This window comes from Acidobacteriota bacterium (genome assembly GCA_022562055.1).
Taxonomy (GTDB): Bacteria; Actinomycetota; Acidimicrobiia; order Spongiisociales; family UBA5794; genus BMS3BBIN02.
This window is the reverse complement of record JADFQA010000010.1, coordinates 1-55,565: the sequence shown is the minus strand read 5'-3', so window position 1 is coordinate 55,565 and position 55,565 is coordinate 1. Positions and strand designations below refer to the sequence as shown.

Sequence of the window (55,565 nt, the reverse complement as noted above, 5' to 3'; positions counted from 1 at the left end):
TGGTGCCGCTGATGAGGATCCCTGCGTCGATACACGCCGTGGTGTGAGCCTCCACAATGTCGCGGCCGTAGATCTCGTCAAACCCGACGCCGCAGTAATACCCACCCTGCGGTGCAGGGAAGCCACCCTGTGGCCATCCGTGTGGACGCCCATCCTTGAAGAACGTGTACTCCTGTTCAATCCCGAACCACGGCTCATGCGATGCGTACTTCTCGCTGGCCTGCGCGCAAGCAGCGCGCGTGTTCGAAACATGCGGCGTCAGGTCAATGTTGAGAACTTCACACAGAACGAGCTTGTTGTCTCCCCCCCGAATGGGGTCCGGGGTGATTAGAACCGGTTGCAACACGCAGTCCGAGTTTGCACCCGGAGCCTGCTCGGTGCTCGAACCGTCGAAACCCCAAATAGGCGGCTCTTTTCCGTCAGGCACGACCATTGTCTTGGACCGCATCTTGGCGGTTGGTTTCTGTCCGTCGATCCAAATATATTCGGCTCGATACACCATTGTTGCTGTCTTCCTCTTTGGGCACACTGAATACGCCTGTCATGCGGCGCAGTGCAATAGTGCCATAGCGTGGTTTCATGCGGATTGCTGATTTGTGAACATCATGTTTCGTGGCAGTCACGGTCTGTGCAGGCGGGTCTATGTGCCGTACGATGTCTCGCGAGGAGGTCGGGCGACCGATGCAGAAACAAGAAGACTACGTTCTCAGAACCGTTGAAGAGCGCCGAATACGGTTTATTCGGCTGTGGTTCACCGACATTTCCGGATCCTTGAAGTCATTTGCGATCACCCCGACAGAACTTGAGAATGCCTTCACAGAGGGGATGCGCTTCGATGGATCAGCGATTGATGGATTCACAAGAGACCAAGAGTCTGACATGCTTGCAATGCCGGACGCCCACACGTTTCAGATCCTGCCATGGCGCCGCGGCGACGGTGGGGTCGCGAGAATGTTCTGCGACATCGTGTCCCCCGACGGCGAACCGTTTGAAGGTGATCCTCGCTGGGTGCTGCGCAAGAATCTCCGCAACGCAGCCGACCTCGGATATTCGTTCTACGTCGGTCCCGAAGTGGAGTATTTCTACTTCAAGGACTCAGGGCCGGACCCTGAAGTCTTGGATCGAGGCGGCTACTTCGACCTGACACCGTTAGACGTCGCCCAGGAATACCGACGCGACACCATCATGGCCTTGGAAAAACTCGGCATCCCCGTGGAGTCTTCGCATCACGAGGTGTCACCAAGCCAACACGAACTCGATCTCCGCCACAGCGATGCGCTAAGCATGGCCGACAACCTCGTGACCACACGCCTTGCGGTGAAGGAGGTTGCCATGGAGCACGGCATCTACGCAACCTTTATGCCGAAGCCGCTCGAGGGATTCGACGGCTCCGGCATGCATCTGCATCTGTCACTGTTCGAGAACGACACCAACGCGTTCTTCGAGGAAGGCGCCGAACACCACATGTCAAAGGTGGGACGTGCCTTCATGGCAGGGCTTCTCGCTCACGCCAGGGAGATCACCGCGATTACGAACCAGTGGGTGAACTCGTACAAGCGACTCGTGTCGGGTTTCGACGCACCTATCTACCAGTCGTGGAGTCAGCGCGACCAGAGCGCAGTCCTCCGTGTGCCGCAGGCAAAGAAGGGAAAGAGTGCGTCTACGCGCATCGAGTACCGCGCCCCCGATCCCGCCTGCAACCCGTATCTAGCACTGTCGGTGATTCTTGCCGCAGGTCTTGCCGGCATCGAAGGCGACTACGACCTTGCGGATTCACCGGAACCGCAGGCAGCCGGGAGGGACCGCATGCCGGCCTCTCTGGCCGAAGCGCTCGATGCAATGGAACAGTCGTCACTCGTCCGCAACACCCTCGGCGACCATGTGTTCGAATGGTTCTTGCGCAACAAACGCGACGAGTGGGATCGGTACTCACATCACGTTTCGCGATTCGAACTCGAACAGTATCTTCCGATCCTGTGATGTACGTTCCTGTCTGGCCACCCACCCCAACGTCCGCTCTCATTGCCGGACTGGTCGCGGCGGGGTATCAGCCGATCCCGATCGAGAACCTCGACGACGTCGCAGCCAAGATGCCGGAACTCGGATGGGCCGCGGCGGTAGTAGAAATCACAGAAGATGTTGGGCGTTGTCTCTCAGTCGCGGCGAAGCTCAAGACAGAGTTCTCGCTCCCGGTCCTGGTTGTTATTGACCGGACGATGACGACAACCGTCTCGGACGACGACAGCTACACCGACTTCATCCTCTCACCGATTGATCGGGCAGAGTTGCAAGCCCGGCTCGGTCGAATCACGCTGATCGAAACAACCGTCACAGACGATGACATACTCAGATACCGCGACCTCGAACTCAACACCGCGACATACCAGACAACGGTGGGCGGTGACCCCCGTGACCTGACTTTCATGGAATATGAGCTGCTGCGATTCTTTGTTGAGAACCAGGGCCGCGTGTGGTCGCGAGACCAAATCCTCAAGAAAGTGTGGGGGTACGACTACTTCGGCGGCGCCAGAACGGTTGATGTGCACGTGCGGCGCCTGCGCTCAAAACTCGGCGAAGAGCGTTCGTCATGGATCACCACCGTCCGCTCGGTTGGGTACAGATTCGGGTAACGACCAGTCGGCACGGCACACAACGCGTGGATGAGTGCCGTGCCGCAACTACGGTTGTGCCATGATTTTGTGGATCTTCTTCATCATCCTCGGAATACCACTCATTTTGGCCGTCGTCGCCTCGATTTTGGCCGTCGTCGCCTCGATTTTGGCCGTCGTCGCCTCGATTTTGGCCGTCGTCGCCTCAACCGTGGCGCGACCGTGGCTTGTCGAACAGGGATATCTCTACCCGAAGGGCGAGAAGGGTTCGCGGTCCTAAGCAGCTCTTGGTGTCGCCGCCATTTTCAAACCAGAAATGGAGCATGTGATCGAAGAAGAACAGTCAAGGGCAATCGTCCGCGAGGACAACGAAAGCGGCGACCAGTTCGACCTCAACATGGACTGACACCTATTCCTCCCGAGCCAGGCCTTCCATCGAACTCGTTCCACTCTTCCGCTCAATCCCGCCCGATCAGACCTGCAAAGCTACGCGCCGACAGCGAGTCGGCGGCGACTCCAATGGCCGCAACAGCGGCGAGGCCAAAATACTCTTATTATCGAACCACTAGTTCTCGACCAGAGCAATCCTGGTTCCACTTCGCCAGCGGGGAGTTGCAGCACCGTCGAAAGTCGCTTTTGCACGAGATCTCCGTTCTCTCCAGTACTAGAAGACTTTTAGAGTAATGGAGGGAACGAGCTCGGACCCCGAGTCCAATACACCGCGTGTGAAAGACCGCGAAGCGCCGGGAACCCCGCCAGGCAGGGAGAATCGGGGCTGCGGTGCGGTGCAATACTGTCAACGACGCGTCCGCCCGTTGGCGGTCTACCAGGGATTGCGAAGTTATCGACGACTCACAAACTAGGATCAGAAATGTCGTGCTCGACCTGGAACGGGCTCGGCGCAAAACAAGGCGCACCGTTATCGACTTCTGGGAGGCCATCTACCAAGCCTATGTCGCTGGCTTTGTCATGGCGATGGTCGTCGCGGTCGTCGCTTCCTTGTTGCCGCAGAGCGAAATCAGTACGGCCGCGATAGAAGATTTGGCCCGCTGGGGACCAGCCGTCCTCGGTGCTGTCGTCGTTCTTGCCCTGTACCTCGGTGTGCGGTCGGGGATCCACGGCGGACCACTCGTGTTCGAAGCAGCGACGGTTCAGTACGTTCTCCAATCGCCGGTCGACCGCGCATTCGTGGCGCGTCGGGAGGCGTTGCGCCAATTTAGGACCGCCGTCACCTGGGGTACCGCGGGAGGAGCGGGTCTGGGACTGGCGATTTCAGCATCACTTCCCGGCAACGCCGTCGAGTTTGTGCTCGGGTTCGGTATCGTCGGTGGCCTTGCCGGACTGCTGCTGTTTGGTTCGGCACTTGTCGTCTCAGGCCTGTCGCTGCGACCAGTGGCTGCTACCACCGCGGCCCTGGCTCTTTTGGGATGGTCGGTGTTTGACATTGCGTCGACATCGACGACGTCACCGTTCACACTCATCGGTCGTATCGGCTTGTGGCCGATTTCGGGAAGCTCTCTCACGTTCGTCGGCGTTGCCATGGTCGCGGCCATCGTCGTCGTCGGCTTCCAAAGCGCTGGCGGATTCTCGCTCGAAGCGTCAGTGCAGAGGTCTGGCCTTGTAAACCAGATACGCTTTGCCCTCACGATGAACGATCTCCGCACCGTCGTGTTGCTGCGCCGACGCCTCGCGAACCACACGTACCGTGCGCGTCCATGGATTCCGATTCCACGGTCGACCGGAACACGCTTCCCTGTGTTTCGCCGCAGCTTGCACAGTCATCTACGACTCCCGCTGCCCGCCGTCATCAGAATATTCGTGATCGGCATCGGCGCCGGCATCGGTCTCGGTCTGGCCAACCGGGGTGTCGCGGCATTCGCACTGCTGTCAGGTCTCTTGATGCTCGTCGCAGGCTTCGACTTCACCGAGCCTCTCGCGCAAGAGGTGGACAACCCGGGTCGGTGGGTCACATACCCCGCCGAACCTGGTGAACTGGCCGTACGTTTTACCCTGTCCGCCGCAGTATCAATGCTGGCCGTGGCATACGTCTCGATAGTCGCCGCTACAGCAGTGGGAGGCCTCGACACCCTACCGATCGCGATTGTGGCATTCCCGGTGGCAGCACTGGCGGCTGCGGGTGCGGCCGCTGTCAGCACACTGCTGGGAGTCCCAGACACGGCGGCGAGTAGCGAGCTGTTTGGTCTTGCAGTAGTGATCCGCATCGTGTTGCCACCGGTCATTGTGGTCTTGCCTTTCGCCCCGATCGTCGCCGGGCTTGCCGCCGGATCTCTGCCCAACTTGTTTTTGCCGAACACGGTCGCCCTCGGGGCGCTCGGAACTGGTGCAGCCCTGCTGTGGATATCTCGCAAGAGTCCCGGGTTGATATGAGCCGAACACCAGTGTTTGAAGCCCAGGGCGTGGCAAAGGACTACGGCGACGGCTTTGGCCTTGCTCCTCTCGATCTTGAGGTCCACGCCGGAGAGCTACTGCTTCTTGTTGGCCACAACGGCTCGGGCAAAAGCACGATGCTTGGCCTCGCGGCGGGTCTGCTGAAGGCAACCGAGGGTGAGGCACTGATCGTGGGTTCCTCAGCTGACAGCGTGAGAGCCCGCATCGCCCGCAGTTATCTGCCTGACCAACCCATCCTCTACGACGACCTCACCTTGTGGGAACACATTGCCTATAACGCCGCGCTCCACAGCACGCCGGATTGGGAGGCTGCGGCCACCGATCTGCTCGAAGGGTTCCGTCTCACGGACCGTGCAGACGGGCTACCCGCAAAGTTCTCACGCGGGATGCGCCAGAAGGCGGCAATCGTCATCGGTCTGGTGCGCCCGTTCAAACTACTGTTGATCGACGAGCCGTTTCTTGGCATCGACGCCACCGGCCAGCAAACGCTGGTTGACATCCTCAAGTCGCTCGCCGCTGACGGGGTCGCCGTTGTTGTTTCGACCCACCAAACAAATATCACTGCTATTGCGACGAGGTGTGTCGGGTTGCGAGACGGCGAACTCGTCTACGACGGTGAGCCCGACCCCGAGGTGATCACCAAGATCATCCACGGCTAACAGAGCACAAGAAGCAGCGCCCCAGACGCCGCAGCTAGATGTCGCGAATCCCGTGGAGACCATCTCGCTCACTCAAGAGACTCCCATAGCTGGCCGATGGCATTGTTCATGAGTGTTGGATTCTTTCTTGCATACGCAATGGGTCAGCGGGCAGCTGCGAACACCGTGCAACGTGCCGCGTCGATACCGGCCCACTCGAGTGTTTCGGTCGACGACATCGAAGACATCTCTGAACGGATCAACCGCCTTGTGCTGATGTCCGCAGCGATGTGGTCGATCATGGAAGAGAACGGCGCCACCCAGGAGCAGCTCCTTCAACGAATCGAAGAGATCGACGCAGCCGACGGCGTCGTCGACGGCACCATTTCGGCAAAAGCGCACCGGTGTGCGAACTGTGATTCGATGGTCGCACCGGGACTGACCGCCTGCCAGTTCTGCGGAGAACCACTCCCGCGAGACTCCACCGCTGGTCCATTCGACACGCTTTAGCAGCCACCTACAGCGTCGACCCAATACACACCGAGCATCGGCTCCGCGTGGTGCGACGGTCGGTTCAGCACCACCGGTCACAAAGAGACGCCATTGTGCGCCGCTATCGTCCACTACACGACGAACTTGGTCTTTTGTCGGCAAATCATCCCCCAGCAACGACGTCGAGTACCGGGGTCGGTGTGCGGTCAATCTGAAAGGTGGGCACCATGGCTGATATCAAAGTGTTGTTCTTCGACGTAGGCGGCGTGTTGCTTAGCAACGGGTGGGATAGGTCCTCTCGCCGAATAGCGTGCGAGCGATTCGGACTCGACTGGGAGGAGTTCCAAGATCGTCACGAATTCGTTGCGCTCGACTTCGAGAAGGGTCATCTGTCGATTTCCGAGTACCTCGGACGCACGGTGTTCTACCGGCAGCGAGACTTCTCCGAGCCGGGGTTCATCGAGTTTATGAAAACTCAGTCGACGGTTCTCCCAGGCACGCTGGACCTAGCGCGCGAACTCGCCCGCACCGGTAAATACCTCTTGGCCACCCTCAACAACGAGTCACGCGAACTGAACGACTATCGCATCGAGAAGTTTGGACTACGTGAGTCGTTCTCGGTGTTCTTCTCGTCGAGCTACCTCGGATTAGCGAAGCCGGATCAAGCGATATACAAGGTTGCAGTCGACATCACACAACACGACCCCGACCAGTGCGTTTTCATCGACGATCGGGAACTCAACCTGGAGTGTGCTGACCTGGCGGGCATCATCCCGATCCACTTCACCAACGTTGCCAATCTGAGGGACTCGCTGGAAAGCCTCGGCGTAGCGGTATGACACAGGAGAACACAATGGAAATTGGCATGATCGGGCTGGGAAAGATGGGGGCCAACATGGCTGACCGGCTCGTAAGAGGCGGCCACCGAGTTGTCGGGTTCGACTTGAACCCGGAGGCCGTTGCCGGCCTCATCGAACGTGGCGCCGAAGGGGTCGACTCTCTCGAAGAACTCGTGGGCAAGCTACCTACACCAAAGATCTTGTGGATCATGGTGCCGTCTGGAGCGCCAGTGGACTCCACCATCGATGCGCTGCTGCCTTTCCTTAGCAAGGGGGACATCGTCATCGACGGTGGAAACTCGAACTACAAGGACACGCAGCGCCGCGCCGAAATGTTGCGCGAAAAAGGTCACCACTTTGTCGACGTAGGCACAAGTGGAGGAATCTGGGGGCTTGCACAGGGGTATTCGATGATGATCGGAGGAGATCACGACACCGTCGAATACCTACGGCCGATTTTCGAAACGCTGGCGCCGGCACCTGACGAAGGGTGGGGGCGCACGGGTGACTCGGGCGCCGGTCACTATGTGAAAATGGTCCACAACGGCATCGAATACGGTCTAATGCAGGCCTACGCGGAGGGGTTCGCCCTCATGGAGGCGAAGGACGATTACGGCTTCGACCTTGCCCAGATAGCGTCGATCTGGCACCACGGCAGCGTCGTGCGATCATGGCTTCTCGAACTCATCGAGTCGGCCCTCGACGAAAACCCGACAATGGACGGGATCGCACCGTTCGTACCCGACTCTGGGGAAGGACGTTGGACGGTATTTGAAGCGATCGACCTCAACGTATCTGCGCCTGTCATTTCTCTCTCGCTCATGCGTCGCATCGGATCGCGTGACGAGGTCGAATACGCCGATCGGTTGTTATCAGCCATGCGGAACCAGTTTGGCGGGCACGCCGTCAAACGCGAGACCTGACATCGATGTTCGCGCCCGGCCCTCCTAGCTGAGAGCGGCGGGCACCTAGCCGAACTCGATGCCCTGCGCCAGCGGCAGGTCGGACGACCAGTTGATCGTGACCGTCTGGCGTCGCATATATGCCTTCCACGCATCGGACCCGGACTCGCGGCCACCGCCGGTCTCCTTCTCGCCGCCGAATGCGCCGCCGATTTCGGCTCCTGAGGTGCCAATGTTGACGTTCGCAATTCCGCAATCAGAGCCCTCCGCGGAGAGAAACCGTTCCGCGGACCGTATCGAATCCGTGAAGATTGCCGACGAGAGCCCCTGTCGCACACCGTTCTGCACCGCCAACGCCTCATCGAGATCTTCAACTTCGATGAGCCACATGATCGGACCAAAGGTCTCCTCTTGTACGATTGCAGCGTCAGCGGGGATACGGATCAAGGTTGGTTCGAAGAAGTACCCGTCGCCTGCAATCGGATTTCCCCCAAAGAGAACCTCTCCGCCTTGTTCTTGCGCAATGGCGACAGCCGCCGAGGTCGTCTCGACGGCGGATTGGTTGATAAGCGGACCCATCAGTGTGCCGTCGTCGAGCGGATCGCCGATCGGGATGGTGCCGTACGCCTCCACAAGCGGACCGACAAGTTTTGCGGTCGCGTCCTTCTGAACGATCAAACGTCGCAGACTCGTGCAACGCTGGCCTGCGGTACCGACGGCGGAAAAGAGTGCGCCACGCAACAACAGCTCGGGATCAGCGTCGTCAAGAGCGATGATGGCGTTGTTTCCGCCAAGTTCCAACAGCGATCGGCCGAGGCGTCGCGCCACCGCGGTGCCAACAATCGTGCCCATACGAGTCGACCCGGTTGCAGAAATCAGCGGGATGCGTGGGTCGTTCACCATTGCTTCCCCGACAGGATCGACGTCACCGACAGCAAGGTTGAACACACCCTCAAACCCGGTGCCCGCCATGACTTCGTGGACGATATTCGTCACCGCGATCGACGTGAGCGGCACCGCAGGAGAAGGTTTCCAGATCATCGTGTCACCACACACCGCGGCAAGCAAGGCGTTCCAAGCCCAAACGGCAACCGGGAAGTTGAAGGCAGTGATGATCCCAACAGGACCTAGCGGATGCCACTGCTCGTACATGCGGTGGCGTGGCCGTTCCGACGGCATGGTGAGTCCATAGAGTTGGCGAGACAGACCAACCGCGAAGTCTCCGACGTCGATCATCTCCTGAACTTCACCAAGACCCTCGGGGAGGATCTTGCCCATCTCCATCGAAACGAGCGCACCAAGCGGCTCCTTGTAGTCACGAAGGGCAAGAGTGATCTGGCGGACATAGTCGCCACGCTGAGGGGCAGGTACCATCCGCCACCGTGCAAATGTCTCCTCGGCAGATTGGACCGTCGCCTCAAAATCGGAGCTGTTGGCCATCGTGACCGATGCAATCGGTTCAGCGGTTGCGGGGTTCTCGCTGGTGATTGATTGACCACCGGCGTCCCGCCAACCCCCCGCGTACACACCAGAATTGGTTTCGCTGATGCCAAGTTCTCTGAGAAGGTTTGCTCGATCCATGGGTTCTCCCGAAAAGGTGTGATGTGGTGGGCTGGTTTCCGTCGGTGCAGGTTTAGCGGGTAGCGATGGTTTCGATCTCAACGTTGTAACCACCCGGAAGAGCAGACACCTCTACGGTGGAGCGCGCTGGAGGATCGACCGGGAAACGTTCGGCGTACACCGCGTTGACCTTGGCGAAGTCGCTCATGTCAGTCAAGAAAATGGTCGTTTTCACAACGTTGGTGAAGTCCATGCCAAGATCGCTGAGCAGCAACGAAATGTTCTCCATCACGCGAGCAGCCTGCACAGCGGCATCGCCTTGCACACCTTCGCCGGTAGCAGGGTCGACCGGGATCTGACCCGAGATGTACACGAACCCATTCGCTTCACAGGCCACCGAGTACGGACCAATCGGTGTGGCGGCGTTGGGAAGGTCAGGTATGAGTTTTGGCATGTCAGTCACGCTCCTAGAAGAGTTGCTGCCAGGCAAGGCTAACTGAAATCAACCACGACACGAACAGAACCGGCATGCAAAGGTGGCCATCGACACGGGACTCGGTTGTTTCGCCGCGGCCGGTGTGCTCGCACGAAAAAAGCGACCCTCAGGTCGCTCTGTTCGTTGTTGCACGACGGTTGTCGCCGGAGCGGTATCCGTTCAGCTGAACGATTGGCCGCAGCCGCAACCTCGCTGTTGATTGGGGTTGTTGATCGCAAAGCCGGAACCCTGCAGACCCTGCTCTTTATAGTCCACAGTCGAGCCAGAAAGCTTCATCGTGCTGTCCTCGTCAACAATCAGACGAACACCATCGGTGACGGAGACGACGTCTGACTCGTCGATCTTCGAATCGAAGTACATTTCGTACGAGAAGCCGGAGCAACCACCGGGACGCACGGTGAGGCGCAATCCGAGGCTGATGTCGCCCTCAGCCGCGATGAGTTCGCCGACCTTGGCGGCGGCCGCCGTGGTGAGCATCACAGGGATTATTTCGGTAGCGGCATCTAGAACAACCGCCTTGGTGGCAACATCATTGGTCAACATGTACAAAAGCCTTTTCCGGAGACTTCTTCATTATACGACCAAATTCGGGCATTCTTGACAGAATGTAATCCTTTGAGACGTCACGTCCCCAGGCGGTCACATCGCGCCTGATACATGACGCGGTCTCTTTCAGAGATCGGAGCGCCGAGGACGTAGTCGAGAAACGCACGGTCCTTCGAAGAGTCGAAATAGCCCTCGACGAGTTCCAAGATCGTCGGGTTGTCGGTTGACGCCGGTTTGTACCCGACGCGCATTCCGGATTGAACCGTCCCGTAAGTCAGGACTCTTGTGTAGAAACCGGGGCGTTGCGCGACCCGGAAACGTTTGAGGAACTCGGAGTCCCCAACGTGGTGCACAACAACCGCACACGCTATGCGAGGACCGGTCGCTTCGAGCACGACGTCACCGATCGTGAACCGGTCCCCCACACGCAACGTTGCACCGTCATATCCATCAAACACGAGGTTCTCACCAAAACCACCGCTCGGGACCGCATACCCGTACTCGGATTGCCACCAGTCGGCGTCCTCTCGGCTGTACACGTAGACGGCTTGGTCAAGGCCGCCGTGATTGACCTTGTCAGCAATGATGTCACCAACTAGTCCCAATGCATCTATACGGACCTCGGGGACCTCGGTCTTACGGATTCCGGTGTCGACGACGCGGCGGGCAAGCGAGATCGTCTCGGCGTGGTCGGCTCGGTGGATGGTGAGCAGCTTCATCTAAGACCCTTTGAAGCCATGGGGGTTATTCGACTGCCAATTCCAAGAGTCGGCGCAGCCCTCAACCAGCGTTTTGGTCGCCTTCCAACCGAGTTCACGTTCGGCCTTTGAAACGTCGGCCCAGGCCTCGGCGGCGTCCCCGTCGCGGCGGCCGACGATTTCGTACGGGATCTCAACGCCGGTGGCTTTCTCAAAGGCTGCCACCACCTCAAGCACGGATACGCCTCTACCTGTCCCCAGGTTGTACACCACAACACCGGGGTCCTCAGCAAGTTTGGCGAGGGCTGCGACGTGACCTGTTGCCAGGTCGAAGACGTGGATGTAGTCACGGATCGGGGTGCCGTCAGGGGTCGGCCAGTCGTCACCGAACACACTGAGTTTTTCGAGACGGCCGACCGCGACCTGTGCAACAAAGGGCAGCAAGTTGTTGGGTATGCCGGCAGGGTCTTCGCCGATAAGACCGGAGCTGTGGGCGCCGATCGGGTTGAAGTAGCGCAGCAAAATGATGTTCCAACCGGGTTCTGACGCGGCAACATCGCGGAACATCTCTTCGAGCATCAACTTCGTCCGCCCGTACGGGTTGATCGCAGACAGAGTGGACTCCTCTGTTAGAGGAAGCTCATCGGGGATGCCATACACCGTGGCCGAGGAGGAAAACACCAGATTTCTCACGCCATGGTTCGCCATGACTCGGGCCAGGACCGCCCCACTCCCAATATTGTTGAGGTAGTAGTCGATCGGCCGAGACACAGACTCGCCTACTGCCTTGAGTCCGGCCATGTGGATAACCGAGTCAAAACTGTGTTCGTCGAAGACGTCGTTGAGCGCAATCGCGTCGGTGATATCGACTTGCACAAAGGTCGTGGGGTGGCCGATGATCGTCTCAAGACGGTCGATCACTTTGCGGTCGCTGTTCACCAGGTTGTCGGCAATGACCACATTGTGCCCAGCGGCGGTCAGTTCGATGACGATGTGACTGCCGATGTAACCGGCGCCGCCGGTGACAAGAACGTTCATATGATCCTCCGAGCGCGAGCGCGCTGACGGCTTGGGTACTAGGTGGTCGGCCGTCACGATAGCAACGCTCAGTGGGACGTCGTGGCTGACGTCTCACTCAGATACCATACGGGCATGATTCGCCGCGACGACATTGAAGGAGCCCTGAGGGGCGTGATCGACCCTGAACTGGGCATCGACATTGTCGAGCTCGGCATGGTCGCCGGGATCACTATCGACGGTGGCCAGGTGACGATCGGAATCGCCCTCACGATTGCGGCGTGCCCGATGCGCGACCAGATCGAAACGGACGTCGTACGCAAGGTCGGCAGCTTTCCAGGTGTGGACGATGTGAGGATCAAGATCTCGGCGATGACCAAGGCACAACGCACCGAGCTGATGGAGAAGGCCCGACTGCGGGTCCGCGACAACGCCGAAACAACCATGGTGAGCCCGACGACCCGCGTCATTGCGGTGTCATCCGGGAAAGGAGGCGTCGGTAAGTCGTCGTTGACCGCGAACCTCGCGGTCGCGCTGGTGGACTTGGGTCACAAGGTCGGCATTCTCGACGCCGACATTTGGGGGTTCTCCATCCCCCGCATCCTCGGTTCGCTCGACACCCGGCTCGAAGCAGCCGATGATCGCAAGATCCAGCCGACAATCGCCTACGGGATCGAAGTCGTCTCGACCGGTCTCATCATCGAGGATGAACAAACTGCGTTGATGTGGCGGGGGCTGATGCTGTCGAAGGCTCTCGAACAGTTCTTGCGTGATGTGGCGTGGTCGAAAGACCTCGACTACCTACTGATCGACATGCCGCCCGGCACAGGGGACATCCAGATGGCGCTGGGTCGCCTCCTCCCTCAAGCCGAGATGATCGTTGTCACCACCCCGCAAAAGGCCGCCCAAAAAGTCGCCGCGCGAGTGGCCGACATGGCTCGACGGTCGTTCATGCCGGTGCTCGGGGTCATTGAAAACATGTCTGGATTCACCACCGAGGACGGCAGCCACTACAAATTGTTTGGCGAAGGCGGAGGTCAAGAACTCGCGGATCAGATCGGGGTGCCGCTGCTAGCCAAGATTCCCCTAGATCCACACGTCGTCGAAGGCGGCGACAATGGCAAGCCGGTTGTACGCTTTTACCCTGACGGCCCCGCAGGAAAGGCAATTATCGCCGCTGCAAAAACATTGGTTGGTGTGGTCCCACCCGCCGAGGACGACTCGTGTGGAACCCGGATGGATATCATTGCCCAACGTCTTGAAGACATGGAGACCGCTCGCGCCTAGCCACCGGGGGCAACCATCCCAGTCTGCGGCATGTCAGGACGCCACTTTCCATCGATCGACCCTCGCGATTTCGCCGGCCACGACGCCCCGCGGATCGGCGCGACCCGCGCGCATCATCAGATCGACATCGTCACCGATCTCAGAACGCAAGGCACGTTCGAGGTCATCAAGCTCGCCGAGCTTCGATGGCGAGCCGGGCAGCCCCCGATGCTCACGAAGCGGATGTGCCGCGCCCCATAAGCGCGCCGAACGATCAAATTCTCCGCGACGGCGGGCGATGTCGGCGAGTATCTCCAAGCACCACGAGATGTTGCGGTCATCAAAGACGTCAACGGACTTGGCGAGAGCATCCAAAGCGTATGCGTCTGCGGCATCGAGATCATCTCGATCGAGGGAGACGTGGGCATGGGCGATGAGGCCCCACGCTATGCCCCGCTGGTCGCCGCACCGGTCGAAAATTTCGATCGTGGTCTCAGCGTGGGTGAGGGCGGCGTCTAAGTCCTTCGCCACAAGGGCGATCGTAGCTAGAGCGCTGTATGCCCACGCCACCCTCCAATCGTTCCCAGCTTCGGTAGCAAGGCGGACGATCGTCTCCGCTGAGACTCGGGCTGCATCTAGATCGCCGGCCGACCTCGCCAAGAGGGCATCCACGGACAGAGCTAGAATCACATCAACCGTGTCACCAATCGCGGTCGCTGTTTCAAGCGCCTGTTCGCCAAACCGCCTGCCCATATCCATGTCGCCGAATTCCCATGCCAAATAGGCGCGCCATCCCTGGATCGCACCGAGTCCGACGATCGGTTCTGACACCGCCTCATCGAGCCTCCGATACCACTCGAACGCCTCCTTCAAGTGGCCGGTCCAATCCCAGTAACCGCCAAGATGTCCGCCCATCCGGATGCCACTTTCAATCGAGCCGCCAGCGATACTCCAAGCGAGAGCGGCCCTGATGTTCTCGTACTCGCCGTTCAGACGGTGCAGCCAGGTGACCTGGTCCGGCCCGCAAATTCCATCGGCGGACTCAGCGACCAACGACATAAATGTGTCTAGGTGAGCGTCTTGCGCCGACGCTAGCTCGGTGTCGGACAATTCCCGCGCTCCGTACTTGCGGATCGTTTCGAGCATCGCGTACCGAGCGGATCCAATGAGGTCGGTCACCCGATAGATCAGAGACCGATCAACGAGAGCGGCCAACACCTCGCGCATCTCGTTGTCTGACACACCAACAACGCTGGCCGCAGTTTCCACACCATAACTGCCGGCAAAGACACTCAATCTCAGCAAGGCGTCAAGAAGCGGCGGTTGAAGCAGCGACACACTCCACTCGACCGCCCCAAGAAGCGATTGTTGTCGTATCGGTGCGGTCCGTGGACCGCGCCCAAGTATCTCGAATCTGTCGCTCAACCCTCTTGCAATCTCATCGAGGGACATCGACCGTGTACGCGCCGCGGCAAGCTCTACAGCAAGCGGCATGCCGTCGAGCTCTGACACAATGTTGGCCACGGCAGCGAGATCAGCTTCGGTCCAATCACGTCGTTGGCCGCTTGCGCCCTTGGATCGCTCCAAGAACAGGGCAACCGCGGCAACCTCGTCGAGACGGTCGTATATCGAGTCCGTTTCGCCAGGCAATGCCAACGGCGGGACATTGACCACAACCTCACCCGAAACGTTCATCGTCGACTGACTGGTCGCAAGCACCGATAGGCCCGGACAGCGTTGCAGAAGAGTTTCCACGAGGTCCCCCGCGGCTTCCGCGAGGTGTTCACAGTTATCGAGCACTATCAACACGGATTTATGTCGCAGCGCCGCGGCAACGGTGTCAACAACTTCCGCTGCCGGGTCTTCTTTGACTCCCAACGTTCGACCGACGACAGCAGGCACAAGTTCAGGCTCCTCGAGACCGTCGAGTTCGACAAACCACACACCGTCGCGATAGCTCGAGTGAAGCTGGTTGGCCACCGCAATAGCGAGTCTCGTTTTGCCGGCTCCTCCCGAACCAACCAACGTGACCAACCGAGACACCGAAAGAGTGCCGATGGTGTCCGCAACCGCCGATTCCCGGCCGATCAGACGATTGGTCGGGGTTGGGAGATTGGTGCGGGAGGGGTCGATGGACAACGCTGGCGCATCGAGATCTGCGTCTTGGTCGATGATATTTTGCTCAAGATCGCGCAGCTTGGCTGACGGTTCGATGCCGGCGTCCACCAGAGCACCGCGAGCGTCCTGATACGCGCGCAACGCTTCTGTTTGCCTGCCGTCGCGATAGAGGGCAGTCATTCGCTGTGCCCACAGCCCCTCGCGGACCGGGTAGCGAGACGTGAGGTCCTCGAGCAGCGGAATCATTTCGCCGTGGCGACCCTGTGCAAGGGCAATGTCGATGCTCAACTCCTGTGCGCTAACACGCTCAGCATCGAGCCGGTCAGCTTCCGCACTCGCAAAGGCTTCGTAGCGGAACTCGTCGAGCGCCGGCCCACGCCACAACCGAAGCGCAGCTTCGATGGAATTTCGCGCCTCTGCGTTGGCCTCAACTGCGAGATGCGACCTGGCGGCACCAACGTGACGCTCGAACTCGACATTGTCGACCGTGATCGTCGACGACTCGAGAAGGTAGCCGGGCGATAGCGTAACGAGCCGCCGTGGCTTGGACGGATCATCTTCGAGAAGCTTCCGCAGCTGTGCGACCTGGTACTGCAATGTGTTTGATGGGTTTGCGGGCAGATCGTTGCCCCAGACAGCCTCGATCAGCCGATCCTGAGAAACGACCTCGCCGAGATGGATGGCAAGCATCGCGAGAACGGCCCTCTGTTTAGGGCCGCCGAGGACCAATAGCGTGTTGTCCTGACGGACCTCGAGGGGTCCAAGAATTGCAACGTGCATGTACCGACTGTACCGCGCTCGCACACAGCTGACCGCCGGTCCGGGTCGAGTACACCAGGACCACAGCAAATACACAGCACCCTGATCCATCATTCACTTTGAAAGGAGTAGCCCATGGAACCGATGAGGGCCGACATGATCATCGAAGCGCCTCGCCACGTCGTGTGGGACGCACTCGTGGACGGCGATGCGGTCGTCGAATGGAACCCTGCAATACGCGAAATTCAGCGCAGATCCGACGAACCGCTTGGGATCGGTGCCACCCGCAGATGCTCCATGAGTCCAAGCGGATGGATGACCGAAACGGTGGTCGAGTGGGACGAGGGTTCGCTTGTCGGCTACAGCATCCACGATGCGTCGCCGCTGAAACACGGTCTGATACGTTTTGAACTTACTGACCAAGCGACGGCGACACGGATCAAGGCAAGCTTTCGATACAGCGTGCGACTAGGGCCGCTTGGTCCGGTCATCGATCGGCTTATTGTCCATCGCCAACTCAGCGCGGCGTGGGAACGCAGCCTCGAAGGGCTTCGCCTATACACAGAATCGCTAACGCGCAAGGGAGCGGGCGGACACACGTCCATACCCCAAACCGCAGAACAAGGAGAGATACCATGACCAGCAACACCAATCACGCACTCGTCACGGGTGCGACGTCGGGCCTCGGCCTGGAAGCAGCGGCCCAACTCGCTGAAGCCGGATGGGCGAAGGTGACCGTGACCGGGCGCACCGAAGCTAAAGCTAAAGCAGCCTCGGCCACCCTTGCACAACGGACCGGGAAGGACGTGTTTTCACCACTTGCGCTCGACCTTAACAAACCGGCCAGCGTCAAGGCGGCCGCGGCGGAGCTTGCCGCCAACGGAGACACCATTGACTTCCTGCTACTGAACGCAGGACTGGTCTCGGGAAGCGAACTACGTCAGACCGACAGCGGTATCGATATGACCTTCTCTTCTTCGCTTATTGGACATCATCAGCTCACGATGCAGATCCTTGAGGATGGCCTGCTGGCAGAGAGGGCGAAAATCGTGATTGCCGGGTCAGAGGCAGCTCGCGGCGACATGCCGACCTTCAAGGTGACCGATCTCAGCGATGCGTCCAAGCGGTACGGCGGCGACCTTGTCGCAACTGCGGTATCTGTGATCCGTGGAGAAGAACCCAAGAAGTTCAAGGCCGCGGTGTCGTATGCAAACGCAAAGATGTTCGTTGCTTGGTGGAGCCAGCAGCTCGCGAAAAAACTGCCCGACGGCGTGACGGTGAACACCATCTCTCCGGGAAGCGCACCGGACACCGACGCGGGGCGGAACGCGAACGCCTTCATGAAATATGTCATGCTTCCAATGTTCAAGTACTCCCCCAAGTTTCTCGGCATGAAACACTCCACCGCCACGGGGGCGTCGCGGTATTTGCAGGCGTTGGAGTTTGGCGACGATGTCAACGGCGAGTTTTTCGCATCACGGCCGAAGAAGGTAACCGGCTCGCTCGAACGCATGGAGCATGTGCACTTCCACGACCTGGAGGCCCAACAGGCCGGTTGGAAAGCAATCGTCAAGGTCTCAAACGGCATCGACTACCCAGTCAACGCATAGTCCCGACCGAAAAGGGCGAGGACAACACAGAAAAAAAACCCGTTCTGGCGTCCAATAGTGCAGGATCCTGCTGCACTATTGGACGCCAGAACGGTCTGTGTGAAGGGCCGCGCTTCGTCTGTTACCCGCAGAGGCCCTTCACGAGTGGGTAGGGGTTGACGGCGCCACCTCCGCCGGGGTGGTACTCGAAGTGGACATGCGTGACGGTGTAGCGGGCATTTCCTGAGTTGCCGATGTAACCCAGCAGCTCACCGGCCGCCAACGATTGGCCTACCGAAAGCCCCGGCGCCCAACCATCCATGTGGGCGTAGTAGTACTCGTCGCCGTTGGCCGCTTTCAACCACACGGTGATGCCACCCAGCGACCCGCTACTCATCCGCTTCACAACCCCGGCTTCGATCGCTACGAGCGGCGTTCCTCGCACCGCAATCATGTCAACACCCTGATGCGAACGGCCTCCCGAGCGGCGGGCACCCCAGGTATCGACAAACGAGCTTGCGCCGTCGACCGGACACGCGAAACCACCTACTGGCGGAGGAGGCGGTGGCGGTTCAGGAGGAGGCGTTGTGGTAGTCGTACTTGTCGGAACAGTTGTCGTACTTGTCGGGACGGTTGTCGTCGAGGTCACCACCGGCGCCGCGGTCGTTGTGGTGGTGGTCGTCGTCGTGGTGGTCGTCGTGGACGTTGCCAGCCACTTGCGGTACTCCTGCTCTTCGTACGCCGCGGTGATCTCCTTGTAGGCCTCGTTGGCACGATCGAGTTCGCTGATGATCTGTTCGGCCAGCACAGCGAGCCGTTCGTTCGTCACGACCTGGCGCTCCAACGCATCAGTCATCCGCTCCCCCTGCGCGGCGTAACTAGCGGACAAGGCCTCTACGCGCCCAATCGCCGCCGTCTCGCGGGAGGTGAGACGGCTGAGGTACTCCAACTTGATTGCTGCTTCACCAATGTCCGCCGTGGTGAAGAAGGTGCCGATACCTGTCAACTCGTTGCGTCGATAGATTTCCCCAAGCAGCGCGGCGGCACTCTCGCGGGTCACGGCGAGTTCTGCCTCTGTCCGGGTTAGGGAAATTGACAGGCGAGCGACCTCGCTCTGCAACTCGTCGAGACGCACGATGCTCTGTTCGTATTCGGTAGTCGCATCGATTAGCCGATCCTGAGACGCGATCCGCTCTCTGTCGGCGGCGTCGAGATCGGACTGCGTGATGTCGCGGGCTGCGTACGCCGGTGCAATCACCACCGCAACCAACGAGAACACAAGCAGCAGCCGTTTCACGATGTGCCGGTGCTCAAGGAAAGTCGGGTCGCAGCCAGAACGTTGCCATCCCACTCGTCGATTCGTTGATCCTTGGCAAGCTTTTGCAATACGACGCCCACCTGATGCATAGCTGCCGGCACGAGGGCGCTCGCCAAGCCCGTGTACACGGCGTCAACAATGTCGCCGACACTCGATGCGCCCGCGGCGATGGCAGCAACGAACTGATCCTCACGCATCGTGCGATGCGCAATGTAGGCCTGTATTGCGGCCCGCCCATCTTCAATTCGTTCGCCATGGCCGGGGAGAATGACCTCGGGAGCGACCATGTCAACAACATCGAGCGACTCCATGTATGCGGTAGCGTCTTCGAGAATGACTGTCGATCCCGAAATAATGTGATCGCCGCTAAACAGAACATCGTCGCCTAGATAACACAGATGGTCATCCGTGTGACCGGGAGTGTGGATCACGCTGAGGGAGTACGAGCCGACCTCCAGGACGTCGCCGTGCGCAAGCGTGTCAGACGGCTCGAACTCGGGACCGGGACGAAAACCGTACACCGGCACCCCAAACTCATTTCCCAGCGGATTCGCCGCGGGTGCGTGGTCGGGATGAGTGTGGGTCACGGCTACACCGATCACCTCGTCGGACCCAAGAGCGTGACGGATCGCGTCGAGATGGATGCCGATGATCGGCCCTGGATCGAGAATGAGGGCGACCCCGCTGTCAGCGATCACGTAGGTGTTCGTCCCACGACCCGTGTACGGACCGGGGTTCGGGCACAGGACGCGTTCAACTCGCATTCGAGACCTCGACCATCGACCCGTCGCCAGACTTGAGAGCGACCGACGCGGCACGGCTCAACGCCTGCGGGTTCGCCGGAAGGTCGCCCACCGCATCGAAACCGTCGTCGCCGGGGAGCAGAACCTCGAATGAGTCGTCGTCGAGAATCCTCATCCTCGGCTGGATCACGTCGACCTGGTCGAGCGCCTCGATGTGCCCAAGCCATGCTGATACAGACTCGTAACGGGAAATCGTCTCAAGCGTTCGTGCGGTCGGAAATGGTACCGTCCACTCACCCGATTCAGAACGTTTCACAGCATCGCCCGGATGGATCCACTCCGCGTCCGCAATTTCTCCCGGGTCGGGGTCAGGGTCGATACCCATCGGGAGTCCAACTGCAAAGAATCGCGCCTCGAAACGCATAGGCACAATCGTCGGCGTCACCCATGTCGTAAACCACGAAAAGCTTGCGCCTGCCCACCGGCGGCCGCTTGCGGCCAGGTGTTCGTTCACCGTTGCGTTGCGCAGGGCGCGAGCGAAGCCGCTAGCGACCCAAGCCCCTTCAGTAGTGACCCAGATGCCGGTCTCCTCGCAGAGCTCACGTGCTGCAGCTGAAACCCAAGGCGCGAGGGCGTCATCGACGCCGGTCAGGGCAACAGCTTCAGCAAGACCGTCCTCGGGGTCGAGAACCCCACCGGGAAACACCCAAGCATTCGCCATGAACTTTGCGGTAGGACCTCGCTTGACCATAAGGACCTCTAAGCGATCACCGTTCTGGCGTACGGCACAGACAGTCGATGCAGGCCGCGGCGCGCTACTTTCGGTCGTCATACGTCAATCACACCGGGAGGGGGATCGTCATTGTCGGGCTCGGTTGGCGCATTCGGGAAAGGTCCATTTGGGCCTGCAAACGGACCGCCGAAGGTCTGCACCCGTAGTCGCCCGCGAAACATACGAATCGCGAAAATCCGGAGAACTTCTCGTATGCCCGGTATCAGCAACGCAAATCCGATGGCATCCGTGATGAACCCGGGTGTTACCAACAATGCGCCGGACACCAAGATCATCGAACCGTGCGCTATTTCCTTAGTCGGAATTTCGCCCTGCGCAAACGTCGTCTGAACCTGCTGCCATGCGACCCGGCTCTGGCGGGAAACAAGGGCCGCGCCGATAAGCGCCGTCATGATGACAAACAGCAACGTGGACCCCCAGCCGACCGAGTTTGAAACTCTGAGAAAAAGCGCGATCTCTGCGATCGGCATCGCCACAAAGAGAAGAAACAGGAAGCTGGAAGTTCGCATACATTGAAGGATACCGCGGCGGGTATGCTGCGCCACATGAGCCTACGCGATCTCCCGGGTGTCGACACCCTCGTGCAAACCTTGAGCGCCGAGAAATTTTCGACAGGCCTCCCAGAAGCGCTCATCGTTGATATCGCACGCCGCGCAATCGACGAGACAAGACGCGATCTTCAGGTCGGGAGCAGTCCGCGCCCGGCTGATCAGTCCGCGCGCGCGACCATCACAGTGTTGTCGGTGGCCTCCACGAGGCCAATCATCAACGCAACCGGTGTATTGCTGCACACCAACCTTGGCCGGGCACCCCTGCACGCCGAAGCGGCAGAGGCCGCGGCCACCGCAATGCGCGAGTCGACGAACCTCGAATTCGACCTATCGACACACGACCGCGGCGGTAGGGCAGGGTACGTCAAGGCGCTGCTCACTGCGCTGACAGGTGCGGAGGCCGCGCTCGTTCTAAACAACAACGCCGCGGCGTTACTCCTCACGCTCGCAGCCCTCTCGAACGGTCAACGGACCGTTGTGTCACGTGGAGAATTGATTGAAATCGGGGGCTCGTTTCGTCTACCAGAACTCATGGCGGCCAGTGGGGCACTGATCGACGAAGTCGGCACAACAAACCGGACGCGCAAGTCAGACTACGAACGAGCCACGTTGGGGGCGGGCATCGTGTTAAAGGTGCACCCGTCGAACTACATCTTGCAGGGCTTCACGGAGGAAACGAGCTGGCGTGATGTTGCCGACGTGGCCACCGAGCACGGAGTTCCTTTCGTCGCCGACATCGGATCGGGGCTGCTTGACGCAACCGTACCGTGGATACCTGGGCCACCACCTGCGTGGCTCTCCGACGAACCCGGAGTGAAACAGACTCTTGCGGATGGCGCCGATCTCGTGCTCTTCTCAGGCGACAAGCTCATCGGGGGCCCCCAAGCGGGGATCATCGTTGGCACGTCTGACCTGGTCGATCGGCTAAGAGTCCATCCGATCGCACGCGGTGTCCGAATCGACGGGGCCTCGCTCGCTGCCCTCGAGACGACGCTCGCGCTCTACGCAGAGGGGAAAACCCTCGAAATCCCGTTCTGGCGGAGAGCGACCATGGGACTCAACGCCCTGTCGGAGAGGCACCGCCGCTTGATCGACACTGTGAGATTCACCGGCGACCTCGTCACAGCAGATTCGGTCCCGGGAGCAGGCACGGTCCCCGGTGTGGGCATTCCGTCGATCGTCGCAACTTTCGAGTGCAACGCTGACGACGTGTGGCACAAACTCCTTGATCGACACACTCCAATTCTTGCCCGCCGCCGTGATGGGTGTCTCGTCATAGATCTGCGCTCCGTCGACGAGACCCGCGACGGGGAAATCGCCAACGCCCTCAACACCGTTTGACCCATGCCTATCGTCGCGACCGCCGGCCATGTAGACCACGGCAAGTCAACGCTCATCATTGCGTTGACCGGGATTGACCCGGATCGTTGGACCGAAGAGAAGGAACGGGGGCTTACGATCGATCTTGGTTTCGCCTGGGCCAAACTCGACGACGACACGGAAGTCGCCTTCGTAGATGTTCCTGGGCATGAGCGGTTCATCAAGAACATGCTCGCAGGGATCGGGGGACTCGACGTGGCTCTTCTTGTCGTCGCCGCAGATGGCGGCTGGATGCCGCAAACCGAGGAGCACGCAGCCGTACTTGACCTCCTCGAAGTTACCCATGGCGTGATCGCCGTTACCCGTATCGACCTGGTGGACCATGACCTTGTAGAACTTTGTGAGTTCGAGGTGGCCGAACGCACCGTCGGGACGACACTCGAACACTGGCCGGTGGTGCCGGTGTCTGCCATCACCGGCGAAGGCATCGGCAAACTCAAACGGGCACTACTCGATGCTCTTGCTCTCGTCAGCAGGAACACCGGGGACCCATATCTGTGGGTCGACCGATCGTTCACCATCGACGGAGCGGGGACTGTCGTCACCGGGACTCTCGCCGGCGGTCCGATCACTCGCGACACGGCTCTCGTGCAATGGCCCGAGGACAAGCCCGTCCGCATACGTGGTCTGCAGACGCTGGGGCGAGACGCTGATGAAATTGCGCCGGGTTCACGCGTGGCGGTGAACTTGTCGGGAATCGACGCAGCGCAGGTTCGTCGCGGTACCGTGCTTGCGCCGCCAGACACGTACCGACCGACATCGCGGTTTCTTACAAAGCTACGCAAGGTTCGCACCGTTGAAAAGCTGACCGATCGCGGCGCCTATCACTTGCATGTGGGGTCAGGGAGTTGGCCCGCGACGCTACGAATCGTGGAGGGTCTATCCGACAAAGAGGGTGTCGCCCTTGTCACAACGCAGACCCCTGTCCCGCTACGGATGGGAGACCGGGTGATCATCCGCGACACGGGGCGCCGGATGGTCGCGGCAGGTGGGCGGGTTCTTGACCCACATCCAGCGCCAAAGAGCCGTCGCTACCGGAAAACCATCGTCGGACTACGCCACGCTTTGAAAAACCGGACGTCGTTTGCCGATGCCCTCCTGCAGGCGCGGGGTTCGACCGACCTCGAAGAACTGCGCCGAGATACTGGTGGTGTGCCGACAGCCGGGACCGTGGTGGCGTCGACCGCTTTCACCGACGAGCGTCTTGCGATGCTTGGCGAAAAGCTGTCCGAGTTCATCGCGACATTTCACATTGAGTTCCCCCTTCGGCCGGGAACCCCGAAAGCAACCTTGGCAACACAGCTAGGTGTCGACGTCGCGGTCATTGAATATCTCGGGTCAGATCTTGACACCATCCACGACGATGGCCCGACCCTGAGGCTCGATGACTTCATAGCTACCTACACAAGAGAAAACGACTCGGCGTGGCAGCATGCCCGTGCGACTCTTCTCGCCAACGATCTAAGCGTGCCACGTCTATCAGAGCTCGGACTCGACGAAGAACTGCTTCATGCACTCATCCGCGAACACTCCTTGGAACGCATCGACAGCGACCTCGTCTATCTGCCAGAGCAGATGATCACAATCACGTCGCGGCTCGCTGATCTCGAAGGGACTTTCAGCGTCGCCGATTTCAGGGACGCCCTCGGTGTGAGCCGGAGACAGGCGGTGCCACTTCTCGAATGGCTCGACTCAAACGGTTGGACGACGAGAACCGGGGACGTACGTACCCTTAGACAGCGGCCTTAGTCAGAACTTGGCGGCGTTCGGCCTCGGTGAGTCCGCCCCAGATACCGTATGGCTCGTTGATCTCGATAGCAAACTCAAGACAATCTCTCTTCACCGGGCAGGCTGCGCAAACTGCTTTTGCACGAAACTCCCTCCGCTCACGTTCGTCTTTTCTCTCGCTCCGATTCGGTGGAAAAAAGAGGTGAGAACGGTTTCCACGACACAATGCGACTGGCTGCCACGAACGATCCATAGGGACCACGGTTCCTCCTGAGGGGATGGGAGATATCCAAACGGTGGAAGAAAACTAGCCGCTGCGGACCGCTCCGTCCAGGAAAAGTTTTCCATCGTTCAGCGACATTTCACAATCGGCCAATTTTGGTTCACCGATCAAGCGGCGAAACGTCCAAAACTACGCCGGTTACCGCCTCAACGACCAGACGATCGCCGGGCACAATGTTTGCCGCCCTGGTAGCAGTTGCCCGCCACTTTGCTCCGTTGACTTCGACCATTCCGTGGGGATCGAACACGGAAACGGCCTCTCCATGTTGGCCGATCAGGTACTCGCGACCGATCGTCACAGTCGCAAACCGGGAGCGACCAACGGTCGTAAGAGCGACCGCAAAGAAAAACAACGCGGCAAGCACGGTCAACAGTACCGCCCACCATTGTGGACCGAATTGGTCAGAGCGCACCCACGTCGCTCCCCCGAAGAACAGCAGCAGCGTGCCAACACCGGTGAGAGGCCCAAGCGAACTCCGCTGGAAATCTGCTGTGTACAGCGCAAGCCCGCCGAACACTGCTCCAACCCCGAACCAATTCATCGGAAGGACCGCAAAGCCATAGCCCGCCAGAAATAGCGATAGGGCCGCCACCGCAGCTGTGATGCCAACGCCAGCTGCATAAAACTCAAAAGCCACTGACGAGAGACCCACCACTAGGAAGAACAGCGCGGCCTCCGGACGTGCGCCGAGGCGAAGAAACCTGGTGGTCAGTCCGGGTTTCACAAACCGTATCGAGACAGACGAGACGTTCACCGTTGCGCCGTCGATATTGACAAGCTCAGCGGTCTCCAACGTCACCGGACCGTTCGCCGTCTCAATCGTCCGCCCGTCCAGACTCCCCATAAACTCACCAATCGTCGGATCGATAGAGTCGATGAGATCGTCCACAGGCTCTGTGATCCGAATGGTGCTGTGGTCGAGAGCCGGATCGATATCGCGGACACCGAAAACGACAGCACTGTCCGTGCAACAGACAACGGGTTGCAAATTGCCAATGGTGACGTCAGGCGCTGCACTGGTGACATGCGCGTACCGAAGTATCTGGGCGGCGCCGCCCTGGACAGTTGAACCGATAGGTCCAACCCATGCGCCGATCGGGATGTCTGATTGGAGAATCGCCTCGTACAGCTCGGTCGGGTCACCAGACGCTATGCCGGGCTGTGCGAGAAGAATGATCACAAGCTGAGCGTCTTCGGTTTGCACCGTCTCGGTGAGAAAGTCAAGTGCTCGCTGGTCGAGCGGGCCACTGACATCGGCCACAACAATGGGGCCGTCGCTGGTGGCGGTCTGGGCGAGAGCGGCCGATGTTAAGAACCCGAAGACCGCAAGGAGCAAGATGATGGATGTAGTGATTCGGCGCATTCCAAGCAGATTCTAAGCGAATGCCAATGCGTTGAAGTTCCCCGGATCGGCTGCCGCGGCGTCTTTGTCTTGTCAGCACCAAGGACTGCCGATACTCTCTGCACCATGACCAAGGTTCTTCTCGTCGTCGAAACGCCATGGGCGCGCAACGGGGTGCACGCGGCACTCACCACGCCCGAATTCGAGATCATCGACCACGAGGATCCCCAGACCGCTGCGGCCGCGACGGTCGCGAACCGTGTTGACGTCGCGGTGGTCGATCTACAGATCGCCGCAATGGGTGGCATGGCGGTAGCCCGGGCTGTGCGAGACGCCTCGACAAAAAATGGTGCAGAGACGCCGGTCGTGATATTGATCGACCGAGCCGCCGATGCGTTCATCGCCAAGCGAGCAGGTGCGGCTGCATGGGTCACCAAACCAACCGACCCGCACGAACTACGTGCCGCCATCCGTAGCTGCGTTTCAAGCCCCGAGATATAGAGCAATACAGAGGCGCGGCTCCCCGACTCAATCATGAACCTTCGTCTTGCCTACATCATCATCCTCGTATTGAGCACGTTAGGTTCGGGGTTCTTTTCCGGGTCCGAGACGGCGTTGATGTCCCTCGGCAAGGAAAGGGTGCACCAGCTCGCAGACCGGGGGCGTCGCGGACTCCGAGTCCAACAGCTCGTGAGCAACCCGGAGAGGTTGTTGTCGACCCTCCTTGTCGCAAACAACGCCGTCAACATCCTCGGCACCGCCATTGCGACCGCATTGTTCATCGATCTGCTGGGGACGACCCGGGGACCAATCGTCGCCACTGTCTTGGTGACGGTCGTGATCCTCATCGCTGGTGAGATCACACCGAAAACGTTGGCCCGACGATCTCCTGAAAGGTTCTCGCTCGTCGTTGCGCCGACGATCTACCGGCTGTCGATTGCATTGGCCCCGATAGCCTCGTTCTTCACTGCGATCACCCAACGGATCCTGCAGATCTTCGGATCTAGTGACCATACGGACTTGAGCAACGTCACTGAGGAGGACATCCTGGCGCTGGCCGACCTCGGCCACGAAGAAGGCGGCATCGAAACCGTCGAACGTGAAATCATTGACTCCCTATTCGCCATCGCTGAGAAACCGGTGCGCGACGTCATGACACCACGGGTGGACCTGGCAACGATGGTCGCGCCCGTCACCGCGCGCGACGTGCGCGAATTGGTGTCCGCAACCGGTCACAGCCGCTACCTCGTGACCGGGACTAGCGTCGAGGACGTACTCGGCATTCTCTACGTGAAGGACGTGCTGCTGCTCGGAGAGGGCGCCACATCCGAAGCGATCCGGCGTTTGCTCAGACAACCGCTATACATCCCAGAGTCCACACCGATCCTCGAGGCGCTGCAAACGCTGCGGACCAACAGGTCGGCATTTGCAGTGGTCACCGACGAGCACGGCGGCATCGAGGGGATTGTCACGATAAAGGACCTGATAGCGGAGCTTGTTGGCACGCTTCAGGACGAGTACGACCCGGGAGCCCCGGCGATTGTGCCGCTCGGACTACGAACATGGATCGCAGACGGGCGGGTAGACGTAGACGACCTGGCCACGGCGACCGGCGTTGAGATCGCTGATGGGCCGTACTCGACGATGGCGGGACTGTTTCTGGATCTCTGCGGCCGAATCCCGGCCGAAGGTGACCGCATCGAAGCGGGTAAGAATCTGGAGCTGACCGTCCTTCGGATGGACCGCAATCGCATAGATCGCATCAAAGTGGAACGCACGTAGCGCGTCCGGCACCAGGTTATGCGTCGACGGCGGCTTTTAGGGCTTCTAGTTCTCTGTCGAGGCGTCGGCGCATTGACCGTTTGAGCAGCGGACCGCCGATGAAAAAGAGTAGGCGACTCGCCAAGCTATCCGGGCCGGATTCAATCACCGACGTCACTTCGGTGGAGCCGTTGTTCCCGCTGAACTCGAGACGACCCTTGAAAGACATCGGACCCTTTGAGGAGGCAAAGCCGAACACTTTTCTGGCTTCCCACTTCGTGATCTTGAACTCAAGGTCAACGGGTCGGCGCGCAACCAGGTATGTGGCAACGAACTTGGCGCCTTTCTCCTTGGCATCCGTGACCATCTTCGCCGCGGTAACACCGGTCATCCAAGCAGGCATGCGCGACACGTCAGAGACGTACGAAAACACATCGTCGACGGGACGATCGATCGTGATAGTAGAGGTTGTCTCCATGACGGACTCCAATGCGCCTGACGGTCCTTAGCGTAGAGTATCGGCAGGCTTAGCGCGCATCATTAGGCGAGTAGCAATTCGGCGAGCTGAACCGTATTCAAAGCCGCCCCCTTGCGGAGGTTGTCGCTGACGACCCAGAGGTTGATACCACCTTTTTCGCCAAGCGTGTCGCGAACTCGCCCGACCAGAGTTTCATCAATCCCGGCCGCATCCAGCGGAGTCGGGACTTTCTCATCGCCCCACACTTCTATCCCGGGGGCTTCGGCGAGGATCGCGAGCGCCTCATTTCGGTCGACGGGACGATCGAAAAACATTGTTGCGGCAATCGAGTGACCAACCGCGACAGGAACCCTCACACAAGTTGGTTCGACCCTGATCCCACTAGCACCAAGGATCTTGCGTGTCTCGGTCACCAACTTCCACTCCTCGTCGGTGTAGTGCTGATCAACGATCGTGCCGAGATGGGGAAGGACATTGAACGCGATCGGCCGCGAATAGAGTGTTGATCCGGGGTCCGTCCAGGTGCCGTTTCCGAGCGCGTCAGCGTCCTTGGAGAGGATGTCGTTCTCGTGCATCAAAACCTCAATACCCTCTTGACCTGATCCTGAGGTCGCTTGAAACGACGTCGCCACCATCCGATCAATCCCGGCTGCTCGGTGAAGAGGACCTGCCGCCATCATCAGCGCCATTGTCGTGCAGTTCGGATTTGAGACAATGCCAGCATGTGCATAGATAGCGTCGTCGTTGACATCAGCGACCACAAGAGGTACATCCGGATCAGCTCGGAACGCAGATGAGTTGTCGATCACGACAGCTCCGGCGGCCGCGAACTGCGGTGCGTACTCTTTGGAGCGCGCACCGCCGGCTGAAAAGAGCGCTATATCAATGCCCGCGGGATCTGCGGTCGCGAGGTCTTCTATCGTGACATCTCCCCACGGCGTCGAGACAACCTTCCCAGCGGAACGATGCGAAGCCAACAACCGGAGTGATGTCAGCGGGAAGTCGCGTTCGACAAGAATTGACAGCATCGTGGTGCCAACGGCCCCCGTTGCACCGACAATCGCGACTGACGGTTTGCTGATGCCGTTCACAATGACTCTTCCTGCGGCTCAAGAATCGGCTTGAATCCCGCGTGCAGCGCTCGTACGGCGTCCTCGGTGCGGTGTTCGGCGACAATACATGAAATGCGGATCGGGGATGTAGCGATCATGCCGATGTTGATGTTGTGGTCCGAAAGAATACGAAACATCTTGGCGGCGATACCGAGTTCGTTCTTCATTCCTGCGCCGACAATGGAAACCTTGCCGATGGCTTCATCGACATCAACGCCCCCCGCTCCAAGACCGGCAACGATCGCCTCCGCGGTCGTGCGTGCCTTCTCCACCTGAACTTTGGGCACAGTGAACGAAATGTCCGTGACACCGTCGGTCGAAACGTTCTGCACGATGAGGTCAACGGTGACCCCGGCCTGCGCGAGAGGCTCGAATACTTTTGCAGCAATGCCGGGCGTGTCCGCAAGGCCTTGAATCGTCACCTTTGCTTCCGATTTATCGTGAGCAATTCCACGAACTATCGCTTCCTCCATCATTTTCTCCTTGACCCAGGTACCCTCTCCATCATGGAACGATGAGCGAACATGAATCGGTATTGAATAGCGGCGGCCAACCTCGACCGAGCGTGCCATAAGTACCCCCGCACCCCCAGTCGCCAGCTCAAGCATCTCTTGGAAAGAGATTTCTGATAACAAGCTGGCATCAGAGACAACGCGCGGATCGGCTGTGAACACCCCGTCGACATCAGTATAGATTTCGCAGAAGTCTGCCCCCAACGCAGCCGCCAACGCAACCGCGGTTGCGTCGGTACCGCCACGGCCGAGAGTTGTGACGTCCCTTGAACGCGGGTCTACGCCTTGAAATCCGGCAACGATCACCACTTTGCCGGCCTCAATCCCCTCGCGCACGCGGTCGGCGCGGATGTCAATGATCTCAGCTTGACCATGAGTCGAAGTGGTGAGAATGCCAGCCTGGGAACCCGTGAGACTCACGGCAGGAACGCCAAGGTCGTCAAGCGCCATTGCCAGCAAGGCCATCGAAATACGTTCGCCAGCCGTAAGCAGCATGTCCAGTTCGCGAGGGTGCGGGTTTGAACTCACCTCGCCGGCGAGAGCGATCAATTCGTCGGTAGACCTGCCCATGGCGGACACCGCAACGACGACTTGACTACCACCACGAAAGGTTTCAGCGATACGACGAGCAACGTTCGTGAGCAGCTTCGCATCGCCGACCGAGGTACCACCAAACTTCTGTACGACCAAGACCATGGTCTGGAAGTGTAGGTCGGTAAACAGATACACCAACCCACCAACGACTGGCACCATGATGCGCTGCGAGTTCGAACGATCAACGCCGATCGGCTCAACGGACGCACGACCGCTGCTGTTTCGGCTCAGCGTGCACACGCACACACAAGAACGATTTCTGACACTCGCTCCGCCATCCATTTGTCCGCCCAGCCATTGGCCAGAACATCAACCACGAAGCTGTATGGCCCCGGTGCGCTCCTATGCTTATTCGCATGGCTATCAAGAGACTTCGACCAAGGCTCGTCGCCGGCGTGCTCCTCATCTCGGCTTGCGGAGGCGGTGCCGACACGACGACAACAGCGGCAACCACTTCACAAGCGCCGACGCAGATCACCCTCGCGACGACCACCACCCAACCATTTCAACGGCCCCCAGCGTCGTACGAGCAGTTTCGCCGGCAGCCGACGGCATGCGGCGCAGACACACCGCCTGAAACGCGTTCATTGAGCTTCAGCGCGCCGGACGATATGGGTCTCGACCAAGGGGTCAAACTCCTCGCAACGCTCAACACGTCATGTGGCCCAATTCTGCTTGAGCTTGACCCGTCACTCGCGCCCCGGACCGTGAACTCCTTCGTCTTCCTTGCAGACGCCGGCTACTACGACGGCACCGTGTCACATCGTGTGATACCCGGCTTCATGGTCCAGGTGGGCGACCCGACGGCCACCGGTACTGGTGGTCCCGGATACACGCTTCCCGACGAGTTTCCCGCCGATGGGTTCGTCTACGAAGCCGGAGTCGTCGCGATGGCGAACGCAGGGTTCGGTACGACGGGCGGGCAATTTTTTATCGTGACTGGAGATGCGAGCCACCTACCCGCGCAGTTCACGGTGATCGGCAGGGTGTCCGAGGGTCTCGACGTGCTAGCCAACATTGAAAACGTGCCCCTGGGTGTGAACATTCAAGGCGAGCTTTCCGTACCGCTCGAGACCATCTACATCGAATCGATAACCATCGTGCCCCTCGGTTAGGGACCCCGCTAGAGGTGCGCGACCCGTCTCTGCACAGCCGCTAACGCGCCCCAACTCTGGGTTGGGTACTCTTGCCGAATGGGAACTACGAAACGAGAACGCCAGCGGGCAAACCGTGATGCCAAACGAGCTGTCGAGGCTAAGGCAGCAAGGATCGCGTCGGTGAAGGCGACCGCCATCAGAGTCGCCAAAATCGCGGTTTCCTTCGCGGTCGTGATTGGGCTCATCACCATTTTTACCGGCAACGACGCGGCGTCGGTTACGACGACAACGGTCATAACGACCACGACGACCAGTGGCAGTTGATCTCCACCTGCACAGCAACTTTTCGGATGGAAGTGCCACGCCGAGCGAAATCGTCGAATTGGCGGTTGAGACTGGCCTCACGGGGATAGCGCTCACAGACCACGACATCCTTGAGGGCATCCCAGAGGCTCGGGCAGCGGCGGAGGCCAACGACCTGCAGTTCATTGCAGGCGTCGAGATGTCGGTCGATTGGCAAGGATCGGCCATGCATCTGTTGGTCTATTTCCTCGAAGACGAAGAGGGTCCGCTTCAGAACAAACTTGTTGCGGTCAGGGAGGGGCGTGCTTCGCGCAACATTCAGATCATTTCAGCGTTGCAGGCCAATGGGATCGACATCACAATGGCCGAAGTCGCATCCGTCGCCGGTGAGGGGTCAATGGGGCGGCCACATTTCGCAAAAGTACTTGTCGACAAAGGTGTCGTCACGACCATGTCGGAAGCATTCAACAAATGGCTGGGAACGGGACAACCCGGCTACGTTGCCCGCACCCGGCTTGACGCATTCGAAGCGGTTGAGCTTGCGCGTCAGTCGGGCGCAGTGCCGGTGATTGCTCACCCACACACGTTGGGCCTCGATGCGACAGACTACGCGCATGCGTTTTCAGAACTCGCCGATGCGGGCCTAGGCGGTATCGAGGCGTACTACACCGAGTACAGCCAAGACCTGCGCGAGCACGTTGCACAGATTTGCACGGATCTCGGAATAGCCGCCACTGGAGGCTCCGACTTTCACGGCACGTACAAGCCAGACATCAAAGTCGGGATCGGCTTAGGAGATCTCTCCGTATCAGACCTAGCGCTGCAACATCTACTAGAGCAAGCCAGCCGCTGATTTGCTTCACCTTGCATGTCGGCGTGCCGATACACCAGCAAGGAAGGAACAGTGAACATGCCGGATACTTTGGTTGCGCGGTTCGCAGCACCGATTAGCTACACCGCCGTACGCACGGCATACAACGCCGTACGAGCGATTGCCGGCGTGTTCGTGCTGCTCGGTGCGCTGGCCATTTTCATTCTCGGCGGCCCTGGCGCTGGACTCGTTCTAGGCGCGGGCGTCGTCATGACAGGGGACGCGTTGTGGCGGCTATCACATGGCGAATCAGCCCTGTACCCCCTAGTCCTCGACATCACAATCACCGCCGCGGGATTGTTCATTAACGGCGTCGAACCGGCAGTGGTCGTTGCGGGAATCCTCTATACACTCACGTCCGCATTGCTTCTGCTACCCGCCCCCCAAGCGCTCGGGGCCATTTCGTATGCCGCGATGTGGGGTATCCCAATTGTGCTGTTCGACTCGATGCTCAACACGATATCCGTTGTGTTCGCGTGGTTAGTGACCACGATTCTCACGATCTACGTTGCACAACTTTTGATATCCGCCGGCGTCGCTCTGTACCGAGCGAAGAAAGCGCATTTCGAAGCACTCGAATCCGAGCGTAGGGCGTCCGCGATCAAGAACGAATTCGTTTCGATGGTTAGCCACGAGCTGCGAACCCCGCTGACGTCGATCCAGGGCTTCACCGACACGCTCACAGAGAGCTGGGATGTGCTTGAGGCCGCCGAAATCAATGAGTTCCTCGCAATCATTCGTGAAGAAACCACACACCTGACAGACCTCGTGGAAGACATACTCGTTATCCCGCGGCTTGAGGCGGGACAGCTCCGCATGGACCCCGCAGAGTTCGACATTGGGGACGAAGCGTTGAAAATCGCGGAGGCGATCTTCCGTGAGTCCGAAAAGGAATTCGTTATCACCGTCCCCCGTGGCGTCACGGTCTTTGCGGATAACGTACGAGTCAAACAAGTACTTAGGAATCTTCTCGAGAATGCCCGCAAGTACGGCGGAGACCAAGTCCTCATTGAAGGTTCGGCGTCGGGCGATCGTTACAAGGTAGTTATCTCAGACAACGGGCCAGGTGTTCCACTAGACCACCGCGCCAAGATCTTCGAGCACTTTGAACAGGGCTCAAAAGGCAGCGGTCGCGCCGAGCAGGGCGTCGGTCTCGGTCTGCCGATTGCGCGCAAGCTGTTACGAGCAATGAACGGGGATCTGTGGTTCGAACCACGCTTCCCAACCGGATCCCGCTTCTGTTTCACGGTCGAACTCGTCGGAATCGCGACACCCGAAATCGCAGAGACCCCATCGGGCCTACAGGGTTCGCCAGTCGCGATGTTCCAACAGAATCGTTCCGAACGCGTTACGGGCTAGCCGCACAGCCAAACGGGGTAGGTGCCGAACATACCCACCCAGCACTATGCGCCGGCGTACCGAGCAGCAATCGCTTGTGGCAGATGCTCGGCATGGCCACAAGCTGAACCATCAGGCAACGTGAGGGTCGAGGGTCAGCGCGCTGTCTGCTATCGGCAGTCGATAGCAGCGACAGCACGCTCAAGCAGGTCGGCGCGGGGTTTGCCGCTCCCCGACGCAATCGCCACCTGGAAATACTCGCAGACCCCCCTCGCTACGACGAGGTCGCTTTCGCGGTCACCGACGCGCAGGTCGTAAGTCTCGATCGGACCGATCGCGGTCTCAATGACACTTATCGGAGGAGGAAATGCATCGAGACCTGAGAGGGCAACAGCGACAATTGCATCGTCGCCGATTGCCCAGACCCACAGCGACAGAGGATCGTCATCTCCAGGGATGGTGAATCCGACTAATGAATGGGGAGGGACGGATGACGGTTGAATCCGTGGCTCCACCGCGCGCAGAGCCGTCATGACGTCCACAACAAGACCGCGGATCGCTAGAACCGGACGACTGTTGTCGGGTCGCGGCACAAGCGGTACCTCTATCTGCACTGTGGTGTCGTCGGTTTCGAGCGTCCATACGAAGATATCTCCGGCGGCCCCGGGTTCGATGTTCCACGGCTCCGTGAACGCCAGCCCGATGTTGAACATGATGGGGAAATCAAGATCGAAGCGTGACATGCCACCAATACGAGCAACACCGTTGACAGAGATCGTGGTGCCGGGACGCTGACGCAGAATCTCGTCGATCAAGGAAGCTTCACACCTAATGCTGCATCAAGAATTGTGTTGCGGACCGCACCAATGTCGTCAGGCAAGGTGCGATCTGGAAACGGTACGTCGGACAACCTACCGGAACACCCGCCGCCTTCGAGTTCGACCCTACTCACGGCGGTCGGTTTTCCAGAGCTGTCGAACGCTGTGAGCGTGGCGATCTGATCCCAACCTAGTCTGGGGATGTCGAAGAATACAGTCTGACCAACGGGACGTTGGAGAACGCTGGCAGCGCCGGACATTGAAAGTCGGACCACAGCAGTGTCGTCGGGTAGACCCGTCCACACGAGGCGTACGGTTGTGATCCACCCCCAGTTCTTTCGCGTTACGACCTCCACCCACGGAGTCGAGCCCGAAGCGAAAGCAGCGAAGACACCGTCCGTCGTCTTGATGACACCAACTGGTTTTCCACCTTGAGCGACGACCGTGTCCACACCGGGGATCTCTACGCCCGCGAGCGCACCAAACAGCTCGTTCTGGAGTGCAACGGTAAGGCCATCGGCACCGATCGAGGTACCGAATCCGAACGGATCGCCTGCGCAGCACAGAGTGTCGGATGCTGGCCGTGGACTCGGACCGGGCGCGGTGATGGTGATGCCTCCTTTTGAGATCGCTGTCGAACTCTCCGCCACCGTCACCACCGTCGTCGATGCGGGTACCGCATCGGGCGAGGGTTGCGCCGATTTGCGTTGCTCCGATGAAACAAGCGCACCCACTCCAACCACCATCGCGATACCGACCGCAACTGCAACCAAGGTCCGCAAACGCTGACGTCTGTGTGTTTGCAACACCCTTGAGCGAATCCTCTCGTAACTCTCTTCCCGCGGACTTTTGGCCAAGATTGGCTTCAGCGCCTCACGAAACTCTGCACGTACCCATGGATGTCCGTGTTCCCCTTTGTCGGATCCCGACTCACGCATCCGACGCTGGGACATACTCAAAAAGCGACGAACGGTGAACGGTCGGACCTTCAGGATGCCCGCAGTTTCGAACGAGCTGAGGCCCACCCAGTATGCGAAGTACACAGCAGCACGCTGCTTCATCGGCATCTCCAACAACAACCTGGTACCGATCGTGGGCGCAGGAATGACAGGTACGTCCTGCTTGTTCGACAGACCCTGCCGGCTCCTGCTTTGAGCCTCGCGGACAACCTCCCGTAAAAGAAACAACCGCCGGATTGTCGAGATCGGCCAAAGGTCTGCGTACAAGAGTTTGGAGCACCACCCGGGACACAACCTCAGGAGCACGATCTGGGCCGACAAGTACGGTTGCTAGCCTCACAAGAGCCTCGGCATGGAGGTCGTATACGTCGACGTCCCAGGTCATGGTTGCGCAGATTCTGACGTGGGGACGGAACGCATCATCGCTGGGTCGCCGTTTACTCCCCGCGTCTGGGTTCCAGCCCAGACCGATCGTGTCCGGTCGGGCGCCAAACAGCGGGATCGTCATCTGCGCGCTGCCAGCCCGAGGGCCGTGCGGTAACCTCACCGATCGAACTCGCCGCAGCCTGTTCTTGCATCGACTGAACGATGGCCGCCATCACCGCCGCGGCTTCGTGCGGTCCCGCACCGCCAGTGATTTCAACACTATCCATCGGCTACCTCGACAAGTTCGATCAGCGTTCCGGCTAGTTCGAGTGGATGTACGAACGCTATCTTGGCACCCCGGCCTCCGGTACGCGGAGTCTCATCGATCAGCCTTGCACCCTGCTCCTTGAGGTGCTCCAGCGCAGAAGCAAGGTCAGGGACCGCAAACGCGATGTGGTGTAGCCCTTCTCCGTTCGCAGCGACAAACCTGCCAACCGGACTGTCATCACTCAACGCTTGAAGCAACTGGACATGCGACCCACCGACCGCGAGCATCGCTTCTTCGACACCCTGATCCGCGACCACCTCACGATGAAGCACATCAATGTTGAACATCGTGCGGTAACCATCGATAGCGGCGTCGAGATCATGGACCGCAATGGCCACGTGATCGAGATTGTACGGGAGCATGACTCCACGATACTCGCACCCACGCCGATACACCCACGAGCAGCGCCGACCACGGCGCCGGCGACACCAGGGAAACCACTGCAATGCGCTAACCTCGTGTCCATGGGACGCATGCCAAAAGACATGCGCCAGCTCATGGCGCAAGCGCAGCAGATGCAAGCACAGCTCCAGAAGACTCAGTCAGAACTCGCCGACAGAACCTATGAAGGCACTGCAGGTGGCGGTGTCGTTAAGGCGACGGTGAACGGTTCGGGTGAACTTCTCGAGGTGGTATTCGATTCGTCAGCACTCGACCCCGAAGACCCCGAGATGGCGGGCGATCTCGTCGTCGCTGCGGTGAACCAGGCAATGGCTTCCGCAGCGCAGGACGCGAGTTCGGCAATGGGTGGTCTTACCGGGGGGATGGGCCTCGGTGGCCTCCTGGGCTGATGTTTGAGCCGCCGGTACAACGGCTTATCGACGAGTTCGCACGACTTCCAGGAATCGGCCGTAAGAGCGCTCAGCGGCTGACGTTCCACATCCTCAACATCGACGACGTCGATGCGGTGCGCCTGTCAGAGGCGATCGTCGATCTCAAAGAAAAGATCAGGCTGTGCAGCCAGTGTTTCAACATGACGGCAGAAACACTGTGTTCGATCTGCGCTGACCTGCGACGCGACCCGACTGTGCTGTGCGTTGTCGAACGCGCTCAGGACATTGCGGTCCTCGAAGGAACCAACCAGTTTCATGGGAGGTACCACGTGCTCGGCGGATCTATCTCTCCAATCGAAGGAATCGGCCCCAACGAGTTACGAATCAAAGAACTCCTCTCCCGCCTCGATCATGAAGGAGTGACAGAAGTAATTGTTGCCACCAACCCCACGGTTGAAGGCGACATGACAGCGATGTACTTGGCTCGATCGATAAAGCCGCTCAAGATCACCGTGACCCGCCTGGCGAGCGGTCTCCCAGTCGGTGGTGACCTCGACTACGCAGACGAAGTCACTCTTGGTCGAGCACTCTCAGGTCGCCTGGAGATGTGACATGCGGATCCTTCTTGTTGAGCCTTTTCTGGGTGGCTCCCACCAAGCCTGGGCCGAGGGGTATGCACAACATTCCGAACATGACGTGACTGTTCTGGGGCACGCCGGGCACTCGTGGAAGTGGAGGATGCGTGGCTCATGGGCAACGCTCGCGGACCAAGCCGGGGGTCTTGGCGAATTCGATGCCATCATCGCGTCGTCGCTGCTCGACACTGCTAGATTCCTCGGCGCCACGCGCGCTTTTTTGGGTCGGACACCGGTTGTTCAGTACATGCACGAGAACCAACTGACGTACCCGTTGCGCGAGGGACGAGCGCCCGATGTCGAACACGTACTGACAAACTGGGCCGCAACACTTGTCGCGGACGAGGTGTGGTTCAACTCCCGGTTCCATCTGGACAGTTGGTACGCCAGCATCCCCGGCGTCCTCGGCAGATATCGCGGAGACTCGCACACCGCTCTCGTAGATGGTGTCCAATCCCGATCGCTCGTCATGCCGCTCGGTGTCGACCTCGAACCGTTCGACGACATACCGCGAACATCAGGCTCACCTCCGCTCATCGTTTGGAACCAGCGGTGGGAGTATGACAAGGGCCTCAGCCAGCTCGATGTCGCGCTGCGTGGGTTGGTCAGTGCCGGCGTCGACTTCAGAGTGGCCTTCCTCGGAGAATCGCCCGCCTCGCCACCAAAAATCATTACGAATCTCATCGAATTTCTTGGTGAGCGCACCGTCCAGGCAGGCTTTGCAGATACAGGCCTCTACCGGCGCTTGCTTCGATCAGCGGACATTGTCGTTTCAACTGCGGACCATGAGTTCTTCGGCATTGCTGTGACCGAGGCTATCTACGCAGGGGCAACCCCCCTCCTTCCCAACCGCGTCGTCTACCCAGAACGAATACCGAGCGAGCTTCAAGATCGAGTTCTGTTCGACAATACCCCGCACCTTATCCAACGGCTGGTCGACCTAGTGGGCAGTGCACCTGAGCGCTCTGAGACGAGCGGGCTGCTGCGGTCCTCTGTGGGCCTCTTCGATTGGTCAGTCGTCGGTCCCCAATATGACGATCGGCTAACGTCGATCGTGCAGGGTTCGGCTACGGCCTGACGTCGCCGACCCTCCAATCCCAAGGGATGTTAGAGAGACTTTACCCGGTCGAAGCGGTGGATCGCCTCCACGAAGCGGACCGTTCCGGTCCGGGACCGCATGACAACCGAATGGGTGCGGGCCGTGTTACCAAACATTTGAATCCCGTTGAGCAATGCACTGGGCGTCACCCCGGTTGCAGCGAAGAAGGTGTCGTCGCTCGCCACCAGATCATGCGTCAGGAGAACCCGGTCGAGGTCGATGCTGTTATCGGCCGCGTACTGGCGCTCTGCGTCGTTGCGCGGCCAAATCTTGCACTGCAGCTCACCACCGAGCGCCTTCATGGCGCACGCCGCGGTCACCGCTTCGGGGGAACCTCCGATGCCCAGCAACATGTCCACACCCGAATCAGCTTTCGTAGTGGCGATGACGCCGGCAATATCACCGTCCGTGATTAACGCACACCGGCTGCCGACCGCTCTCACTTCGCGGATCGTCGCCTCGTTCCGGGGGCGATCAAGAATCATCACCGTGACATCCCCAACACCTTTGCCCAGCGCCTTGGCGACCCGAACAATGTTGTGCTCGATAGAAGCCTCGATATCTATGGAGCCGGCAGCTTGTTCGCCGACTGCAATCTTGTCCATGTATACAAGGCTACCGGGTGAGAACATGGATCCTCGGCTTGCGAGGGCAATCACTGCAAGGGCCCCGTCGGCGCCGCGGGCAGTGAGGGTTGTGCCGTCGACCGGGTCAACGGCGACATCGACCTCGGGTTTGTTGCCGTTACCGACACGCTCACCGTTGTACAGCATCGGGGCTTCATCCTTCTCACCCTCGCCGATAACAACAATGCCGTCCATTTCAACGGTTGCCAGGATCGCCCGCATGGCGTCCACAGCAGCCTGATCGACAGCGTTCTTGTCCCCACGACCCTGCCACCGGGAAGCTGCCACGGCCGCCGCTTCGGTCACGCGGACCAACTCCATGGCTAGGTTCCGATCTGGTGCGTCACTCATTGTTCTCCCTCGATTGATGCGAGACGGTCAGACAACACGCACGATCAGCCCATCTCCCTGACCGCCTCCCCCGCAAAGCGCCGCCCCACCAATTCCACCACCGCGGCTTCGCAGCGCACTGACAAGAGTAACAACGATGCGGGCTCCCGTCGCACCGAGCGGATGGCCGAACGCAACGGCACCGCCGTTGACGTTGATTATTTCGTCAGAAACATCCAGCGACTTACCCGCCCAATATGCCACCGAGGCGAACGCCTCATTGAACTCGAAAAGGTCAATGTCACGAATAGAGACCTGCGCTGACTTGGCCGCGAGTCGGATCGCTTCTGCCGGCCTCTCCTGCAACGTGGCATCGGGACCAGCGGTTTGCCCATAACCCAAGATCTCGGCAAGAATCGGAAGACCTGCTTGTTCGGCGGCCACACGGTCTGCAACAACGAGTGCCGCAGCACCATCAGATATCTGGGAGGCGTTCCCCGCCGTAATCGTTCCGTCTGGTACGAACGCCGCTCGCAATGTCGCCAACTTCGCAACGGTCATGCCCGGGCGAAAACCTTCATCTTGGGAGACAAGGAGTGCTTCACCGCGCGGCTGGGGCACCGAAACGGGCACGATCTCTTCGTCGAAAGCACCAGATGCAGTCGCTGCCTCGGCACGTTGATGCGAGCGCGCCGACCACGCATCCTGTACTTCGCGGTCAATACCGAGACTGGCGTTTTTGTGGTCCGAAGACTCGCCCATGAGACAGCTATCAAACGCACAAAACAACCCGTCGTGCGTGAGAATGTCGACCAAAGTCGCATCACCATATCCGACACCCGTGCGAGCGTTTGGCAAAACGTGAGGTGCGTTCGACATTGATTCCATGCCGCCCGCAACAATGAACGAAGCCTCCCCGAGACGAATTCGCCGACTCGCATCGGCAATGGCAGTCATCCCCGAGAGACACACTTTGTTCACAGTCGTCGAGGGAACCGTCATCGGTATCCCGCCCTTTACGGCTGCCTGACGGGAGGTTATCTGCCCCTGACCGGCCTGAAGAACATGCCCGAAAATCACCTCGTCGATCTGATCCCCCGTTATGGTCGCCCGCTCAAGCGCCGCCGCAATCGCGATGCCACCGAGATCCACTGCACTGAGCGGCGAAAACACACCGTTGAACCGTCCAATCGGGGTGCGAGCTATAGAACAAATGACCGGGAATGACAACGTGGACTCCTTGTGCTGCCCCAAATGGTACCGCAAGCCCTCGGCCACCGGAAAAACGGGGGACTCACCTACCCTACCCCTGGGGGGGTGGGGGAATAGAAATCGTGGTAGACTGCTTCCATGAAGGAAGAACACAAAAAGGCGGCACTACTCAGACTCAAAACGATCAGCGGACATGTCAACGCTGTCATCGAAATGATCGAAGCCGAACGATACTGCCCGGACGTGATGAAACAGGTATCTGCAGTACAAGGTTCTCTTGAGAAAGTGAACCGAGTTCTGTTGCAGAACCACGTTGAGACCTGTGTGATGGACGCCGTTCGAGAGAATCGCGTCGAACAAATCGTCGACGAACTTATGGAAACGCTTCGGTACACACCCGGAGTTACCGGACCAAACCAGGAGATATCACTATGACCAGTGTCACCCTTTCCGTACTCGATATTTCGTGCGGCCACTGCAAGACCTCGATCGAAGGCGCAGTTTCCGAACTCAACGGCGTGGACACGGTTGAAGTGAACATCGACAAGCGCACGGTCGACATCGCTTTTGCCGAATCGCTCACCACCGAAACGATCATCGATGCCATTGAGTCTCAGGGCTACGACGTAGCTCAATAACAATGGCAAAAACCGACACCATCATCTTCGATGTGGATGGCATGACTTGTGCGTCGTGCGCCATCCGGATCGAGCGCGTGCTCGGCAAGCAGGAGGGCGTCGATCATGCCGTCGTTTCGTTTGCTGGCCAAGAGGCACGGGCGACCATCTCTGCTGACACCGACATCGAGGCGCTTGAAGCCGCTGTTGGCAAGATCGGCTACAAGATCAAGGCGCTTGCAGAGGGCGACGAACGGATCTCCCCAACCGAACGTTTCGCCACCGAGGCTCGACACCAACTCAAACTTGTTATGGGCTCCGCCGCCCTTGCTGTTCCGCTGATGGGAATCGCAATATTCGGCCCAGACAGCCGCCCCTGGCTGGTATTTCAGGCGCTTCTCGCAACCATTGTTGTGTTCTTCTTTGGACGCCAATTCCACACGGCCGCATGGACACGACTCAAAGCGCTGACGGCGAACATGGACACGCTGATTTCGGTGGGCACGCTCGCAGCCTATTTCGCGTCGCTAGCAGCGATCGTTCGAGAGACCGACGTTTTCTTCGAAACCGCAGGAATGATTATCACACTGATCCTTCTTGGGCGGTTCTTCGAAGCAAGCGCCAAGGGCCGGGCCTCGCAGTCGATCGCAAGACTCGCCGAGCTTGGTGCCCGCGAGGCCCGGCTGCTCCGCGACGGCGAAGAGGTGATGGTCGATCCGATTGAACTCGCCCCTGGCAACATCGTGATCGTCAAACCTGGGGAGCGCATCCCCTGCGACGGAGTAATCGTCGAAGGTACGTCAACGGTCGATGAGTCAATGCTCACGGGCGAGTCGATACCTGTGGAACGCGGACCCGGTGACGAGGTGATCGGTGCGACTGTCAACCAGAACGGCAGCCTTCGTGTCGAGGTGACACACGTCGGGCCAAACACGACTCTCGCCGAGATCATTCGTCTCGTCGAAGACGCCCAGGCCACAAAGGCACCGATTCAGGGTCTTGCCGACAAGATATCGAGCATCTTCGTGCCGATAGTAATGAGCTTGGCGCTGGCGGTCTTTGTGGGATGGATGATCTCTGGAGCTGAATTCGGCTCCGCGTTACAAAACGCAATTGCCGTATTGATCATCGCCTGCCCGTGTGCTCTAGGACTGGCAACTCCGACCGCAATCATGGTTGGTTCGGGGCGCGGCGCCGAACTTGGGATACTGTTCAAGGGCGCAGACATTTTTCAACGCGCCCACAAAATCGACACCGTCGTTTTCGACAAGACAGGTACGCTGACCCTCGGAGCGATGACGCTCACCGATGTGATCTCTGATAAACAAGCTCTGCTCCTTCGGCGTGTCGGGGCCGTCGAGAACCTCAGCGAACACCCGATTGCTCGCGGAATTGTTCTAGGTATCGAAGAGCGCGGCATCGAAATCGGCATGGCATCAAACTTCACCGCTACACCCGGCGGGGGTGTGCATGCCATGACCGAAGGCGTCGAAGTGACCATCGGCACGCCAGAGTTTCTTGGTGAACTCGGGCTGAAGGTCTCGGATGATCACCGTGCAGCCATCGATACGCTCGCCGATCAGGCGAAGACCGCGGTCATGGTCGGGTGGAACGGTGAGAGCACCGGGGTGCTCGGTATCGCTGATGCTCTGCGACCAACTTCTGTGACGGCCGTCAAGGAACTCAACAACGACCATATGGCGACGATCATGCTGACCGGTGACCGACGTCTCACGGCTGAACGCATTGGTGCTCAGCTCGGGATCAACGACATTGTTGCCGAGGTAAGACCGGACGAGAAGGCTGCAAAGATCCGGGAGCTGAGCGCTAAGGGCGCGGTAGCATTTGTCGGCGACGGCATCAACGACGCCGCGGCACTCGTGACCGCCGACATCGGCATCGCCGTCGGCTCTGGCACGGACGTTGCAATCGAATCGGCTGATGTCGTGCTTCTCTCACCGGATCCCGAACTTGTGGTCGGAGCCATGCGGCTCGCCCGCGCTACGTTCAGGGTGATCAAGCAGAATCTGTTCTGGGCCTTCGCCTACAACACGGCAGCAATCCCGCTCGCTGCTGCCGGTCTGCTCAACCCGATGATCGCCGCGGGCGCCATGGCGCTGTCATCCGTATCAGTCGTCTCGAACTCGGTGCGACTGCGCCGTTTCTCACCGATGCAGTAACCATCGGACGGACTCCGCTGTCGTCCCGAGACACGGTACGTCCGACCGATCCGCATGGGGGCGACGCTCAACGCTCTAGCGCAACGGAGATCAAGGAGCCTGGCGATCCGATGAGTTAGCCACCGCGTGAACCTTCGCAAGCGCGAGGCCGCCTCTCGAATGTTTAGGGCGTCGAAGGCTGGTCCACGCTCATCACCAAAACACAACCTCCGAAAGTCTCTAACGTACCGCCCATGAATTCAGTCCGCCGGTTTCACGAACCACGTCTTCGCAAGCCTGTGGCAATCATCGCGTTCGAGGGATGGAACGATGCTTGCGAAGCAGCATCGTCCGCCGCGACCTACACGCTTCATGTTGGGAAACGCACCGAACCATTTGCGGTGATCGACCCTGACGAGTTCTACGATTTTCAGCAGCACCGCCCCATTGTCACCGCGAACGACGGTGGTCACCGATCGTTGTCGTGGCCGACAACGCGGTTTCACGCCGTGAAGATTCCCGACCATCCTCAAGATCTCATCGTTGTCACCGGCGACGAACCAAGTTTCCGCTGGCGGACCTATGCCCGCATAGTCACGAGCATCCTTGTAGAGCACGACGTTGAACAGGTGATCCTTCTCGGTGCGTTTATTGGCCAAGTCGGGCATCGCAGACCGACGCCGATTATCGGTGTCGCAACCCAACCCGAACGAGTCGGTCATTTTGACCTGTTGCCGTCGAACTACGAGGGACCCACGGGCATCATCAGCGTCGTCATGGAAGCTTGTCGAGAAGTTGGGATCCCGGCAATATCTCTCTGGGCAGCCACCCCTCACTACCTCGCGGCAAGTCCGAACCCGCAGGCGATGCTGGCTCTGCTCAAGAAGGCTAGCGAAATCAGCGGCCTCCCGCTTGATCTCGCTGACCTCAACGACGTCGTCAGGCAATACCTCGACAAGGTAGAAAGCGCTATCGGCGCCTCCGAAGATCTCAGCGACTACATCACCAATCTAGAGCGAGACGAGGATGAGTCCGGTATCAACCAACAATTGGTCTCTGAGGAAGCTGAGGGCTTCCTCGACGAGATCGAGGACTTCCTACGCCAGAACCCAGACAGCAGCCGATAATCCGTGAACGTCGTGCGGTGGATCCATCTTCTGGGCGCCGCAGTGTGGGTCGGCGGTCTCATCACCATGGCCGCCCTTGTGCCGGCGATGCGCAGGGCCGGCGCCGACATCGAAATCATCCGCGCTGCTGCACGGCAGTTCGGTCGTCTGTCGTGGGTAGCAATGGGTGTTGCAGTGGTGACGGGACTCATCCAAGCGAACGACTTCGGGTATCGACTATCGGACGGACCGCTCGGCACCAAAGTGCAGGTGGTTGGCGTGATGATCGGGTTCGTGGTCGTACACCAGATCACCGCAAAGAGGACCACGGCAGCGCTGCGGGGCGCAATCCAGGGTGCGATCCTTGCCCTGAGCCTTCTGACGTTCTGGCTCGCCGTCACCATCTAAAGATTGGCGTTCGTGCGGACGCCGACTTCCCCAAACAAACAACAAGCCCCAGCGTGATGCTGGGGCTTGAAGACGAGCTACTTGTGCTTGTGGCGGTTGGCCTTGAGGCGCTTGCGGTACTTGTGTTTGCTCATCTTCTTACGACGCTTTTTTATCAGCGAACTCATCCAGAAAACCTCAAAATCGATAGGGAAGTCGTGCCGAAGAGATCGCCCTTGCGGTCTCAACACTGATAGGTTCGCGAAACACACGCGATTGTGCAAGCCGAGTCGCAGTGCCCGCGCTGAATTCACGCCGACACGTTCACGGGACGGCGCAACATCGTAGACTGTCGAGCTATGACAAAACCCCTCATTGGCATCAGTTCGCGCCCTAGATTGGTCAAGACCTCGAGTGGCGAGTCGCGCGCCTATTGCCTGCAACACACCTACCGGGACGCGATCGTCCACGCCGGCGGTATCCCGGTATCGCTCGCTCCGGTGCCGGTGGAAGACACCGACGCGCTCCTCGATTCCCTCGATGGCCTTGTCCTATCAGGCGGGGGCGACGTCAATCCCGAGGTCTGGGGCGACGAGCGAACCGACACGTTTTACGGCGTTTCCGACGAACGAGACGCGTTTGAGATCGCCCTGGCGCGCAGCGCTGCGAAGTCGAAAACGCCAACCCTTGCAATATGTCGCGGGTTGCAGATCGTTAACGTGGCATTTGGTGGCACACTGATCGCTGACATACCGACGACATTCGGCACCGAGCACACCGTCAGGGGTGATGGGGTGTTCACCGCGCACCAGACTATTCAGCTCGACGCTGGGTGCCGAGTTGCCGAGATCACGGATGCGACGACTATTCTCGTTAACTCGATACACCATCAGAGTGTCGACAAACTCGGCACAGGGTTCACAATTGTGGGACGTTCTGACGACGGCGTAATCGAAGTAATTGAGCACGAGGACGCGCAGTGGTGGTTGGTCGCCGTTCAGTGGCATCCCGAATACCTTGACCAGGTTGACGACAAGCACTCCCGTCTCATATTCGAGGCGCTTATCGAAAACGCTGCGAGCCGGTGAAATTGCTCCTGATCTGTTCGGGTAACACCTGCAGGTCGCCAATGGCTGAGGCCCTTGGGGCATCCCGGTACCCTGAGCACGATTGGCGCAGCCGAGGACTCAACGTCGAGAACAATTCCACTGTCTCCGAACACGCCCTGATTGCCGCCGGCGGCGCAGGCCATCTCATCGTGGACCATGTGCCGAGACCGCTCGTTGAGACTGACTTCGATTGGGCGGACATCGTGTTCGCCATGACCGACTCGCAGGTTCGCAGTTCGAAGCGACTGTTCGGCGCGTCCGTCAATCGTCTGGCCGCGCACATGGATATCGAGGACCCGCTAGGCGGCGGACTCGAGATGTATCAAAAGACGGCCGACGCGATCGAATTCGCACTCATGGAGCGCCTCGGGTCTAGCGAACTCTGACGGCGTACCCTCGGCCACCTTGGACCATCGAACGCAACCGGCCTGCAGGTGATGTCGCAATTACCGCCAGCCGGTAGTTGCGACCTGGAGCTCGCGGACCTGCCCGAGATCGCCGAGAGCTTCCTCCATCGCGCCGACAACCGCCGACGCATGATCGTCAGTGACGAACGCCAGCGCCGTGGGACCCGCTCCGCTCCACGAGGCGTGGAGGGCCCCAGAACTGAGTGCGGCTTCAATGAGCTCCCCCGTCACAGGAGAAAGCGAAGCTCGGAAACTTTCGTGAAGCTCATCTCCGCGCGCCATTGCCAGCACTTCCCTGTTGCCGGTGTGCAGTCCTTCGACCAGAAACGCAACACGGCCAACGTTGCGAACCGCTGCACCGTGGCTTACCTCGGACGGCAGTGTGCTCCGGGCTGCATCGGTCTTGAGCTCAAAGTCCGGTATGGCTGCCACCACCCGAATTGAAGGGTGCAGCGTCAACCTGACCAATTCACCGCCGAACGCGGCGACTAGGCCTCCGTAGACTGAGGCACCCGCGTTGTCACCGTGGCCCTCCAGCTCTTGCACAATCGCAAAGAGCTCGCGGTCGGATGGCTCAACTCCGATAGCGCGGAACGCGGCCGCGGCGGACGCGGTAATCACCGCCGCACTCGAGCCAAGGCCTCGGGCTCGCGGAATATCGTTCGAAATCGAGATTCGACACGGCGGACCACCCGCCAGTATTGCTGCTCGAACAACGAGGTCACCATCTTCGGGTTCCCCCACCGATCCACCCTCTTCTATCTCCCACCGGTCTGATGGGACGGAGGTGATCGTGCAACGTAACTCGAGGGCTAACCCAAGACAGTCAAACCCCGGACCGAGATTCGCTGAGGACGCTGGCGCCGATGCGGTGCCCATCACTCGCCTGGTTCCAGCTCTATGAAAATGCGTGTCGCGTCCGGAACCTTCTCACGAATGCGCGCCTCGATCTCGTCAATCGCCTCCTCTGCGGATTCGACAGCCATCCCCCTGTCGAGCCGAACATCCATGTTCACCAAGATCTCGTGCGGAGAGAGCTGCATGGTGAGAACCCGTGAGATGCTGGTCACCGCGGGCACGCTAAGTGCCGCCGCTCTGATAAGAGCTCGATCTTCGCGCACCGCGCTTTCCCCGATAAGCAAGCCCTTCATTTCGTAGGCGAGAATCCACGCGACAGAAGCGAGAAGCACGCCTATGAGAATCGATGCAATCCCATCCCACTGCACCCAGCCGGTCACTTCCGAAAGCACCAGGCCGGTGGCTGCAATAGCGAGGCCGACGACGGCTGCAGAGTCCTCAAATAGAACAACGATCAATACGGTGTCCTTGGATTCACGGACCGTCGAGACAATCGACCGGCCAGCACGGGTTTCGTTGAAAGCTTTCAACGCTGGTCTAAATGCAACCAGACCCTCGAACAATGCGGCGATACCGAGGACAATCAGGGCGAGAACGATGCCACCCTCGCTTTCATGCGGATTCGAGACACGCCGGTAACCCTCAACGAGTGCAAACACCGCGCCGCCCACAAATAGGAACACCGCGACCATGAAACTCCAGAAATACGCCTCCTTCCCTCTGCCGAATGGGTGACGAGAATCTGGCGCCAGCCGAGATGCCGACTCGCCGCGCAGCAAGAAGAGCTGATTCGTCGAGTCGGCTACGGAGTGGATTGCTTCAGCCAACATCGCCGAACTCCCGGACACAAGAAACGCCAGTCCCTTGATGACGGCAATGCCGACATTTGCGACAAGGGCAAGCAAAACGAGTTTCTTTGATCCGATCGCCATGGACGTGAAGCGTAGAAGGTTTTGACTACGATCCCGCGATCTGGTTGAGAAACGGTCCCCCAATCACTTCGCCCCGCGACGAACTCCACCGCGGCGGGTGTGGGGCTACACCACTATGTCACGTCGCCCGAATCCCCAAATTGCGATGCCGACGAGACCGACCCCAACCAGGAAGAGTACCGCGAAATCCCCCATGGGGAAACCATTCTGAAGTGGATTCGACCGGCTAAACCAGTGGAACGGAGTGAGCTTCTGCGTCCACTTCAACGAGTCGACAGTGTTAGCGATGCCGTTAAAAAAGAACGCGGCGGCCATGTACCCGGCCGCAACGCCGTTGGTTAGTCCCCGGTTTCCTGTCAAACCACCGATGGCCATAGCGAGGGACCCGAACAAGAACCCAACAAGCGCCGACCCGACATTCGCCGCAAGGATTCCGTCGGCCGGCAACAGATTGTCCATGATCGGATTGCCGGCAAACAGTACAACCGCGAGAAACACATTGATGGCGCCGAGCAGGACGATCATCGACGCGTGTTTATGCAGGATGATCGAGGTGCGCGAGATCGGCTGCATCAAGAGCAACTCCATCGTTCCCTTGTCTTCCTCGCCTGCCAGTGCAGCCGTCCCCATGGACACACCAAACGCCCCAACGACGAGGATGCCGATCGACTCGTACAGACGCGCATTCATTAGACCCACAGGTGAAAACAATTCAGAGGCGCTTTCAACACCGAACATGGCCAGCATTGGTTCCATGTTCTCGAAAATGTCCTCGAGACCCTCTGTGTCTTTGAAGGATGGATACGAGAATATAGTGACAAGTGCGAGAAATCCGAGTCCACCGATCCACCAGAAGATGGACTTGCGACGATCCCAGACAGTCTTACCGAACACGCTACTTAGCATCGCGACCCCCGGCCTCCGAGTAGAACTCAAGAAACACGTCCTCGAGGTTGCCGTTAGCGCTCACCATGTTCCTCACCGGATGACGTGCCAGCGCCTTCACAAGCTCGTCCATGGACCCGACAACCGTAAAAGACAGGCTACGCCCGTCGGGGAGTGCAGCGATGTCTGCAACCGACCCCAGGCCATCAAACTCGTTCATCGGAACCGGTGACTCGAAAGTAACTTCGATCACTCTGCGAGCCTGCGCCTTCAGATCCACAATACGCTCTATGGCAACGATGTGGCCGGCGCGGATGATCGCGACGCGATCCGCTACGCGTTCGACTTCCGGGAGGACATGCGAGCTGAGAAACACTGTACGGCCCTCCTCCTTCAACTCATCGAGTAGTCGGTAGAACTCCTGCTGCATAAGGGGGTCGAGCGAAGTTGTTGGTTCATCGAGGATGACAAGTTCGGGTGAAGCCATAAACGCATGCACCAACCCGACCTTCTGCCGGTTGCCACTCGAGTACGATCGAAAGGGTCTATCGAGGTCGAGTTGGAAGCGATCAGCCAACGCATGCATCTCTGACAAACTGTCCAAGCCGCTGATCGACGCAAAGTAGCCCAGCATCTGCCGAGCTGTCATTCGATCGTACATTGCAAGCTCGCCCGGCAGATAGCCAATACGTCGATGAATCTCAATCGAATCGGCCTGGCTGTCGAGTCCGAAGACGGCCGCAGTCCCCGACGTGGGCCTCAGCATATCGAGAAGTACTCGGATGGCGGTCGACTTGCCTGCACCGTTTGGTCCCAGGAACCCGAAGATCTCGCCTTGGTTCACTGTGATATCGATGTTTTCGACACCACGAACATCGCCGTAAAACTTGGTGAGGTTCTTGATCTCGATAACGGGTGCCATGCGAGTTCTCATGGTACCGAAGTCAGCGCAATTCGAATCCACGACGCAACAGGGACAGCCTAACCCCAGGTGCTGTGCGCCCGCGAGCCAACGGACTACCCGACGTGACGTTCGCCAGCTACGGTTTTGCCGATGGACGTTCTTGAATTCCTCGGGCTTGACGATCTGCTCGCACAATTCGTGCTTGCAATCGGGGCGGCCATGCTCTTCGGTAACGCATTTGCCCTCTACCAACACAAACAAGGGAAAACCCCAAAAGGTGTCGACACACCGTTCAACATCGGCCGAGCAAGGTGGTTGCTGGCCGTCGGCGCCGTCGTCAGCGTGTGGGGTCTTGTGAGCATCCTCGCTGCCTGACGTGTCGTCGACACCGGAGTACACTTTCCCCATCCGCGGGTGTAGTTCAATGGCAGAACATCAGCTTCCCAAGCTGAATACGGGGGTTCGATTCCCCTCACCCGCTCAGTAGGGTAATTCGTGAAAGTGCGCCGTTTCGTTCGTGAAAGCCGGCAGATCTTGCGCTGTCCCGATTCTGTGGCCCTGTGTGTCCGAATCTCCTGGGAATTCGCGAAGGTCTGAGCGCGCCTGTGAGAAATCGGCGCGAATCGAAACGCTACTAGCGAGTTCTGGGCGCGCCGAAGAGGCCTGAGAGGCCGGGTGAGGTTCGAAGTGGGGTGTTAGGGCCCGTCGCGAGCTCGTCGTTCGGACTTGTGCGCTTCGTTGATGGCGAGGATTGCCGGGGATGTGCTGTCGAGCCACGCGAAACGTGCTGTAAGCGTTTCGAGCCGGTCACCTGCGTGCCTCCGCAGCTTGTTCGCGATTCGTTTCACGTTCTCACCGATGATCTTGCACATGATGAGGAGTGAGTTCTTGACGAGTCGCTGAACGAGGAGCTCGTCTCCGGTGAGATTCCCCGAGGTGTTGGACTTCAGGAGTCGGTACGAAGATTCGACCGTGTTCCTTGCGTGGATGCGGCTTTTCCATCCCTTGGATCCGTGGGTGTATTTCTGTAGGAACATCACCATCGATGCGGGAAGCGTGATGGTGCCTCCCTTGGCCGCACAGATTCGGAATTCGGGCTTGTCGGGAGTCTCGACTGTCGGAAGGCCTGGATCGAGTCGGAGGCTTTCTGAAACGAATGGACACCGGACTCGACCGGCCTTGGCTGGACACATGGCGCGACATGATCCATCTGGTAGGGGTTTGCCGTGGAGACGGAGTGTGTACGGCGCTCGGTCCTCTACACGCCGGGTCAGCTCGTCGCCGCTAAGTCCAAGAATCGAGAGATTCTTGTCGGGGACGTATGGGCATACGAGAACGTCGTCGACCGCACGGACACCGTCGTATATGTTGTGGACCTTCTGGTGGTTCTCAGTTAGCTGGACGATGAAGTTCATGCCGTGTCGCTTGGCAACGATCCAGCTCCCCGGGTGTCCGGAGTATCCGCGGTCGGCCAGGACGTCGGTAATGTCCGTAGATTCGCTGAGATGGGCGAGTACCGGACGTAGCATCACATGCTCGCTCGTGTACGAGAACACCATGTCCGACACGGCGAACGCAGAGACCGTCTGTGGGATATGGTCACCGTCAATAACGTTGACGATCGAGGTCAAGCCCCAGCCCTGATCGGGGCGGTAGTCCTTGTTACCTCTCTTGTCCTCTTCGGGCATGGTATGGAACGTGACGTCAGGGTCCGGGTAGACGGGGTACTTCTTCTGTTTGCTCGTCGGCTTGTTCAGGTCTTCGTGCTTGATTCGCCACTTGATGGCTCGTGCCGGTTTGTGGATCCTGGTCGCGTCGATCGCGCCCTTTCGAACGTAGCCAGCCCTGATGCCGCTTGTACTGTCTGCCGCGGCATCAAGTATCGACTGGAGAAACGGAATGTGGTGTGTGGATCGACCCGGACGGTTGTCTGGGGTTGGCCATTCGATGTTCAGGTGGTCATGAATCCGGTCGAACAGGTAGTACACCTGGTTCTCAGTGATGTCGTAGATGCCGAGGGCCCCTGGCATGACGTCGTTGATGTCTCTCAACATGATGGGGACCGTGTTGAGGTGCAGGTTCCGGTTGGTGAGAGCCATACAGATCAACAGCACGAACAACTTTGGTACGGTCAGAATCCGAGGTCGGGACGGTCGCAGGTCGTCTGCTTGGAGACGGCGCTCCAACTCCTCGAAGACTGTCATGGCTTTAACGATCGCAAGCGCGATGAACAGGGCACGTTTGACGGTCAACAGAGAACCCCGCTGGTGTTCCGTCTGCGAAGTAGATCGATTAGAACCCGTTCCGACAGTCCTCCGGCTGCGCTGTCGAGTTGCGTGACGGTCAGGGTGTCGAGTTGGCTATCGATCCACGTGTTGCGAAGTCGGATCACCGACAGTTTGGGAAGGGTCTGCCCGAGCTTGAGCCGGGCGATCGCGTCCCCCACGGCGTTCTTGTGGGGAGGGAACACGCGCCCGCCTTCACCTGTGAGCCCATCACCCACCAGCCCGGCGAACCGGGCGTCGATACGAACCTGACGCTCCAGCGGACCTCGAACCGCGACAGCCCACCTCGAGCCATCGTGGAGGAGGTCCTCTTCTGCGAAGGAGTGGACTTCCGCGGAGCGGAGACCCGCACCAGCACCCAATCCGATCACAATGCAGGCTTGGTTACCGCGAACGAGCGTCGCTTGGGCCGTGGCACCGTGGATGTAGCGGGTGATCTCAGACTCGCTGTAGGGGAGCTGAGCATTCGATCGGGCCGCGGTGACACTGGGAACCCAAGGTGCCTTAACCGTCACAATGGGCCCCATCGTCTCGAGCACCCACTTCGCGGTTCGAACCGTCGGCTCTGGCACGCCGTCCGCCTGCATCTGTCTCACAAACCGGCCCACGAACTCAGGGTGAAAAACCGTCTCATGGTCCATCGTTCGTCCGACCTTCGCGGCGTATGCGTACAATCGCGAGGTGTAGTTGAGACGCTGGTTCAGAGACGAGGGGCTGCCAGCGTGTGAACGGTGAACCGCATCGAGAACAAGCTCACGGATCATTCGCCAGATGTCCCCGCTCACCTTCCGAGGGACGTAGGCCTCAAGGCGCTGTCCGATTTCTTCTAGGAGCACGGGAGGATCAAGAAGTGTCCGGTCGGGGGGTGACGCTTCGATAGAGTCGATGAAGCCGAATGGGTCTGGTTGGAAAGCGGTCACTCGCCACCGCCAAGGCGACTTGTAGATGCCGAGTCGAAGTGCGCCTGACTTCGGATTATGCGTATCCACCGAGGGCGGTCCGCGTGGATCCCATTGTCCGCGATCAGATTGTCCTCGTCCCGATATCGGTAACCGTTGACAAGTAGGGTCTGGTCCCGCCTGGAAGAAGAACTCCGGCTCGTGGGATAGGGCCATAGGTCGGCACGATACAACGCGGTATCGGTGAATACCCGTACTCTGCTTGAACTTTCGAAGTGAGGCGCGAGACCCCTGCTTCCCCGCTTTCGAGCAGCAATCCGGCTCCTACGCAAGCGGCTACGCTGCGGTCCATGGGACGCAAAGTCGACGCCGATCAACTCGTGGACGCTTCCGAGATCGCGAAGCGTCTTCCAGGTATCAAGCGTCCTCAGGTCGTGCACGACTGGATTAGCCGTCATGAGGACTTTCCCAAGCCGGTCGCACGACTCACCCGCGTGAAGGTATGGAACTGGCCCGACGTAGAGGCATGGGCAAGGAAGACCGACCGCCTCTAAGCGACCGATGGTTCCTCCTCGAGGAGGAACCTCACGAACCAGGGACCATCCTTCTCTACTTGGCCGTAGGACGTCTGCCACCCCTCTCCGGGACGAGTCCCGAACCGGCCGCGGGGAAGCTTCCTCCGTGACTTAATATCACTTGCCATCTGCTGGGCAGTGGAGTGCTTCAGCAGATGCAAGACCCGCCGCCAATCCCCTCGATCCTCACTGGCCTCGTCAACGGACTGTGACCACTTCGATGACCTATCGAAGGGCTTCCGGGGTGGACGGCTACGTTCCGTGTACATGTGTGCACCTCCATATGCGTCGTAGTTAACGCAGCATACACGTGCGTCGTAGTTAACGCAAGTCAACACGAGCACACTTCAGTGGTAGTAGTGTCCCCTGCACCCGGAGCCTCGCCGTCAGGTACACGCGCAATCTTCTCGACATCCGCATGGATCAGCTCACCTGGGCGGTCAAGCTCTGTATCGGCGCGAGTACCTACGAGATCCCACATGCCACGACGAGTGTTCGAGTATCGGAGCACCCACCCCGGGGTGCGGCGAACCGCAGCGGCGCCGAATCGTCCTCGATCTTTGCAGGATGTTGCCCAGCCGTGCTCGACGCTTGGCGTTGACTCGGCCGGCTCGAGCGCGTTCTCAGCGCGAGAAGATCTCCGTCACTCGCCGAATCTCGGCAGTCCTCGGCGCCGTAGTGGTCGGCACCAGTGAAGCCAGTTCTATGCTTTGACCCTTCAGCGCTGTAAACACATCGGATTCGTCTTCGCCAATTGCTTTAACAGCGGCCACTCCCATGCGCGAGGCGAGCATCCGGTCGAATGCCGAAGGAGATCCGCCTCGTTGGACGTAGCCGAGAGTCGCTATTCGCGATTCGAATCCAATACCTCGATCGTCGAGATGGCGCGCGATGGCGTGAATGCTCAATTCCGCGCCTTCAGCGACGACCACAAATTCGTGGTGGCGACCTCGGTCGAATGCCGAGGCGACGGTGGCGCCGACTTCATCGAGCGTCGATGAATCGCCCCGAGTCTCTATGAAACCCGGGGTGCCTCTGTGTTTGTCAAGCAGCGTCGTTGAGGGACGCGCAGACGGCCTGACGGTGTTGTTCGTCGGCGAGCATGCGACGCCAGACGTGGGCGGCGATCTTGCGTTTGAGGCAGCGCATAGCCT

General features: G+C 59.4%; 61 protein-coding genes and 1 tRNA gene (1 of these 62 running past the window's edge). 32 read left to right on the top strand and 30 right to left on the bottom strand.

Going from position 1 to position 55,565, the window contains the following annotated elements; all coding sequences use genetic code 11:
* Nucleotides 1-502 carry the start of a glutamine synthetase beta-grasp domain-containing protein gene (locus IIC71_04960; protein ID MCH7668543.1) on the bottom strand. 503 nt of this gene lie to the left of the window's left edge, so 502 of the gene's 1,005 nt are visible here — the first part of the coding sequence; the start codon lies at nt 500-502; the stop codon falls past the left edge of the window.
* A 179-nt stretch (nt 503-681) separates the two neighbouring features.
* Between IIC71_04960 and IIC71_04955 the strand changes: the two genes are divergently transcribed.
* The 8 genes from IIC71_04955 (at nt 682) to gnd (ending at nt 7,910) form a co-directional block, all read left to right on the top strand.
* Nucleotides 682-1,980 carry a glutamine synthetase gene (locus tag IIC71_04955; protein ID MCH7668542.1) on the top strand — a complete coding sequence of 433 codons (1,299 nt, stop codon included), beginning with the start codon at nt 682-684 and terminating at the stop codon, nt 1,978-1,980.
* The gene (locus IIC71_04950) at nt 1,980-2,630 is read left to right on the top strand and encodes a response regulator transcription factor (GenBank protein ID MCH7668541.1); all 651 of its coding nucleotides are present in this window, start codon (nt 1,980-1,982) and stop codon (nt 2,628-2,630) included. The genes IIC71_04955 and IIC71_04950 overlap by 1 nt, the downstream gene beginning before the upstream one ends.
* Before the next feature lie 61 nt (nt 2,631-2,691).
* Nucleotides 2,692-2,889: a hypothetical protein gene (locus tag IIC71_04945; GenBank protein MCH7668540.1), complete on the top strand. Its 198-nt coding sequence runs from the start codon at nt 2,692-2,694 to the stop codon at nt 2,887-2,889.
* A gap of 596 nt (nt 2,890-3,485) precedes the next feature.
* Nucleotides 3,486-4,997 (top strand): hypothetical protein, encoded by a 1,512-nt coding sequence (locus IIC71_04940; protein ID MCH7668539.1) that lies wholly within the window; start codon nt 3,486-3,488, stop codon nt 4,995-4,997.
* Nucleotides 4,994-5,677 carry an ABC transporter ATP-binding protein gene (locus IIC71_04935; GenBank protein ID MCH7668538.1) on the top strand — a complete coding sequence of 228 codons (684 nt, stop codon included), beginning with the start codon at nt 4,994-4,996 and terminating at the stop codon, nt 5,675-5,677. The genes IIC71_04940 and IIC71_04935 overlap by 4 nt, the downstream gene beginning before the upstream one ends.
* 108 nt (nt 5,678-5,785) lie before the next feature.
* Nucleotides 5,786-6,166, top strand: a complete 381-nt coding sequence (locus IIC71_04930; GenBank protein MCH7668537.1) for a hypothetical protein — start codon at nt 5,786-5,788, stop codon at nt 6,164-6,166.
* Between the two features lie 209 nt (nt 6,167-6,375).
* On the top strand, nt 6,376-6,987 hold the full coding sequence (locus IIC71_04925) for an HAD-IA family hydrolase (protein MCH7668536.1): 612 nt from the start codon (nt 6,376-6,378) through the stop codon (nt 6,985-6,987).
* A 14-nt stretch (nt 6,988-7,001) separates the two neighbouring features.
* On the top strand, nt 7,002-7,910 hold the full coding sequence (gene gnd, locus IIC71_04920) for a decarboxylating 6-phosphogluconate dehydrogenase (protein MCH7668535.1): 909 nt from the start codon (nt 7,002-7,004) through the stop codon (nt 7,908-7,910).
* A 45-nt stretch (nt 7,911-7,955) separates the two neighbouring features.
* On the opposite strand, the gene IIC71_04915 is transcribed toward gnd, so the two are convergent.
* From IIC71_04915 to galE, 5 genes are all read right to left on the bottom strand, one after another.
* Nucleotides 7,956-9,470 carry an aldehyde dehydrogenase family protein gene (locus IIC71_04915; protein ID MCH7668534.1) on the bottom strand — a complete coding sequence of 505 codons (1,515 nt, stop codon included), beginning with the start codon at nt 9,468-9,470 and terminating at the stop codon, nt 7,956-7,958.
* Between the two features lie 52 nt (nt 9,471-9,522).
* The gene (locus tag IIC71_04910; GenBank protein ID MCH7668533.1) at nt 9,523-9,903 is read right to left on the bottom strand and encodes a reactive intermediate/imine deaminase; all 381 of its coding nucleotides are present in this window, start codon (nt 9,901-9,903) and stop codon (nt 9,523-9,525) included.
* 201 nt (nt 9,904-10,104) lie between these two features.
* A complete protein-coding gene (locus IIC71_04905) occupies nt 10,105-10,488 on the bottom strand; it encodes an iron-sulfur cluster assembly accessory protein (protein ID MCH7668532.1) in 384 nt (127 codons plus the stop codon).
* 80 nt (nt 10,489-10,568) lie between these two features.
* On the bottom strand, nt 10,569-11,210 hold the full coding sequence (locus IIC71_04900; protein ID MCH7668531.1) for an MOSC domain-containing protein: 642 nt from the start codon (nt 11,208-11,210) through the stop codon (nt 10,569-10,571).
* A complete protein-coding gene (gene galE / locus IIC71_04895; GenBank protein MCH7668530.1) occupies nt 11,211-12,227 on the bottom strand; it encodes a UDP-glucose 4-epimerase GalE in 1,017 nt (338 codons plus the stop codon).
* A gap of 114 nt (nt 12,228-12,341) precedes the next feature.
* Here galE and IIC71_04890 point away from each other — a divergent pair, with 114 nt between their 5' ends.
* Nucleotides 12,342-13,493, top strand: a complete 1,152-nt coding sequence (locus IIC71_04890) for an Mrp/NBP35 family ATP-binding protein (GenBank protein ID MCH7668529.1) — start codon at nt 12,342-12,344, stop codon at nt 13,491-13,493.
* A 33-nt stretch (nt 13,494-13,526) separates the two neighbouring features.
* On the opposite strand, the gene IIC71_04885 is transcribed toward IIC71_04890, so the two are convergent.
* On the bottom strand, nt 13,527-16,370 hold the full coding sequence (locus IIC71_04885; protein ID MCH7668528.1) for a winged helix-turn-helix domain-containing protein: 2,844 nt from the start codon (nt 16,368-16,370) through the stop codon (nt 13,527-13,529).
* Nucleotides 16,371-16,484: 114 nt separating this feature from the next.
* Between IIC71_04885 and IIC71_04880 the strand changes: the two genes are divergently transcribed.
* Nucleotides 16,485-16,988: an SRPBCC family protein gene (locus IIC71_04880; protein ID MCH7668527.1), complete on the top strand. Its 504-nt coding sequence runs from the start codon at nt 16,485-16,487 to the stop codon at nt 16,986-16,988.
* Complete coding sequence (locus IIC71_04875; GenBank protein MCH7668526.1) at nt 16,985-17,959, top strand: SDR family NAD(P)-dependent oxidoreductase; 975 nt, start codon at nt 16,985-16,987, stop codon at nt 17,957-17,959. The genes IIC71_04880 and IIC71_04875 overlap by 4 nt, the downstream gene beginning before the upstream one ends.
* A 121-nt stretch (nt 17,960-18,080) precedes the next feature.
* On the opposite strand, the gene IIC71_04870 is transcribed toward IIC71_04875, so the two are convergent.
* The 4 genes from IIC71_04870 to IIC71_04855 are packed head-to-tail and all read right to left on the bottom strand — an operon-like array spanning nt 18,081 to nt 21,301.
* Nucleotides 18,081-19,289, bottom strand: a complete 1,209-nt coding sequence (locus IIC71_04870; protein MCH7668525.1) for a peptidoglycan DD-metalloendopeptidase family protein — start codon at nt 19,287-19,289, stop codon at nt 18,081-18,083.
* Entirely contained in the window at nt 19,232-20,020 is a 789-nt protein-coding gene (locus IIC71_04865) for an MBL fold metallo-hydrolase (protein MCH7668524.1), read from the bottom strand. Before IIC71_04865 ends, IIC71_04870 begins: the two co-directional genes overlap by 58 nt.
* Nucleotides 20,010-20,831 (bottom strand): NUDIX hydrolase, encoded by an 822-nt coding sequence (locus IIC71_04860; protein MCH7668523.1) that lies wholly within the window; start codon nt 20,829-20,831, stop codon nt 20,010-20,012. Before IIC71_04860 ends, IIC71_04865 begins: the two co-directional genes overlap by 11 nt.
* Nucleotides 20,828-21,301 (bottom strand): FxsA family protein, encoded by a 474-nt coding sequence (locus IIC71_04855; GenBank protein MCH7668522.1) that lies wholly within the window; start codon nt 21,299-21,301, stop codon nt 20,828-20,830. Before IIC71_04855 ends, IIC71_04860 begins: the two co-directional genes overlap by 4 nt.
* 36 nt (nt 21,302-21,337) lie before the next feature.
* Here IIC71_04855 and selA point away from each other — a divergent pair, with 36 nt between their 5' ends.
* Together selA and selB are read left to right on the top strand one after the other, a co-directional pair.
* On the top strand, nt 21,338-22,684 hold the full coding sequence (selA, locus tag IIC71_04850) for an L-seryl-tRNA(Sec) selenium transferase (GenBank protein MCH7668521.1): 1,347 nt from the start codon (nt 21,338-21,340) through the stop codon (nt 22,682-22,684).
* Nucleotides 22,685-22,687: 3 nt separating this feature from the next.
* Nucleotides 22,688-24,472 carry a selenocysteine-specific translation elongation factor gene (gene selB, locus IIC71_04845; protein ID MCH7668520.1) on the top strand — a complete coding sequence of 595 codons (1,785 nt, stop codon included), beginning with the start codon at nt 22,688-22,690 and terminating at the stop codon, nt 24,470-24,472.
* Here the strand turns inward: selB and IIC71_04840 are convergent.
* Both IIC71_04840 and IIC71_04835 read right to left on the bottom strand, forming a co-directional pair.
* Entirely contained in the window at nt 24,456-24,704 is a 249-nt protein-coding gene (locus tag IIC71_04840; GenBank protein ID MCH7668519.1) for a WhiB family transcriptional regulator, read from the bottom strand. The two genes, selB and IIC71_04840, sit on opposite strands and share 17 nt — an antisense overlap.
* Before the next feature lie 130 nt (nt 24,705-24,834).
* A complete protein-coding gene (locus IIC71_04835) occupies nt 24,835-26,097 on the bottom strand; it encodes a hypothetical protein (GenBank protein ID MCH7668518.1) in 1,263 nt (420 codons plus the stop codon).
* A gap of 105 nt (nt 26,098-26,202) precedes the next feature.
* Between IIC71_04835 and IIC71_04830 the strand changes: the two genes are divergently transcribed.
* Both IIC71_04830 and IIC71_04825 read left to right on the top strand, forming a co-directional pair.
* Nucleotides 26,203-26,577: a response regulator transcription factor gene (locus tag IIC71_04830; protein ID MCH7668517.1), complete on the top strand. Its 375-nt coding sequence runs from the start codon at nt 26,203-26,205 to the stop codon at nt 26,575-26,577.
* A 33-nt stretch (nt 26,578-26,610) separates the two neighbouring features.
* The gene (locus IIC71_04825) at nt 26,611-27,858 is read left to right on the top strand and encodes an HlyC/CorC family transporter (GenBank protein ID MCH7668516.1); all 1,248 of its coding nucleotides are present in this window, start codon (nt 26,611-26,613) and stop codon (nt 27,856-27,858) included.
* A gap of 16 nt (nt 27,859-27,874) precedes the next feature.
* Here the strand turns inward: IIC71_04825 and IIC71_04820 are convergent, their stop codons facing one another.
* From IIC71_04820 to IIC71_04810, 3 genes are all read right to left on the bottom strand, one after another.
* Complete coding sequence (locus IIC71_04820) at nt 27,875-28,315, bottom strand: SRPBCC family protein (GenBank protein ID MCH7668515.1); 441 nt, start codon at nt 28,313-28,315, stop codon at nt 27,875-27,877.
* Between the two features lie 62 nt (nt 28,316-28,377).
* Entirely contained in the window at nt 28,378-29,343 is a 966-nt protein-coding gene (locus IIC71_04815) for an aspartate-semialdehyde dehydrogenase (GenBank protein MCH7668514.1), read from the bottom strand.
* A 59-nt stretch (nt 29,344-29,402) separates the two neighbouring features.
* Entirely contained in the window at nt 29,403-30,635 is a 1,233-nt protein-coding gene (locus tag IIC71_04810; protein MCH7668513.1) for an aspartate kinase, read from the bottom strand.
* Between the two features lie 509 nt (nt 30,636-31,144).
* On the opposite strand from IIC71_04810, the gene IIC71_04805 reads away from it, so the two are divergent.
* From IIC71_04805 to IIC71_04790, 4 genes are all read left to right on the top strand, one after another.
* Nucleotides 31,145-31,648 (top strand): peptidylprolyl isomerase, encoded by a 504-nt coding sequence (locus tag IIC71_04805; protein ID MCH7668512.1) that lies wholly within the window; start codon nt 31,145-31,147, stop codon nt 31,646-31,648.
* Between the two features lie 78 nt (nt 31,649-31,726).
* Entirely contained in the window at nt 31,727-31,954 is a 228-nt protein-coding gene (locus IIC71_04800; GenBank protein MCH7668511.1) for a hypothetical protein, read from the top strand.
* Complete coding sequence (locus IIC71_04795; protein ID MCH7668510.1) at nt 31,944-32,786, top strand: PHP domain-containing protein; 843 nt, start codon at nt 31,944-31,946, stop codon at nt 32,784-32,786. Before IIC71_04800 ends, IIC71_04795 begins: the two co-directional genes overlap by 11 nt.
* 57 nt (nt 32,787-32,843) lie before the next feature.
* On the top strand, nt 32,844-34,163 hold the full coding sequence (locus IIC71_04790; GenBank protein ID MCH7668509.1) for a HAMP domain-containing histidine kinase: 1,320 nt from the start codon (nt 32,844-32,846) through the stop codon (nt 34,161-34,163).
* 149 nt (nt 34,164-34,312) lie between these two features.
* Here IIC71_04790 and IIC71_04785 read toward each other — a convergent pair whose 3' ends face one another.
* The 4 genes from IIC71_04785 to mce all read right to left on the bottom strand — a co-directional run bounded on the left by IIC71_04785 (nt 34,313) and on the right by mce (nt 36,975).
* Nucleotides 34,313-34,957, bottom strand: coding sequence for a hypothetical protein (locus IIC71_04785; GenBank protein ID MCH7668508.1), 645 nt, complete (start codon nt 34,955-34,957; stop codon nt 34,313-34,315).
* Complete coding sequence (locus tag IIC71_04780; protein ID MCH7668507.1) at nt 34,954-36,021, bottom strand: hypothetical protein; 1,068 nt, start codon at nt 36,019-36,021, stop codon at nt 34,954-34,956. Before IIC71_04780 ends, IIC71_04785 begins: the two co-directional genes overlap by 4 nt.
* Before the next feature lie 335 nt (nt 36,022-36,356).
* A complete protein-coding gene (locus IIC71_04775; protein ID MCH7668506.1) occupies nt 36,357-36,572 on the bottom strand; it encodes a hypothetical protein in 216 nt (71 codons plus the stop codon).
* The gene (gene mce, locus IIC71_04770) at nt 36,565-36,975 is read right to left on the bottom strand and encodes a methylmalonyl-CoA epimerase (GenBank protein ID MCH7668505.1); all 411 of its coding nucleotides are present in this window, start codon (nt 36,973-36,975) and stop codon (nt 36,565-36,567) included. Before mce ends, IIC71_04775 begins: the two co-directional genes overlap by 8 nt.
* A gap of 102 nt (nt 36,976-37,077) precedes the next feature.
* Between mce and IIC71_04765 the strand changes: the two genes are divergently transcribed.
* Genes IIC71_04765 through IIC71_04755 form a run of 3 tightly spaced genes read left to right on the top strand, consistent with a single transcriptional unit; the run spans nt 37,078 to nt 39,099 of the window.
* The gene (locus IIC71_04765) at nt 37,078-37,404 is read left to right on the top strand and encodes a YbaB/EbfC family nucleoid-associated protein (GenBank protein MCH7668504.1); all 327 of its coding nucleotides are present in this window, start codon (nt 37,078-37,080) and stop codon (nt 37,402-37,404) included.
* Nucleotides 37,404-37,997: a recombination protein RecR gene (gene recR / locus IIC71_04760; GenBank protein MCH7668503.1), complete on the top strand. Its 594-nt coding sequence runs from the start codon at nt 37,404-37,406 to the stop codon at nt 37,995-37,997. Before IIC71_04765 ends, recR begins: the two co-directional genes overlap by 1 nt.
* A gap of 1 nt (nt 37,998) precedes the next feature.
* On the top strand, nt 37,999-39,099 hold the full coding sequence (locus IIC71_04755) for a DUF3524 domain-containing protein (protein MCH7668502.1): 1,101 nt from the start codon (nt 37,999-38,001) through the stop codon (nt 39,097-39,099).
* Between the two features lie 29 nt (nt 39,100-39,128).
* Here the strand turns inward: IIC71_04755 and glpX are convergent, their stop codons facing one another.
* Entirely contained in the window at nt 39,129-40,097 is a 969-nt protein-coding gene (glpX, locus tag IIC71_04750; GenBank protein ID MCH7668501.1) for a class II fructose-bisphosphatase, read from the bottom strand.
* A gap of 27 nt (nt 40,098-40,124) precedes the next feature.
* Nucleotides 40,125-41,306 carry an acetyl-CoA C-acyltransferase gene (locus IIC71_04745; GenBank protein ID MCH7668500.1) on the bottom strand — a complete coding sequence of 394 codons (1,182 nt, stop codon included), beginning with the start codon at nt 41,304-41,306 and terminating at the stop codon, nt 40,125-40,127.
* A 120-nt stretch (nt 41,307-41,426) separates the two neighbouring features.
* Here IIC71_04745 and IIC71_04740 point away from each other — a divergent pair, with 120 nt between their 5' ends.
* The 5 genes from IIC71_04740 (at nt 41,427) to IIC71_04720 (ending at nt 45,578) form a co-directional block, all read left to right on the top strand.
* Nucleotides 41,427-41,723: a metal-sensitive transcriptional regulator gene (locus tag IIC71_04740; protein MCH7668499.1), complete on the top strand. Its 297-nt coding sequence runs from the start codon at nt 41,427-41,429 to the stop codon at nt 41,721-41,723.
* Nucleotides 41,720-41,926, top strand: coding sequence for a heavy-metal-associated domain-containing protein (locus IIC71_04735; GenBank protein MCH7668498.1), 207 nt, complete (start codon nt 41,720-41,722; stop codon nt 41,924-41,926). The genes IIC71_04740 and IIC71_04735 overlap by 4 nt, the downstream gene beginning before the upstream one ends.
* Before the next feature lie 2 nt (nt 41,927-41,928).
* On the top strand, nt 41,929-44,085 hold the full coding sequence (locus IIC71_04730) for a copper-translocating P-type ATPase (GenBank protein MCH7668497.1): 2,157 nt from the start codon (nt 41,929-41,931) through the stop codon (nt 44,083-44,085).
* Nucleotides 44,086-44,318: 233 nt separating this feature from the next.
* Complete coding sequence (locus IIC71_04725) at nt 44,319-45,191, top strand: PAC2 family protein (GenBank protein ID MCH7668496.1); 873 nt, start codon at nt 44,319-44,321, stop codon at nt 45,189-45,191.
* A gap of 12 nt (nt 45,192-45,203) precedes the next feature.
* Complete coding sequence (locus IIC71_04720; GenBank protein MCH7668495.1) at nt 45,204-45,578, top strand: hypothetical protein; 375 nt, start codon at nt 45,204-45,206, stop codon at nt 45,576-45,578.
* Nucleotides 45,579-45,655: 77 nt separating this feature from the next.
* On the opposite strand, the gene IIC71_04715 is transcribed toward IIC71_04720, so the two are convergent.
* The gene (locus tag IIC71_04715) at nt 45,656-45,745 is read right to left on the bottom strand and encodes an AURKAIP1/COX24 domain-containing protein (protein MCH7668494.1); all 90 of its coding nucleotides are present in this window, start codon (nt 45,743-45,745) and stop codon (nt 45,656-45,658) included.
* A 171-nt stretch (nt 45,746-45,916) separates the two neighbouring features.
* On the opposite strand from IIC71_04715, the gene IIC71_04710 reads away from it, so the two are divergent.
* Together IIC71_04710 and IIC71_04705 are read left to right on the top strand one after the other, a co-directional pair.
* Nucleotides 45,917-46,645, top strand: coding sequence for a gamma-glutamyl-gamma-aminobutyrate hydrolase family protein (locus IIC71_04710; GenBank protein ID MCH7668493.1), 729 nt, complete (start codon nt 45,917-45,919; stop codon nt 46,643-46,645).
* Between the two features lie 41 nt (nt 46,646-46,686).
* A complete protein-coding gene (locus IIC71_04705; GenBank protein MCH7668492.1) occupies nt 46,687-47,052 on the top strand; it encodes a hypothetical protein in 366 nt (121 codons plus the stop codon).
* Nucleotides 47,053-47,112: 60 nt separating this feature from the next.
* On the opposite strand, the gene thrB is transcribed toward IIC71_04705, so the two are convergent.
* The 4 genes from thrB to IIC71_04685 all read right to left on the bottom strand — a co-directional run bounded on the left by thrB (nt 47,113) and on the right by IIC71_04685 (nt 50,670).
* A complete protein-coding gene (thrB, locus tag IIC71_04700) occupies nt 47,113-47,955 on the bottom strand; it encodes a homoserine kinase (protein ID MCH7668491.1) in 843 nt (280 codons plus the stop codon).
* Nucleotides 47,952-48,863: a cation transporter gene (locus IIC71_04695; protein MCH7668490.1), complete on the bottom strand. Its 912-nt coding sequence runs from the start codon at nt 48,861-48,863 to the stop codon at nt 47,952-47,954. Before IIC71_04695 ends, thrB begins: the two co-directional genes overlap by 4 nt.
* 105 nt (nt 48,864-48,968) lie before the next feature.
* Complete coding sequence (locus IIC71_04690) at nt 48,969-49,757, bottom strand: ABC transporter permease subunit (protein MCH7668489.1); 789 nt, start codon at nt 49,755-49,757, stop codon at nt 48,969-48,971.
* Between the two features lies 1 nt (nt 49,758).
* Entirely contained in the window at nt 49,759-50,670 is a 912-nt protein-coding gene (locus IIC71_04685) for an ABC transporter ATP-binding protein (protein MCH7668488.1), read from the bottom strand.
* Between the two features lie 132 nt (nt 50,671-50,802).
* Here IIC71_04685 and IIC71_04680 point away from each other — a divergent pair, with 132 nt between their 5' ends.
* Both IIC71_04680 and IIC71_04675 read left to right on the top strand, forming a co-directional pair.
* Nucleotides 50,803-51,027 carry a hypothetical protein gene (locus IIC71_04680; protein MCH7668487.1) on the top strand — a complete coding sequence of 75 codons (225 nt, stop codon included), beginning with the start codon at nt 50,803-50,805 and terminating at the stop codon, nt 51,025-51,027.
* Between the two features lie 35 nt (nt 51,028-51,062).
* A tRNA-Gly gene (locus IIC71_04675) sits at nt 51,063-51,133 on the top strand.
* A 214-nt stretch (nt 51,134-51,347) separates the two neighbouring features.
* Here the strand turns inward: IIC71_04675 and IIC71_04670 are convergent.
* Together IIC71_04670 and IIC71_04665 are read right to left on the bottom strand one after the other, a co-directional pair.
* Nucleotides 51,348-52,904 carry a hypothetical protein gene (locus tag IIC71_04670; GenBank protein MCH7668486.1) on the bottom strand — a complete coding sequence of 519 codons (1,557 nt, stop codon included), beginning with the start codon at nt 52,902-52,904 and terminating at the stop codon, nt 51,348-51,350.
* A complete protein-coding gene (locus IIC71_04665; protein MCH7668485.1) occupies nt 52,901-53,857 on the bottom strand; it encodes a hypothetical protein in 957 nt (318 codons plus the stop codon). The genes IIC71_04670 and IIC71_04665 overlap by 4 nt, the downstream gene beginning before the upstream one ends.
* Before the next feature lie 329 nt (nt 53,858-54,186).
* On the opposite strand from IIC71_04665, the gene IIC71_04660 reads away from it, so the two are divergent.
* A complete protein-coding gene (locus IIC71_04660) occupies nt 54,187-54,390 on the top strand; it encodes a hypothetical protein (protein ID MCH7668484.1) in 204 nt (67 codons plus the stop codon).
* A 644-nt stretch (nt 54,391-55,034) separates the two neighbouring features.
* Here IIC71_04660 and IIC71_04655 read toward each other — a convergent pair.
* Nucleotides 55,035-55,565: 6-phosphofructokinase (locus IIC71_04655; GenBank protein ID MCH7668483.1), on the bottom strand; the 531-nt coding region annotated here is incomplete at its 5' end.

Excerpts from the sequence above, each read along its gene's own strand:
- IIC71_04735 (MCH7668498.1), top strand. The coding sequence starts at position 41,720 with ATGACCAGTGTCACCCTTTCCGTACTCGATATTTCGTGCGGCCACTGC.
- IIC71_04685 (MCH7668488.1), bottom strand. The coding sequence starts at position 50,670 with ATGGCACCCGTTATCGAGATCAAGAACCTCACCAAGTTTTACGGCGAT.
- IIC71_04905 (MCH7668532.1), bottom strand. The coding sequence starts at position 10,488 with ATGTTGACCAATGATGTTGCCACCAAGGCGGTTGTTCTAGATGCCGCT.
- IIC71_04860 (MCH7668523.1), bottom strand. The coding sequence starts at position 20,831 with ATGACGACCGAAAGTAGCGCGCCGCGGCCTGCATCGACTGTCTGTGCC.
- IIC71_04945 (MCH7668540.1), top strand. The coding sequence starts at position 2,692 with ATGATTTTGTGGATCTTCTTCATCATCCTCGGAATACCACTCATTTTG.
- IIC71_04765 (MCH7668504.1), top strand. The coding sequence starts at position 37,078 with ATGGGACGCATGCCAAAAGACATGCGCCAGCTCATGGCGCAAGCGCAG.
- IIC71_04695 (MCH7668490.1), bottom strand. The coding sequence starts at position 48,863 with ATGGCGATCGGATCAAAGAAACTCGTTTTGCTTGCCCTTGTCGCAAAT.
- IIC71_04740 (MCH7668499.1), top strand. The coding sequence starts at position 41,427 with ATGAAGGAAGAACACAAAAAGGCGGCACTACTCAGACTCAAAACGATC.
- IIC71_04800 (MCH7668511.1), top strand. The coding sequence starts at position 31,727 with ATGGGAACTACGAAACGAGAACGCCAGCGGGCAAACCGTGATGCCAAA.
- IIC71_04715 (MCH7668494.1), bottom strand. The coding sequence starts at position 45,745 with ATGAGTTCGCTGATAAAAAAGCGTCGTAAGAAGATGAGCAAACACAAG.
- IIC71_04780 (MCH7668507.1), bottom strand. The coding sequence starts at position 36,021 with ATGAAGCAGCGTGCTGCTGTGTACTTCGCATACTGGGTGGGCCTCAGC.
- IIC71_04910 (MCH7668533.1), bottom strand. The coding sequence starts at position 9,903 with ATGCCAAAACTCATACCTGACCTTCCCAACGCCGCCACACCGATTGGT.
- IIC71_04705 (MCH7668492.1), top strand. The coding sequence starts at position 46,687 with ATGGCTGAGGCCCTTGGGGCATCCCGGTACCCTGAGCACGATTGGCGC.
- IIC71_04840 (MCH7668519.1), bottom strand. The coding sequence starts at position 24,704 with ATGGATCGTTCGTGGCAGCCAGTCGCATTGTGTCGTGGAAACCGTTCT.
- gnd (MCH7668535.1), top strand. The coding sequence starts at position 7,002 with ATGGAAATTGGCATGATCGGGCTGGGAAAGATGGGGGCCAACATGGCT.
- selA (MCH7668521.1), top strand. The coding sequence starts at position 21,338 with ATGAGCCTACGCGATCTCCCGGGTGTCGACACCCTCGTGCAAACCTTG.
- IIC71_04775 (MCH7668506.1), bottom strand. The coding sequence starts at position 36,572 with ATGGATAGTGTTGAAATCACTGGCGGTGCGGGACCGCACGAAGCCGCG.
- IIC71_04935 (MCH7668538.1), top strand. The coding sequence starts at position 4,994 with ATGAGCCGAACACCAGTGTTTGAAGCCCAGGGCGTGGCAAAGGACTAC.
- galE (MCH7668530.1), bottom strand. The coding sequence starts at position 12,227 with ATGAACGTTCTTGTCACCGGCGGCGCCGGTTACATCGGCAGTCACATC.
- IIC71_04915 (MCH7668534.1), bottom strand. The coding sequence starts at position 9,470 with ATGGATCGAGCAAACCTTCTCAGAGAACTTGGCATCAGCGAAACCAAT.
- IIC71_04710 (MCH7668493.1), top strand. The coding sequence starts at position 45,917 with ATGACAAAACCCCTCATTGGCATCAGTTCGCGCCCTAGATTGGTCAAG.
- IIC71_04865 (MCH7668524.1), bottom strand. The coding sequence starts at position 20,020 with ATGCGAGTTGAACGCGTCCTGTGCCCGAACCCCGGTCCGTACACGGGT.
- IIC71_04830 (MCH7668517.1), top strand. The coding sequence starts at position 26,203 with ATGACCAAGGTTCTTCTCGTCGTCGAAACGCCATGGGCGCGCAACGGG.
- IIC71_04855 (MCH7668522.1), bottom strand. The coding sequence starts at position 21,301 with ATGCGAACTTCCAGCTTCCTGTTTCTTCTCTTTGTGGCGATGCCGATC.
- glpX (MCH7668501.1), bottom strand. The coding sequence starts at position 40,097 with ATGAGTGACGCACCAGATCGGAACCTAGCCATGGAGTTGGTCCGCGTG.
- IIC71_04880 (MCH7668527.1), top strand. The coding sequence starts at position 16,485 with ATGGAACCGATGAGGGCCGACATGATCATCGAAGCGCCTCGCCACGTC.
- IIC71_04835 (MCH7668518.1), bottom strand. The coding sequence starts at position 26,097 with ATGCGCCGAATCACTACATCCATCATCTTGCTCCTTGCGGTCTTCGGG.
- IIC71_04805 (MCH7668512.1), top strand. The coding sequence starts at position 31,145 with ATGGGTCTCGACCAAGGGGTCAAACTCCTCGCAACGCTCAACACGTCA.
- IIC71_04790 (MCH7668509.1), top strand. The coding sequence starts at position 32,844 with ATGCCGGATACTTTGGTTGCGCGGTTCGCAGCACCGATTAGCTACACC.
- IIC71_04730 (MCH7668497.1), top strand. The coding sequence starts at position 41,929 with ATGGCAAAAACCGACACCATCATCTTCGATGTGGATGGCATGACTTGT.
- IIC71_04815 (MCH7668514.1), bottom strand. The coding sequence starts at position 29,343 with ATGCTGTCAATTCTTGTCGAACGCGACTTCCCGCTGACATCACTCCGG.
- IIC71_04680 (MCH7668487.1), top strand. The coding sequence starts at position 50,803 with ATGGACGTTCTTGAATTCCTCGGGCTTGACGATCTGCTCGCACAATTC.
- IIC71_04955 (MCH7668542.1), top strand. The coding sequence starts at position 682 with ATGCAGAAACAAGAAGACTACGTTCTCAGAACCGTTGAAGAGCGCCGA.
- mce (MCH7668505.1), bottom strand. The coding sequence starts at position 36,975 with ATGCTCCCGTACAATCTCGATCACGTGGCCATTGCGGTCCATGATCTC.
- IIC71_04820 (MCH7668515.1), bottom strand. The coding sequence starts at position 28,315 with ATGGAGACAACCTCTACTATCACGATCGATCGTCCCGTCGACGATGTG.
- IIC71_04950 (MCH7668541.1), top strand. The coding sequence starts at position 1,980 with ATGTACGTTCCTGTCTGGCCACCCACCCCAACGTCCGCTCTCATTGCC.
- IIC71_04810 (MCH7668513.1), bottom strand. The coding sequence starts at position 30,635 with ATGGTCTTGGTCGTACAGAAGTTTGGTGGTACCTCGGTCGGCGATGCG.
- recR (MCH7668503.1), top strand. The coding sequence starts at position 37,404 with ATGTTTGAGCCGCCGGTACAACGGCTTATCGACGAGTTCGCACGACTT.
- IIC71_04890 (MCH7668529.1), top strand. The coding sequence starts at position 12,342 with ATGATTCGCCGCGACGACATTGAAGGAGCCCTGAGGGGCGTGATCGAC.
- IIC71_04755 (MCH7668502.1), top strand. The coding sequence starts at position 37,999 with ATGCGGATCCTTCTTGTTGAGCCTTTTCTGGGTGGCTCCCACCAAGCC.
- IIC71_04885 (MCH7668528.1), bottom strand. The coding sequence starts at position 16,370 with ATGCACGTTGCAATTCTTGGACCCCTCGAGGTCCGTCAGGACAACACG.
- IIC71_04925 (MCH7668536.1), top strand. The coding sequence starts at position 6,376 with ATGGCTGATATCAAAGTGTTGTTCTTCGACGTAGGCGGCGTGTTGCTT.
- IIC71_04900 (MCH7668531.1), bottom strand. The coding sequence starts at position 11,210 with ATGAAGCTGCTCACCATCCACCGAGCCGACCACGCCGAGACGATCTCG.
- IIC71_04875 (MCH7668526.1), top strand. The coding sequence starts at position 16,985 with ATGACCAGCAACACCAATCACGCACTCGTCACGGGTGCGACGTCGGGC.
- IIC71_04660 (MCH7668484.1), top strand. The coding sequence starts at position 54,187 with ATGGGACGCAAAGTCGACGCCGATCAACTCGTGGACGCTTCCGAGATC.
- IIC71_04825 (MCH7668516.1), top strand. The coding sequence starts at position 26,611 with ATGAACCTTCGTCTTGCCTACATCATCATCCTCGTATTGAGCACGTTA.
- IIC71_04930 (MCH7668537.1), top strand. The coding sequence starts at position 5,786 with ATGAGTGTTGGATTCTTTCTTGCATACGCAATGGGTCAGCGGGCAGCT.
- IIC71_04725 (MCH7668496.1), top strand. The coding sequence starts at position 44,319 with ATGAATTCAGTCCGCCGGTTTCACGAACCACGTCTTCGCAAGCCTGTG.
- selB (MCH7668520.1), top strand. The coding sequence starts at position 22,688 with ATGCCTATCGTCGCGACCGCCGGCCATGTAGACCACGGCAAGTCAACG.